The sequence below is a fragment of the Paraburkholderia domus genome, assembly GCF_905220705.1.
In the GTDB taxonomy this organism is placed as follows: domain Bacteria; phylum Pseudomonadota; class Gammaproteobacteria; order Burkholderiales; family Burkholderiaceae; genus Paraburkholderia; species Paraburkholderia domus.
Map to the genome: position 1 here is coordinate 57,672 of NZ_CAJNAT010000005.1, position 57,671 is coordinate 115,342.

At 60.8% G+C, this 57,671-nt stretch carries 42 protein-coding genes and 2 pseudogenes (2 of these 44 cut by a window edge); 32 read left to right on the top strand and 12 right to left on the bottom strand.

What is annotated here, in order from left to right:
- A protein-coding gene (locus KHO31_RS12190; protein ID WP_201086613.1) for a TOPRIM nucleotidyl transferase/hydrolase domain-containing protein crosses the window boundary here: on the bottom strand, positions 1–212 show its 5' portion. 172 nt of this gene lie to the left of the window's left edge; only the first 212 of its 384 coding nucleotides appear in the window; the start codon lies at positions 210–212; its stop codon lies off the left edge, out of view.
- Between KHO31_RS12190 and KHO31_RS12195 the strand changes: the two genes are divergently transcribed.
- From KHO31_RS12195 to KHO31_RS40005, 10 genes and pseudogenes are all read left to right on the top strand, one after another.
- Positions 178–864 (top strand): hypothetical protein, encoded by a 687-nt coding sequence (locus tag KHO31_RS12195; protein WP_201086614.1) that lies wholly within the window; start codon positions 178–180, stop codon positions 862–864. The two genes, KHO31_RS12190 and KHO31_RS12195, sit on opposite strands and share 35 nt — an antisense overlap.
- A 773-nt stretch (positions 865–1,637) precedes the next feature.
- Entirely contained in the window at positions 1,638–1,886 is a 249-nt protein-coding gene (locus KHO31_RS12200; RefSeq protein WP_201086615.1) for a hypothetical protein, read from the top strand.
- A 670-nt stretch (positions 1,887–2,556) separates the two neighbouring features.
- Positions 2,557–3,252: a DNA alkylation repair protein gene (locus KHO31_RS12205; RefSeq protein ID WP_201086616.1), complete on the top strand. Its 696-nt coding sequence runs from the start codon at positions 2,557–2,559 to the stop codon at positions 3,250–3,252.
- 299 nt (positions 3,253–3,551) lie between these two features.
- Complete coding sequence (locus KHO31_RS12210; protein ID WP_201077010.1) at positions 3,552–5,942, top strand: HAMP domain-containing protein; 2,391 nt, start codon at positions 3,552–3,554, stop codon at positions 5,940–5,942.
- 55 nt (positions 5,943–5,997) lie between these two features.
- Entirely contained in the window at positions 5,998–6,732 is a 735-nt protein-coding gene (locus tag KHO31_RS12215) for a methyl-accepting chemotaxis protein (protein ID WP_201077011.1), read from the top strand.
- Entirely contained in the window at positions 6,729–7,268 is a 540-nt protein-coding gene (locus tag KHO31_RS12220) for a hypothetical protein (RefSeq protein WP_201107738.1), read from the top strand. The genes KHO31_RS12215 and KHO31_RS12220 overlap by 4 nt, the downstream gene beginning before the upstream one ends.
- Positions 7,269–7,312: 44 nt before the next feature.
- A complete protein-coding gene (locus KHO31_RS12225; protein ID WP_201077019.1) occupies positions 7,313–8,284 on the top strand; it encodes a chemotaxis protein CheX in 972 nt (323 codons plus the stop codon).
- Positions 8,285–8,304: 20 nt separating this feature from the next.
- Complete coding sequence (locus tag KHO31_RS12230) at positions 8,305–8,670, top strand: response regulator (RefSeq protein ID WP_028196001.1); 366 nt, start codon at positions 8,305–8,307, stop codon at positions 8,668–8,670.
- Positions 8,671–8,911: 241 nt separating this feature from the next.
- Complete coding sequence (locus KHO31_RS12235) at positions 8,912–9,739, top strand: class II glutamine amidotransferase (RefSeq protein ID WP_201086617.1); 828 nt, start codon at positions 8,912–8,914, stop codon at positions 9,737–9,739.
- Between the two features lie 335 nt (positions 9,740–10,074).
- Positions 10,075–10,518 (top strand): annotated as a pseudogene (locus KHO31_RS40005) (winged helix-turn-helix domain-containing protein); the annotation flags it as partial.
- A 54-nt stretch (positions 10,519–10,572) separates the two neighbouring features.
- Here the strand turns inward: KHO31_RS40005 and KHO31_RS12245 are convergent.
- Positions 10,573–11,331, bottom strand: coding sequence for an SDR family oxidoreductase (locus KHO31_RS12245; protein ID WP_201107739.1), 759 nt, complete (start codon positions 11,329–11,331; stop codon positions 10,573–10,575).
- Positions 11,332–11,487: 156 nt separating this feature from the next.
- The gene (locus KHO31_RS12250) at positions 11,488–12,450 is read right to left on the bottom strand and encodes a GlxA family transcriptional regulator (protein WP_201086619.1); all 963 of its coding nucleotides are present in this window, start codon (positions 12,448–12,450) and stop codon (positions 11,488–11,490) included.
- A 242-nt stretch (positions 12,451–12,692) separates the two neighbouring features.
- Here KHO31_RS12250 and KHO31_RS12255 point away from each other — a divergent pair, with 242 nt between their 5' ends.
- Together KHO31_RS12255 and KHO31_RS12260 are read left to right on the top strand one after the other, a co-directional pair.
- The gene (locus tag KHO31_RS12255; protein ID WP_201077027.1) at positions 12,693–13,331 is read left to right on the top strand and encodes an HD domain-containing protein; all 639 of its coding nucleotides are present in this window, start codon (positions 12,693–12,695) and stop codon (positions 13,329–13,331) included.
- 262 nt (positions 13,332–13,593) lie between these two features.
- Positions 13,594–13,887 (top strand): hypothetical protein, encoded by a 294-nt coding sequence (locus tag KHO31_RS12260; protein WP_201077029.1) that lies wholly within the window; start codon positions 13,594–13,596, stop codon positions 13,885–13,887.
- 57 nt (positions 13,888–13,944) lie between these two features.
- On the opposite strand, the gene KHO31_RS12265 is transcribed toward KHO31_RS12260, so the two are convergent.
- Complete coding sequence (locus KHO31_RS12265; RefSeq protein ID WP_201077031.1) at positions 13,945–15,531, bottom strand: Na+/H+ antiporter; 1,587 nt, start codon at positions 15,529–15,531, stop codon at positions 13,945–13,947.
- Between the two features lie 482 nt (positions 15,532–16,013).
- Here KHO31_RS12265 and KHO31_RS12270 point away from each other — a divergent pair, with 482 nt between their 5' ends.
- The 3 genes from KHO31_RS12270 (at position 16,014) to KHO31_RS12280 (ending at position 26,766) form a co-directional block, all read left to right on the top strand.
- Entirely contained in the window at positions 16,014–17,129 is a 1,116-nt protein-coding gene (locus KHO31_RS12270) for an ISAs1 family transposase (RefSeq protein WP_201086620.1), read from the top strand.
- A 339-nt stretch (positions 17,130–17,468) separates the two neighbouring features.
- Positions 17,469–26,489, top strand: coding sequence for a hemagglutinin repeat-containing protein (locus KHO31_RS12275; RefSeq protein ID WP_211623407.1), 9,021 nt, complete (start codon positions 17,469–17,471; stop codon positions 26,487–26,489).
- A gap of 1 nt (position 26,490) precedes the next feature.
- Positions 26,491–26,766 (top strand): hypothetical protein, encoded by a 276-nt coding sequence (locus KHO31_RS12280; protein ID WP_201087250.1) that lies wholly within the window; start codon positions 26,491–26,493, stop codon positions 26,764–26,766.
- Positions 26,767–26,812: 46 nt separating this feature from the next.
- On the opposite strand, the gene KHO31_RS12285 is transcribed toward KHO31_RS12280, so the two are convergent.
- Together KHO31_RS12285 and KHO31_RS12290 are read right to left on the bottom strand one after the other, a co-directional pair.
- Entirely contained in the window at positions 26,813–27,043 is a 231-nt protein-coding gene (locus KHO31_RS12285) for a SymE family type I addiction module toxin (RefSeq protein ID WP_201077037.1), read from the bottom strand.
- Positions 27,044–27,148: 105 nt separating this feature from the next.
- Complete coding sequence (locus KHO31_RS12290) at positions 27,149–27,541, bottom strand: helix-turn-helix domain-containing protein (RefSeq protein ID WP_201077039.1); 393 nt, start codon at positions 27,539–27,541, stop codon at positions 27,149–27,151.
- A gap of 103 nt (positions 27,542–27,644) precedes the next feature.
- Between KHO31_RS12290 and KHO31_RS12295 the strand changes: the two genes are divergently transcribed.
- From KHO31_RS12295 to KHO31_RS12310, 4 genes are all read left to right on the top strand, one after another.
- Positions 27,645–30,674 carry a CHC2 zinc finger domain-containing protein gene (locus KHO31_RS12295; RefSeq protein ID WP_211623409.1) on the top strand — a complete coding sequence of 1,010 codons (3,030 nt, stop codon included), beginning with the start codon at positions 27,645–27,647 and terminating at the stop codon, positions 30,672–30,674.
- The gene (gene xerC, locus KHO31_RS12300; RefSeq protein WP_211623411.1) at positions 30,671–31,789 is read left to right on the top strand and encodes a site-specific tyrosine recombinase XerC; all 1,119 of its coding nucleotides are present in this window, start codon (positions 30,671–30,673) and stop codon (positions 31,787–31,789) included. Before KHO31_RS12295 ends, xerC (KHO31_RS12300) begins: the two co-directional genes overlap by 4 nt.
- A 19-nt stretch (positions 31,790–31,808) precedes the next feature.
- Positions 31,809–32,090 (top strand): hypothetical protein, encoded by a 282-nt coding sequence (locus KHO31_RS12305; protein ID WP_201077063.1) that lies wholly within the window; start codon positions 31,809–31,811, stop codon positions 32,088–32,090.
- Between the two features lie 1,428 nt (positions 32,091–33,518).
- Entirely contained in the window at positions 33,519–33,794 is a 276-nt protein-coding gene (locus KHO31_RS12310; protein ID WP_201087250.1) for a hypothetical protein, read from the top strand.
- A 46-nt stretch (positions 33,795–33,840) separates the two neighbouring features.
- On the opposite strand, the gene KHO31_RS12315 is transcribed toward KHO31_RS12310, so the two are convergent.
- Complete coding sequence (locus tag KHO31_RS12315) at positions 33,841–34,071, bottom strand: SymE family type I addiction module toxin (protein WP_201077037.1); 231 nt, start codon at positions 34,069–34,071, stop codon at positions 33,841–33,843.
- Positions 34,072–34,176: 105 nt separating this feature from the next.
- The gene (locus KHO31_RS12320; protein WP_201077039.1) at positions 34,177–34,569 is read right to left on the bottom strand and encodes a helix-turn-helix domain-containing protein; all 393 of its coding nucleotides are present in this window, start codon (positions 34,567–34,569) and stop codon (positions 34,177–34,179) included.
- 103 nt (positions 34,570–34,672) lie between these two features.
- Between KHO31_RS12320 and KHO31_RS12325 the strand changes: the two genes are divergently transcribed.
- The 6 genes from KHO31_RS12325 to KHO31_RS12350 all read left to right on the top strand — a co-directional run bounded on the left by KHO31_RS12325 (position 34,673) and on the right by KHO31_RS12350 (position 42,925).
- Positions 34,673–37,702, top strand: coding sequence for a CHC2 zinc finger domain-containing protein (locus tag KHO31_RS12325; protein ID WP_211623409.1), 3,030 nt, complete (start codon positions 34,673–34,675; stop codon positions 37,700–37,702).
- Positions 37,699–38,817: a site-specific tyrosine recombinase XerC gene (gene xerC, locus KHO31_RS12330; protein WP_211623411.1), complete on the top strand. Its 1,119-nt coding sequence runs from the start codon at positions 37,699–37,701 to the stop codon at positions 38,815–38,817. The genes KHO31_RS12325 and xerC (KHO31_RS12330) overlap by 4 nt, the downstream gene beginning before the upstream one ends.
- Positions 38,818–38,836: 19 nt before the next feature.
- Positions 38,837–39,118, top strand: a complete 282-nt coding sequence (locus tag KHO31_RS12335) for a hypothetical protein (protein WP_201077063.1) — start codon at positions 38,837–38,839, stop codon at positions 39,116–39,118.
- 875 nt (positions 39,119–39,993) lie between these two features.
- Complete coding sequence (locus KHO31_RS12340; RefSeq protein WP_211623412.1) at positions 39,994–40,836, top strand: hypothetical protein; 843 nt, start codon at positions 39,994–39,996, stop codon at positions 40,834–40,836.
- Entirely contained in the window at positions 40,833–41,099 is a 267-nt protein-coding gene (locus KHO31_RS12345) for a hypothetical protein (protein ID WP_201077377.1), read from the top strand. Before KHO31_RS12340 ends, KHO31_RS12345 begins: the two co-directional genes overlap by 4 nt.
- A 71-nt stretch (positions 41,100–41,170) precedes the next feature.
- Positions 41,171–42,925, top strand: coding sequence for a ShlB/FhaC/HecB family hemolysin secretion/activation protein (locus KHO31_RS12350; protein WP_201077075.1), 1,755 nt, complete (start codon positions 41,171–41,173; stop codon positions 42,923–42,925).
- 645 nt (positions 42,926–43,570) lie between these two features.
- Here KHO31_RS12350 and KHO31_RS12355 read toward each other — a convergent pair.
- Positions 43,571–44,296 (bottom strand): GntR family transcriptional regulator, encoded by a 726-nt coding sequence (locus tag KHO31_RS12355; protein WP_201107750.1) that lies wholly within the window; start codon positions 44,294–44,296, stop codon positions 43,571–43,573.
- A gap of 161 nt (positions 44,297–44,457) precedes the next feature.
- Here KHO31_RS12355 and KHO31_RS12360 point away from each other — a divergent pair, with 161 nt between their 5' ends.
- The 4 genes from KHO31_RS12360 (at position 44,458) to KHO31_RS12375 (ending at position 51,036) form a co-directional block, all read left to right on the top strand.
- Complete coding sequence (locus KHO31_RS12360; protein WP_201077079.1) at positions 44,458–45,678, top strand: pyridoxal-phosphate-dependent aminotransferase family protein; 1,221 nt, start codon at positions 44,458–44,460, stop codon at positions 45,676–45,678.
- 241 nt (positions 45,679–45,919) lie between these two features.
- Positions 45,920–47,206 (top strand): MFS transporter, encoded by a 1,287-nt coding sequence (locus KHO31_RS12365; protein WP_201077081.1) that lies wholly within the window; start codon positions 45,920–45,922, stop codon positions 47,204–47,206.
- A 37-nt stretch (positions 47,207–47,243) separates the two neighbouring features.
- Positions 47,244–47,993 (top strand): 2-keto-4-pentenoate hydratase, encoded by a 750-nt coding sequence (locus KHO31_RS12370; protein WP_201085150.1) that lies wholly within the window; start codon positions 47,244–47,246, stop codon positions 47,991–47,993.
- A 22-nt stretch (positions 47,994–48,015) separates the two neighbouring features.
- Positions 48,016–51,036, top strand: a complete 3,021-nt coding sequence (locus tag KHO31_RS12375; RefSeq protein WP_211623414.1) for an FAD-binding and (Fe-S)-binding domain-containing protein — start codon at positions 48,016–48,018, stop codon at positions 51,034–51,036.
- A 92-nt stretch (positions 51,037–51,128) separates the two neighbouring features.
- Here the strand turns inward: KHO31_RS12375 and KHO31_RS12380 are convergent.
- Both KHO31_RS12380 and KHO31_RS12385 read right to left on the bottom strand, forming a co-directional pair.
- Positions 51,129–51,329, bottom strand: a pseudogene (locus KHO31_RS12380) (helix-turn-helix domain-containing protein); the annotation flags it as partial.
- 117 nt (positions 51,330–51,446) lie between these two features.
- Positions 51,447–52,364 (bottom strand): LysR substrate-binding domain-containing protein, encoded by a 918-nt coding sequence (locus KHO31_RS12385; protein WP_201077098.1) that lies wholly within the window; start codon positions 52,362–52,364, stop codon positions 51,447–51,449.
- Between the two features lie 175 nt (positions 52,365–52,539).
- Here KHO31_RS12385 and KHO31_RS12390 point away from each other — a divergent pair, with 175 nt between their 5' ends.
- The 3 genes from KHO31_RS12390 to scpB all read left to right on the top strand — a co-directional run bounded on the left by KHO31_RS12390 (position 52,540) and on the right by scpB (position 56,120).
- Positions 52,540–53,868: an MFS transporter gene (locus tag KHO31_RS12390; RefSeq protein WP_201077100.1), complete on the top strand. Its 1,329-nt coding sequence runs from the start codon at positions 52,540–52,542 to the stop codon at positions 53,866–53,868.
- Between the two features lie 62 nt (positions 53,869–53,930).
- On the top strand, positions 53,931–55,190 hold the full coding sequence (locus tag KHO31_RS12395) for a CaiB/BaiF CoA transferase family protein (protein WP_211623416.1): 1,260 nt from the start codon (positions 53,931–53,933) through the stop codon (positions 55,188–55,190).
- 129 nt (positions 55,191–55,319) lie between these two features.
- The gene (gene scpB, locus KHO31_RS12400; RefSeq protein ID WP_201107752.1) at positions 55,320–56,120 is read left to right on the top strand and encodes a methylmalonyl-CoA decarboxylase; all 801 of its coding nucleotides are present in this window, start codon (positions 55,320–55,322) and stop codon (positions 56,118–56,120) included.
- Positions 56,121–56,578: 458 nt separating this feature from the next.
- Here scpB and KHO31_RS12405 read toward each other — a convergent pair whose 3' ends face one another.
- Positions 56,579–57,671, bottom strand: the 3' portion of a protein-coding gene (locus KHO31_RS12405) for a tetratricopeptide repeat protein (RefSeq protein WP_236071229.1). It continues 743 nt past the right edge of the window; 1,093 of the gene's 1,836 nt are visible here — the last part of the coding sequence; the start codon falls outside the window, past its right edge; its stop codon occupies positions 56,579–56,581.

The following is a 57,671-nucleotide window of genomic DNA, read 5'->3' on the forward strand; positions in this document are numbered from 1 at the left end:
TCCTCGCACATGCAAATTTCGAAGATGGATCGCTGATCGTCCGGATCGGCAAATATTTTGATCGTGGGATCAATGTAGTCGGCGTAGTTGTCAACGCACGTCTTCTGATACGCCCCGTCGTTGTCACGGATCGCCGCCACCCTGATCTTGAGAATCTTGGCGAGATCGAAATAGCGTTTGAAGCTGGTGCCATCAACAGAGATGACGTGCACGCCACCGGAACACGAAACAGCGTTTCAGCGGCTATACGACGCCGCCAACAAGATACTGGAAGCGACCTATAACGACGAGGAGACGGCTCGGCAGGCAATCCAAGCGTTGTCAGTAACTCGAACGCGGTTGGAACAGCGGATCGGGGAACTGGCACGCGAAGTGACTGAGAAGGTCGATGCGTCTGCATTGAGGATGGCACATGAGGCGGCTCGCCTTCTGGCTGAAAAATTCACGGAAGCTGACGATGCCGCCGAGCGTGCACGCGATCGTTACAACAAAGTTGGCCGGCGATTGACCTGGAAACTGCTAGGGGGCGCGGCGGTCCTGCAATGCTTGCTACTGGCGGGAGCGTGGCTTATCGTTGAGCGCACACTGCCATCGCAGGCAGAAATTGAAGCTCGTCGGCAGACGATCGAGCAGCTTTCGCAACAGGCATCAGAGTCGCGTACGGAGATTGGGAATTTACAGCGGGACGCTAACACTATGACTCGAAAGGTCACGAGTCTGGAACGCCGAGGCGGCCGATTGGAACTCACGAATTGCGCTGAAGAAGGGCAACCAGCGCGTATTTGCATTCGAACGAACGAAGGAGACTCGGATGCGCCTATAACGATTGGCGACAAGACTTTTCGGATTCCATGGGGGTATTAGTCAATTTGGTGGCCTCGTGCGGCCTCAGAGGTTTTCAGGTCACGATAGGGCGCTCGATCAGAACGAAACCCTTCTGTTGAGGGCCGTCGCCGTTAGGACATGGCGACGATACGATGCGTTGCTCAGAGAAAGGTAGTAACCGTGAGCGTATAGACAGGGCTGCGTCGGGCAGAAGCGTCTCCCGACGGGCCCCGCGTTATTGATGTGACCCTCGTGGAGAAGTTCCCGGAGAGCCTTGTCACACAAGGAAAGTCGAAACTCCTTGTGCGTTTTTCTCGCCCGACCACCGAAGAAGGCCCGAAAAGTCGAAACTTAATTTCCGGCCGTGAAGAAGCATGATTCGCTGTTACCCCCGGCCACATAAGGAAACAAAAGTCGGCACTTTTTTGTCCGGTGATATCTGGCGTAACAAGCTCTGAATGTGGCGTAAAAAGCCGCTTGTGAATGCTCGGCCGGAGCACGACGATAATATTCGCTTTCGCTTCGACATCCCGCGCCCTATAACTTATTTGCAGGGCGATTATTACGTGCCATAGGGTCCACAAAATCCGTTGGCACTGCCAGTTCGCACGCCATCTTGCGCCCCGGGACCTCGCCCCGGCGCACTGCTCCCCTTATTTTTCACAACCACCTAAGACTTTGGCCGCAGGCAATTCGCCTGCGAACCCAAAGAGCTTTTCGTGCGTCTGAGAATCCTATATTTGTGTCGACTTCCGGGCGCGCGGATAAGGAATCACATCCGTAAAAAATGCACTTTAAATTAAGGAGATAACGTGAAATCACATCTGATGGTGGCTTCTGCTGCCGGATTGCTTGTCATGACCGGGTTGGCGTATTCGCAAGGCATGCCAGAGACTCAGTCACCCGCACCGCAGGAAAGCACAGCGACTCAGGCTGCCCCTTCCAGCACGGCGACGCAGTCATACGGCGGTATGCCCGACACGAAAATACAGAGTGGCGCGAAACAAATGAAGCCCTGCGGTAACGACCCGCAATGCAATATCTTCTTTGGCGGGAGCTAAACATAATCGGGCGACGTGCGGGAAATCAACGGAAAATAAAATGGACTCGCGTTGGACGGCGTGACCAACGTCAGCCGTCCCCACCTGTACACACACGCCGCGGCCATCGCACTCGGCAATCAATTGCAGCGGCATGCGGCAGCGCTGGGGTGACGCTACCCTGAGTCCTGAGGTGAGCGGTTCCAGGACGGTGAGGAATTCCAGGAGACGACATTATCTCTGCCAGAGGTGAGTCGTTCCAGGAGTCGAACAGCACCTTGGATGCGTACAAAGACACGTCAAGGTGAGGAGTTCCAGGAGATGGTCAGCCAGGGTGAGCGATTCCAGGAGGTGAGCAATCGCCGTCTCGAACACGCACCTTAAATAAGGTGAGGATTTCCAGGGAGTCCTCGCCATAGCAATTGGCGGTGATACATCGAATGTTCAAAAACTCACCCTGAATGCTCCTCCACAAGCCCGATACAACCAATCTTGTGACCTTGTACAAGGTGCCAGACGACGGTTGGAAGACAAGCTAAAAACCGAGAGATGGGAACATTCGGGAGCGCGTGCGGTGATAATCTTGCTACCTGTCGACGCACTTTCGATTCGACGGTGAGAAGATTCGGGAGGCCTGCCCGAATGCAATCACCTGCAAGTTGCTTTCTATTCACATGGACCGTTTTCCCAAATGACTCCCGGCGCTTTTGGCGAAGAAATCAGGTCGGCACTCCAACCGCACGCCGACGCTCAACGTGCGCTCGCGATGCGCGCCTACATGCGTCACCACTTCGAGTTCATCGGTGTGCCGACACCGTTGCGGCGGCAAGCGGTATCGCCGGTGTTCAAACGGCTGCCGGTCGAGAATGCCGATCATCTGGTGGCGTGCGCGGATGTCTTATGGTCGATGCCGGAACGCGAATTTCAATACGTCGCGACCGACCTGTTGGCGCGTAAATGGAAGATGCTTGCGGCGACAGACATCACACACTTATTGACGATCGCCCAGCGGAGCGCCTGGTGGGATTCGATCGATCCGTTGGCGGGTGTTGTCGGCGATATTCTGAAAGCGGCACGAGTACATACGCCGGCGGTGCAGGCCGCGATGGACGCGGCACTCCAGCACGAATCGCTGTGGGTGCGGCGCATTGCCATGATTCACCAACTCGGCTGGCGTGAGCATACCGACGAAGAGCGCCTTTTCGGGTACGCGCGTTCGCTGGCTGCGGAAAGCGACTTCTTCATCCGCAAGGCTATCGGTTGGGCGTTGAGGGATTACGCGTGGCATGCTCCTCACGCGGTTAGCGCCTTTCTTTCCGCTTCACTGGACATCCTGTCGCCGCTTACTCTGCGCGAGGCATCGAAGCATCTGCCGTCGATCCGCTGACGCTTCTAGGGCGGAATATTTGCCGTTCAATTAGCGGTTTGTGCTCACGCAACGCGCTTTTTTTAAATAGCGCTGCGCACTGCGGCACGCAAATCAATGGGCCTAAATTAACGGCGTCAAAATCAAAAACTTTAGAAAAATATTTAACTCCTTTGGCGCGGTCAAAAACCTTGTCGTCATCGCTTAGTAACATGCGTCAGCAATACTCGGCAGCGCTGCAAGCTTGACTCAAAATCCGCAAAAAAACGCGCTGCTCCGATCGAGGGTTGACGCGAAGGCCATACCCTCGGGGGTTTCACATGACTATCCGTCATCGCATTACGCTATTGGTTGTCTCGATGTTCGTCGCCTTGTCGGCGATCGGTGGTTACGCTGTCTATCAAACGCGCGGCAGCGCAGCCGAAGTGCGCAAAGTGACCGAGGGCGTCGTCCCTAGCGCGCTCGCTTCGGCCGACCTCGTCTCGCAGGTCAAGGACGTGCAACTCGCCACCATGACCCTTGTCTATGCGCCGGACGCCAACATGGTCGTCCAGGCACAAGACGAACTGAAGAAGAAAAAGGCCTCGTTGCAACAGGCCCTCGCGCTGCAAGCCAAAGATGCCGCGAGCCATGCGCAGAAGGGACTCGTCTCGCAAGCCAACGACAGCCTCGAGAACTACTTCTCCGCGATCGCCGAGACGGCGAAAATGAAGGCCGACGGCAAGAACGAACTTGCGCAAGCGTATCTGTTCGCCAACGTCGCGCAGTATCGCGACGAACTCGAAGGCATCGTCGAAACGCTCCGCGTCGAGAAGAACCGCCAGAAAGACGAGGCAATCACCGCGCTGAACGCCACGCTTTCCACCACCACGACGGCCATTGCCATCGTCACCGGTATCGCGATCATTCTGCTGACCTCGATCGGCTCGCTGCTCTACCGTCAGATCACTCGCCCGCTCAGCCGCATGCAGGCCATGATGAGTGAGATCGCATCGAGCCAGGACTTCACGCGCCGCGTGCCGGTGGGCCGCCTGGACGAAATCGGTCATTCGATCGTCGCCTTCAACGGCATGATCGAAAAGATCCAGGAGAGCTCGGCGCAACTCAAGCAGAAGACCGCCGACATTCAGGCGATGTTGCAGAACATGCAGCAAGGTATTTTGACGGTAGTCGACGGCGCCGTGATCCACTCGGAGTACTCGGCGTATCTGGAAGACATCTTCGAAACGAAAGACATCGCCGGTCGCGATCTGATGGATCTGGTGTTCTCGGATACCGATCTCGGCTCGGACGTACTCTCGCAAGTCGATGCAGCCGCGCATGCGTGCCTCGGCGAAGACTGCATCAACTTCGCGTTCAATCAGCATCTGCTGGTCGGCGAGATTTCGAAGCGCATGCCCGATGGCCGCGTGAAAATTCTCGACCTCAGCTGGTCGGCGATTACCGACGAAAACGACGTCATTCTGCGTTTGATGCTGTGTGTGCGCGACGTCACCGAACTCCGGAAGCTCGCGGCGGAAGCCAGCGAACAGCGCCGCCGTCTCGACATGATCGGCGAGATTCTCGCGGTCAGCGAAGAGAAGTTCCATCACTTCATCGAAAGCTCCGCGGGTTTTGTCAGCGAGAACGAACGGATCATCCGCAAGCATTCGGAAGCGGACCATGCAGCAATCGCCGAGCTGTTCCGCAACATGCACACCATCAAGGGCAATGCGCGGACCTATAACCTCGCGCATCTGACCAACGTCGTCCACGAAACCGAGCAGAGCTATCACGAACTGCGCCAACCGGACGCTGACCGCTCGTGGGATCAGGACCACCTGATGCAGGAGCTGACACGCGTGCGCGAGGCGATCGAGAGCTACGCCAGGATCAACGAACAGAGCCTCGGCCGCAAGGCCAAAGCCGGAGCGAACAACGCCGGTAACGCTAGCCGCTACGTGATGGTTGAGAAGGACCAGATTCAGCAGACCCTGAGCATGCTGGATAAGACCAACGCCGGCGAACTCCACGAATTGCAGTCGATGCGCGATGCGATGCGCCAAACCTTGCGCGCCTTGGGCAGCGAAAGCGTGCACGATGCGCTGTCCGGCGTGCTGGACTCGCTGCCTTCGCTCGCGCAGGAATTGGGCAAGCCGGCGCCGACCGTGCGCATCGACGACAACGGCTACCGTCTGCGTGGCCAGGCGGGCGGCACGCTGAACAACGTGTTCATGCATCTGTTGCGCAATTCGATGGACCACGGTATCGAGACCGCCGAGGCCCGTAGCGCGCACGGCAAGGCACCGGCCGGCACGATCGATATTGAGGTTGGCGTTGACAACCACGCGCTGCAGATCACGCTCAGCGACGACGGGCGTGGCCTCGCGCTCGAACGGATCCGCGGCATTGCCGTTGAGCGCGGCTGGATCGGCAGCGACGAACAACTGAGCGATGAAGCCATTGCCGAATTCATTTTCCGGCCGGGCTTCTCCACCGCAGCAACGGTCACAGAAGTGTCGGGCCGTGGTGTCGGCATGGACGCCGTGCGCGACTTCCTCAAACGCGAGAACGGCCGCATCGAACTGCGCTTCACCGACGATCACAAGGGCGCATCGTTCCGTCGGTTCCAGACGATCGTCTGCCTGCCGGATAACGTCGCCGTCGATACGCTCGGTGTGGAAGCGCGTGGTGACGCTGGCGAACTTCAACTCGACGCGATGGCGGATTGAACGTTGATCGAACGCTGATTGACGCGTTTCGCGACGGACTTCGGAAGGATAGGTTGTGATTCAACAGTACGTATTGGCGGCGATGGCTGGCAGCGCGGTGACCGCGCTGCTGGCATTTGTCGCGCACAAATTGCAGAGCACGAGGCTGACGGCACGTCTTTCCGCCGAAGCGGATGCCCGGATCAAGGCGTTGTCGGCGGAGCAGGCGGACCACGGCGAAGCGATCCGCGAACGCGAACAGGCCGCGCAGGAGATGGAAGCGTTGGCCGCACAGTTGCGCGAGGAGCTGATGCAGCAATCGGCCAGCGTCGAAGAGCTGCGCGCAACGTTGAAAGCAGCGACTGACGACAAAGACCAATGGGCCCATCAGGCGCAACAGATCGCCGGCGAAGCCGCGCGTCTGAAGAGCCTCGGCGCAACATTCGAGCGTTGGCACGAGCAGATGATCTCGCTGATGACGCAGAACCACGACATGCACTCGAAGAACCAAGAGCTGTCGTCGATCGTGCGGCATGTGGTGATCGTCTCCCTGAACGCGTCGATCGAAGCCGCTCGTGCGGGGCCGGCGGGACGCGGCTTCGCGGTGGTGGCGAGCGAGGTCCGGGCACTCGCCGCGCGGTCAGAGGAATTGTCGAAAAGCTATCGCGACAGCCTGCACCGCAACGATCTGACCACCACCTCCACGTTCCAGGACATCCAGGCGGGCGGCAAGATGATCGCGGCGTCGCTCTCCAGCGTCGAATCGCTTGCCAACCAGTTTCACTCGAAGCTGCGCCAGGTGCCGATGTGATCACGGGCAACGCGAAGGACAGCTTCGAACGCATTTTCCGCAAGGCGGCGCAGGCACGTTTGCCGCTGGATTCCGGCGATACGTGCGAAATCACACCGCTTGCCGACGCTGGCACGGGCGCAACGAAGGACACCCAGGTGGTCGTGCTGACCATCTCGTCGATCGTGTTCAGACTGCTGCTAATCCTTCACTTCGACGAGAACGACAGCACCCGGAACTACTACCTGAAAGAGGCCGACGAGCGGCAGTTTCAGGAAGTTTTTCTGGAAGTCTGCAATCTGTGCTGCGGCGCGATGAATCAGGAATTGCTGCATTATTTCCCTGACCTCGGCATGTCGACGCCTTATGTATTGAGCGCGCGTTGCCTGGGGCATCTGCCGGAATTGAAGCCAGGTTTTCTGTCGTCGTATTCAATCGTGCTTAACGGTTCCGTGCAGCTTGCCGCGACGGTATGCGTGTGCGCGCATGCGCCGATCGACTTCGTGGCGGACACGAGCGCAATCGAAGAAAGCAGCGGTGAGCTTGAGTTGTTTTGAGTGTTGACAATGATGTCGATATCCGTAGTGAGCAGGAACGCGAAATGAACATGAACAAACCGGTCAGCAAGGTGCTGGTGCTGGACGACTGCCCGGTGCATAAGGAAGCGCTGAAGCGCTTCTGCGACGAGAACAATCTGGTCGGCGTGAAAGTCGGCAAGAACCGCTTGCAGTCGGTGCTGCGCTCGAACATCGATCTGGGCGCGGTTCTGTTCGCTGAAAGCTACGGCGGCTCGGCCGAAGCGAGCGCCGAGATCGCGATCAGGATCAATGCAGTGCGCCCTGAGTTGCCGATCATCATGCGGCGAGAGGCCGATCCGGGCTTGGACGGTTTGCCGGAGAGCTTGCGCCGGGTGGTCTGCGCGGCCTACGTCGCGCGCGATATGGCGCCTTTGCGCCAGGTGATCGACGAATATATCTTCAGTCTGGATTACCCGAACGCGTTGGTGCGTGGTATTGCCGACATGACGCAGGCGATTCTCGGCGACGTGTTCAAGGATTTGACCATCACGTCCGACACGCCTTATATCGTGCGCGACCGGATCATCTTCGGCGAGGTGTTCAGCCTGATTCCGCTGGAGAGCGCGTGGTGCCGTGGCTACATGATGATGCAGGCGGAAGAGACGCCGATTCTCGAACTGCTCGATCGCTACCGGATGATCGACAACGCAGAAGATGGCGAAGCGAACTTCCGCGATCTGAATAGCGTGCTCGGCGAAGTGACGAATCTGATCTGGGGTTCGTTCAAGAACCGCTATGTCGGCGATGCGGACGCCTGGCTGCGCAGCCAGGTGCAAGTGCCGCTGCTGGTGAATCACAAGCACAAGTACATCTCGTTCGGCAGCGGCAATCCGCAACTGTGTTTCATGTATTCGCTGACGGACCCGCAGTCGGGCCGTTCGGTCAAGCTGCATCAACGTTTTGTGTTCAGCCTGAGTTGGTCGCCCGAGGACTTCAAGGAAGTCACGGACGATGTCGGCGCGATGGTCGAAGCGGGCGAACTGGATCTGTTCTGAGTGTTGTCATAGGAAAAAACATGTCGAAAATTCTGGTGGTGGATGACTCGAGCACGGTGCGCGACGAAGTGGCCGGTTTTCTGAAGAAGAACGGTCTGGACGTCGACACGGCGGTGGACGGCAAGGATGGCCTCGCCAAACTGAAGGCCAGCCCCGGCATCAAGCTGGTGATCAGCGACGTCAACATGCCGAATATGGACGGCCTGACGATGGTCGAAAAGATTCGCGGCGAACTCGCGAACACGACCGTCAACGTCATCATGCTGACGACCGAGAGCAGCCCGGCGATGAAAGAGCGCGGCAAAGCGGCCGGCGTGAAAGGCTGGATCGTCAAGCCGTTCAAGGGCGACGCGGTGCTCGAAACGTTCCGTAAGCTGGCGAGCTAGACGCTGCACGCGCGGCGAGCCGGCCAAAGGTGAGGGTTTTCGGGAGCCCGCGCGCCGGTGATTTGCAAAGCATGATTCGCTATAACGGCGACGGTTGAAACACGCTAGTCTCCCAGTGAAAGTGAACGACTGGGATGACACGTGATGGCCGCGAAAACTTCAAAAAGCGCTGGCGCGGCAACCGCGGATGCCGCCATGGTCACGCACGTCCCGGCTCAACAGGCATAGGGCGGCGTCGGACATGTGCCAATTGCTCGCCCTCAACTGCGCCGAACCCACTGACGTCAGTTTCTCGCTGACGGGCTTTGCCGCACGCGGTGGCCTCACCGACCATCACGTCGACGGCTGGGGCGTGGCGTTCTACGAAGACCGTGCGTGCCGCGTGTTCGTCGACGAAAAACCCGCGTATCAGTCGCCGGTGGCGGAGTTTCTGAAGAGCTACCCGATCAAGTCGCGCAATGTCGTCGCACATATTCGCAAGGCGACTCAAGGCGGCGCGCGCGTGGAGAACTGCCACCCGTTCATGCGCGAGTTGCGCGGCCAGCAATGGGTGTTCGCGCATAACGGCGACCTGCAACCGCTTGGTGAATCGGAGCAAGGTCCGTATGCGGCGGTCGGCACGACCGATAGCGAGGCGGCGTTCTGCTTCATCATGAATCGCCTCTACGCGCATTTCGCCGCTCACACGAACAGCAACGCGGACGACATCGACGCCGCGTTCGACGTCATCGAGCAGGCGACGCGCACGTTGACTCCGTATGGCATTTTCAATTTCGTGCTCTCGAATGGCAAAGCGCAATTCGCGTATTGCTCAACGCGTCTGTCGTACGTGATACGTCACTGGCCGTTTTCGCGCGCACGTCTTGTGGATGGCGATCTGACGGTGGATTTCGCTGAGCGTGGCACGCCGGCCGATCGCACGGCGGTGATCGCCACCACGCCGCTCACCGATGAAGTGTGGACCGCCTGCAAGCCTGGCGATCTGCTGATGTTCCGCAGCGGCGCGCTGTTGCGGCGCGCGCATGTACCCGTTCCCGCCGAAGTTCTCGCGACGGCGATTACGGCGTGAATTCAGGGACTAACAGCCAGGAAGTGGCGGTCGTGGGGATTCGTCATAAGTTTTGATTGGCTGCACGAACGAGCCGGCTGCCTTGACGGCGGCCGGTCTGCCGAATGCATTCAAAAAGCTCAAAGGTGAGAACATTCGGGAGCCGACGGCAATCGGCGACACGTGAGCTCATACACATCACTCCGCCTCACCATCCAGCAATTCCGACGACAACTCCCGCAAGCATTCGCCGAACAGATCCGCAGCCGGCGCGGAGCGTAAGCGCCTGACACACACCGCCTCTTACCTGGGTATGCAGATTACTCGATCCTCTCCAAAGGTGAGGGTTTGCGGGAGTCGTCCGTTCGAGACCATCGGTGCGCCGCCCAGCATGCCTTTGCGGCCTGCCCCCAAACTCGAAAGGTGAGCGTTTTCGGGAGCAATCCGATGGGCACTTCACGCCGAACCCCATCCGCTCTGTACCAAAGGTGAGACTTTTCGGGAGCAGGTGCGCGCGTCGTACGGAGACGCTGCGAGCGATCCCTTATCACGTAATCTTCGTCAATCACGCGATGACCGTGCTCACACGCGTGCAACTCAACGAGAAATTACGTGGCAATAGCGTGCTGCATCAGGGGCGCAGCCTCGACGTATCGATCTGGCGGCTGCGGCGGCTGATCGAGATCGATCCTTCCGAGCCGCGCTATGTGCAGACGGTGTGGGGACGAGGCTATGTGTTCGTGCCGCACGGCGAGATTGGAGCGGCCGAGCGCGGCGCAATGGTCGCGCCCGGCGTGTGAGTATCGGCGCATCTGCCGAAAGGTGAGGTTTTACGGGAGCGTGACGCTCGCGAGTCAGGCCTGCTTCGCGACCTCGCGAATATCGGCCACCGGCGTTTGCCCGAATGCATCGCTGAAGGCATAGTCGAGCAACTGGGTGGCGCATTGCTCGGGTGTCGAAAGCTGGCCGTTGCGCTTGAGGTCTTCGAATTTTTCGCGCATCGGAAACTGCTCGGTGCCGCTGCTGCGAATTTCCGCCTGCATATTCGTATCGATAACACCCGGCGCCAGACTGCAAATTCGCAGCGCACGATTCGCGTCGAGTGCAACGGCGCGTGCGTGATGATCGAGCGCGGCTTTGGTCGCGCAGTAGATGCTCCAGCCGGGATACGCATTGCGCGCCGCGCCGCTGGAGATATGCACGATGCGCCGATCGGTCGCTTCGACGCTGGCTGCGGCGAGCGCGCTCGCCAGCATCAGCGGCGTGGCCACGTTCAGACTCACGGCGGTCGCGATGTCCGTGGCGTCCTGGCCTTCGATCGGACCGATCGGCTGAACCATGCCCGCGTTGTTGATCAGCAGTACGCTCTGCGCGCCGCTGACGAAGCCGCGCAGTGCATCGGTTGCAACCCACTGCGCGACGCGTGTCGGATCGGCAAGTTCGAGTTCGATTTCTTCGAGCAGCGCCGGGAAACGCTCTTTAAGCGTGGCGTGACGCGAGCGGGACAATCCCAGTACCGCGATGCCACGCGTCAGCAGTTGTTCAGCAAGGGATGCGCCGAGCCCACGAGTGTGGCCGGTCACGATCGCGCGAATCGGAGAAGAGGTGGACATGTCGTTCCTTGTGATCGTTGGCTTGAGAAGACGGTCATTTTCTCACGCTATGTTTGCTGCTTGCAGCGGCGCCGTTTTTCAAGCCGCGTTCTAATCGCTCTCATGCAATAGCTTATACCGCTGCTACGCGCACTTCATATCCTCTGCATGTCGCCTTCACGCGGAACGAAAGCGCTCGCGATATTGCATCGGCGTTACGCCGATTCGCTTCGCGAAGACAATGCGCATCCGGTCCGCGGTGCCGAAGCCGCAGTCGTAGGCAATCGCCTTGAGCGCTGCATCGCTGCTTTCGAGCAACTTGCGCGCGGCATCTACACGTGCGCGCTCGACGAATTCGTGCGGCGTCACCTTGGTCTCCTGCACGAACACGCGCGCAAAATTCCGTGCGCTCATTCCCGCGACGTCCGCCAGTTGTTTGACCGTGAAGCTCTCGTGAATCCGCTCCATGACGTGCGCCTGAACCTTGGCGACCGGTGAGGTCTCATCAGCTGGAGCGGTGAGATAAGGACTGAACTGCGACTGCCCGCCTTGCCGCTGCGCAAACACCACCAACCGCTTGGCAACGGCGAGCGCCGTGTGCGGCCCATGGTCCTCAGCGACTAAAGCCAGCGACAGATCGATACCTGCCGTCACGCCCGCCGACGTGACCAGGTTGCCGTCGCGCAGATAGATTCGGTCGAAATCGACACGTGCTTGCGGAAATTGCTCGGCGAGTTGGGCCGCGTGCTGCCAATGCGTCGTGACATTGTGCGCGTCGAGCAGCCCGGCATGGCCGAGCGCGAACGCGCCGGTGCAGATCGAGCCATAACGCTCGCATTGCGTAGCGACTCGCGACAACCATTCCAGCAAACGTGTATCGGGCGCGGCGCCCTCGGGTAGCGCGGGGCCGCCTGCAACCAACGCTAGGTCAAACGTGCGGTGCGAGTGGTCGAAAGTGGCATCGGCCATGAGCGTCATGCCGTTGGACGCACGCAGCGGACCTGGCTGCGCGCTGAGCAGCGTGACCTCATAGCGATCCTGCGGCGCGAGGAACCGATTGGCCTCGGAGAACACATCGACCGGACCGGCGACGTCGAGCGCCTGCACGCCAGGAAAGATTGCGATCGCGACGGTAGGCATCGAGTGACTTCCTTTGACGATGGACGGAATCCGCAACTTGCGGCAGTCAACGCGGTGCGTTTGGCAGTGTTCAACGGCCCGCGGCGATTGCCCGTGACGGCGCGCTGACCAATACTGAACTTCATCGGACGCGCTGCCTGAACGGTCAGAATAAAAGCATCGCGGACCAGCATACCAAACGCGCGATCGACTCACAAAGACCGCGTGTCCGGTTCATTCAAGTCTTTCATGGAGCACTTCACATGACCACGATTGCAGGCATCCAGATCCCCGACAGCATGATGGCGCGCGAAGCCACACAGCTCGTCCGCGATACCGAAACAGAGTTGCTCTACCACCATTCGCGGCGCGTGTTCCTGTTCGGCTCGCTGGCCGGCGCGCGCAAGCAGCTCAAGTACGATGCCGAGCTGTTATACATCGGCGCCATGTTTCATGACATGGGGCTCGTCGCGCCGTATAGCAGCGAGCATGATCGCTTCGAGGTGGACGGCGCGAACGCTGCGCGTGATTTTTTGCAGCGCCACGGCATCGGCGAAGCTGACATCGAGCAGGTATGGAATTCGATTGCGCTGCACACCACGCCTGGGATTCCACAATATATGAAGCCCGTGGTCGCGCTGGTCACCGCGGGCGTGGAGATGGACGTGCTCGGCCTCGCCTACGACGAGTTCACCGAGCAACAACGTCACGAGGTGATTCACGCGCATCCGCGCGGCGCGCATTTCAAGGAAGGCATCATCGATGCATTCGCACACGGCACGATTCACAAACCGGAGACGACCTTCGGCAACGTGAAGGCGGACGTACTGGCGCTGAAAGACCCGCATTACCATCGCGAGAATTTCTGCACGATGATTCTGGGGTCGGCGTGGAGGGATTAGTCGGCACGCCGCGGCAAAAGTGACAGCCGAGTAGAAGAAAGATTATCGGCGCAAATTTTATTCAACCTGTCATTTCCAGTAAGCGTTCGCGACTAAAGCCATGAAACACCCGGTCAGCCGTGCATGGCAGCCGTTCCCGGGTGTTGCATTCCCAGACCCGTCATGTGCAGCGGATCGACCGCCGCCTGTGTGTCTGAGCGTTTGAACGTCGCCTACGTAGCCGTTTTTTTAGACCGGCTACTCACTTGAGACTGGAGATGACATGAAATCGATCCGAACCGTACTGATGTGCGGACTGTTGCCACTCGCGCTTATGGCGGGTTCCGTACAGGCACAGGGAATAGGGCGTGCCGGCACGTATCTGATGCCGCCGAACTACGGCATGATGATGGACAAGTTGACACCTGAACAGCGTACTCAGGCCATCGGCATCCAGCAAAAAATGATGCAGATGGAAATGGAGTATCAGGACACGATGGCGCAGATGGAGATGAAGCATTCGCATGAAATGATGCAGATGCAAAATCAACTGCTCGATATTTTCAAAGGCCATTGAAACCGGCCAAATATTCGACCGGGCTCGCAGGTGGACTAACGCCAGGCGTTGTCCCGGTCATCCTCTGCCATGCAACGCGGCGATCTCCTGCAAATCCAGATCCCGCTCAAGCACGGTCAGCAGTTCATCATGAATCAACCCTGATCGATGCATCCGCAACAACTCTCGGCGACCGGCCGCCACGGCGGCAAGCACCACGTCGTAATGCGCGGTTCGAACATCGGCAGGATATTCCGTCACGTCCTGGTAGGTTTCGGTCATCTGCGCCCGATAGCTATATTGCTCCAGCAGGCGCGGATGAATCACTTGTCCCTGTGCGTCGTGCACAAGTGGTTGGATCGCGGCAAGCTGCGTTGCTTCGAGCCTCGCCCACGCCTGAGGTTCGGTCAAATGCCGTTCGTTGCGCTCGTTGACGCTATCCAGATTGACCCTGCGAATCAACGCACCGATCGTGGTCCCTTGCCCGAGCACGGTCACGAGAATCACCGCGAATGACGCGACCAGAATCAGATCACGCCCTGGCATCGCCTCGGGCAACGAGAGCGCGATTGCCAGCGTCACCACGCCACGCATGCCGGCCCAACTCGTCACAGTCGCCGAGCGCCAGTCGAGCGCAATGTTTGCGCGCCGCATCAGCTTGCACGCCAGTCTCTTCAACCATTCGACGGCGAACACCCACACGAAGCGCGACAGCACGACCGCCGCGATGACCGCGCCGACAGCCGGCGCCAACGCGGTCAATGTGTCGCCGACGCCACCCAGTCGCACGATCACGCCGCGCAGCGACAGCCCGATCAGAATGAACACTAGCGCTTCCATCAGGAAGATGAGGATCTGCCAGAAGGCAGTGCCGCGCGTACGCACCGAGGCAGAAAAGATGTCGTGCTGATGCCAGCCAAGCACCATGCCGCAACTGACGGTTGCGATGACGCCCGAGACGTCCAGCATGTCGCCGGCGATGTAGCTGATCCACGCGGAGAGTACGGATGCGGTGATGATGAGGTAGGCGTCGTCGAGATAACGCAGCAGCCTGACGACCACGAAGCCGATCGCGATGCCCACTGCGATGCCGCCCAGCCCGAGCACGGCAAAGCGGCCGGCCGCATGTTGCGCGCTGAACGTGCCGGTCAGCGCGGCTGCCACGGCGAAGCGGAACAGGACGATGCCGGCAGCGTCGTTGAGCAGGCTTTCGCCTTCGAGCAGGACCATGAGTTGGCGCGGCAGTGCGACGCGCTCCAGCACGGCCTTTGCTGCGATGGCGTCAGGCGGCGAGACGATCGCGCCTAGCGCGAAACACGCGCTCCACGGCAACGCCGGCACGACCCAATGCACGACCAGGCCGACCGCGAGGGTCGTAAAGGCGACGGCGCCAATCGCGAGCAACAGGATGCCGCCAAGGTTGCGCTTGAATTCGTCCCACACGGAGAAGTAGGCGCCGTCCATGAGGAGCGGCGGCAGGAATACGATCAGGACCAGTTCGGGGTCGAGATTGACGGGCGGCAGGCCTGGCACGAAGGCCATTGCGGCGCCGCCGACCAGAAGCGCTGCGGCCGGTGGGAGTCGCAGCCGCTTGGCGACCAGTTGGAGACCGATCATCGCGACGAGCGACAGCAGGACGAGTTTGAAGGCCATGACGGAGGACATGCGGGGGCCTCGGCGAGTGGTAAAGCGTGGGGAGTTTCTTTTTATCACAGGGCGGGGATTATGCCTGCGGCTGAGCCGATGGGAGATACGCTTGTGGCATCAAGCACTTGGCTTGCCTGTGCGCTGGTTGTCCACAGCCTTGCGAACAAAAACTGGGGATAAGTTTCGGGGTGACCTCCTCGGACGGCTAGCCCTAATTGCGTCGCCCGTTTTTTCCCTGGTGAGGGAGAGTCTGCTAGAGGTCGTCTGAGTGCGTTTCGACGCGATTCCCCATGCGCGTTCGCTATTCCTGTTATCGCCGGTGACACGTGTTGATGACTGACAGGCGCCCGCGTGGTGTCCTACGAATTGTTCTGAACTCCTGTGAAAGCATGTTGTGAAGATGCCAGGGCAATTGCATGAAACGTTACAGATAGTGGCGAGGTCGTTGTAAACGCGGTTGAAAGCGCGTTTACTCTGGGTTTTATGCCCCGGAACAAGCGATGCAGGAAGACGTACTCAGTATCGAAGAAGCGTTTGGCGATCCGCGCAGCCGCACGCCATCTCATGATCTGACGGAGATGCTGGTGGTGGCGCTGTGTGCAATTCTGTCGGGTGCCGATAGCTGGGTGGCGATCCAGACATGGGCTGAAGCGAAGCTGGACTGGCTGCGCGGCTACCTGCCACTGGTCAACGGCATTGCGTCGCATGACACATTCGGGCGCGTGTTTGCCGCGCTCGATGCACAACAGTTTGAAGCCTGCTTCATGCGCTGGACTACGCATCTGTGCCCGGCGCTGGCCGATCAGGTGGTAGCCATTGACGGCAAAACAGTGCGCGGCTCGCACCGCGGCGATCAGCGGGCACTTCATCTGGTGTCGGCCTATGGCAGTGGTCTGGGCGTGGTGCTGGGGCAGGTGCGCACGACAAACAAAAGCAACGAGATCACGGCGATTCCAGAGTTATTCGACGCACTGCTGCTCAAGGGCGCGATCGTGACGATCGACGCGATGGGTTGCCAGCAGCGCATCGCCGACAGGATCATCCAGGCACAGGCTGACTATGTGCTGGCAGTCAAGGACAACCAGCCTCCGCTCGCCCGACTGATGCGTGGTGTCTTTGACGCACTGGAACGTTGGCCAGAACTGCACGCTGGCACGTTTGACGAATACCGCGAGATCGAAAAGGATCATGGGCGTATCGAGACGCGACACTGCGTGGCCCAGGATGTCTCCTCACGCTGGCCCGGCAAGGTGGACGGGCGCTGGCCGGGACTGCGCTCGGTTGTCATGATCGAGGCGACGCGCGAAATCGCCGGAGTCGCCTCGACGCAGCGGCGTTACTACATCAGCAGCCTGCCCGCCAACGCGTGCCGGATCGCTCATGCAGTACGTTCGCACTGGCGCATCGAAAACAACATGCACTGGGTACTCGACATGGCCTTTGGCGAAGACCAGTGTCGTGTGAGAGTCGAGAATGCCGCGCAGAACTTCGCGATCCTGCGTCGTATCGCCATGAATCTGCTCAAGCGCGATACACGCACAAAGGCAGGACTGAATATACGTCGCCTTAAGGCCTGCGCCAACGACCAATATCGTGCCAGCCTGCTGGGCTTGTGAGCTTCATGCAATTGCCATGGCGACTTCGGTTGCCCCTTTTCGTTTTGGGAGTAATCCTATGGTGACCCCCGTTCGCTGGCCATACTGTGGCCGGTTTCTCTCGCCACTTCTATCCCCAGCCGGTGATAACTCCCCGTTGACCTAGCTGTTCCGCCCGCCTTAGCGCGGGTTTTTTTTCGCTTGCACAGGCTACGCGATGTCGGGTCGATGCTCTATAGGAAAAGTACGATTTTGTAAAAACGTTGTAGCACTGCGAAATTTTGCAAGTTGGTGACAAATCGTTAGTCTGATTTCCGCTAGTTTACGGCCGGTTAATAATCCGTAATACGAAGCATAAGAATGAACCGGAAGACATACAGGCTGGTGTACAGCCGACTGAGAGGAATGCTTGTCGCCGTTGAAGAAACCGCCACGGCAATCGGCAAGCAGGCAGGACAGACCACGGTCCGCAGCAGAAAATCACAGGGTATGATTTTTTCGCTGCGGCAGATCACGTTCGCCGCACTCGCGCTCCTTGGCGCGTTGCCGTCGCTGTCGTGCGCACAGATCGTTCCGGGAGGCGCGCACGCCCCGTCCGTGGTCCAGACACAGAACGGCCTGGACCAGGTGAACATCAACCGGCCTTCCGGCGCTGGCGTCTCGATGAACACCTACGGCCAGTTCGACGTGCAGCAGAAAGGCGCGATCCTGAACAACTCGCCCATCATCGTGCAGACGCAGCAGGCGGGCATGATTAACGGCAATCCGAACTTCGGTCCTGGGCAGTCTGCGCGTGTGATCGTCAACCAGGTCAACAGCAGCGCGGCGAGCCAGATCAACGGGCGTCTTGAAGTCGCGGGCCAGCGCGCGGAAGTTGTGATCGCGAACGGAAGCGGGATTTCCGTGAACGGTGGCGGCTTTATCAATACATCGAGAGCCATCCTGACCACGGGGACCCCGAACTTTGCGCCCGACGGTTCACTCTCGGGCTTTAACGTGACCGGCGGCAACATCAGCATCCAGGGCGCGGGGCTGAATGCGGGCGATACCGATCAGGTTGACCTGCTGGCCCGCGCCGTCCAGGCAAACGCTGCAATCCATGCAAAGAATCTGAATGTCGTGACCGGTGCGAACAGCGTCAACCATGACACTCTCAGTGCAACGCCTATCGCGGGCGATGGTCCGGCGCCGGGCGTCTCCATCGACGTGAGCCAGCTCGGGGGCATGTACGCGAACCGTATCGTGCTGGTCGGCACGGAGAATGGTGTCGGTGTCTCGAACAGAGGCGTGCTCGCGGCGCAGGCGGGCGATCTGGTACTGAGCATGAACGGCCAGCTGACGCTTGCCGGACAGACCAGAGCGAGTGGCAACATGGCGCTCTCTGCCGCAGGCGGCATCGACAACAGCGGGACCACCTATGCGCAGCAGAACGTGAGCGCAGGCACGTCTGGCACGCTCACGAATAGCGGCGTGCTCGCGGCGCAGCAGAATACGACCGTCAACGCAGGCAGCGTGGCGTCAACGGGCACGCTCGGCGCGGGCGTGAACGGCGACGGCAGCCTCGCGCAGTCCGGCGATCTTTCCGTGACGGCTGGCGGCTCGCTTGCCGCGACCGGTCGCAACGCGGTGGGTGGCAATGCCGCGCTGAAGGGTGCGATGGTCAAACTCGCCGGGAGCACTACCTCGGCGAACGGTGCGCTCCAGCTCGCGGCCAGCGGCGGCGACCTGAACCTGTCCGGCGCAACGGTGACGGCGGGCGGCGCGCTGGACACGCGCGCCTCCGGGACGCTCACGAACGACGGTGGTGTACTGTCCTCGGGCGGCGCGCAGACCGTCACGGCGGGCGCACTGTCCAACCGCAACGGGCAGATTGTCTCGGACAGTACTCTCAACGTCGCGGCGACAAGTGACTTGCTGAACCAGGGCGGCACGCTGCAGTCGTCAGGTGCACTCTCCGTCAGTGCGGGTTCGCTCGATAACACAGGAGGCCATGTTGTGGCGGTTGGCGCGGACGGCCTGACGCTGGCGATGGGTGGCCTGCTGAACAACGGCGCAGGTGGGGCCATTGGCGGCAACGGCAATGTGACCGTGCAGGCCGGGCAGATTGCGAACGCGGGTTCGATCACGGCGGTGCAGTCGCTGATCTCCAGCGCCGTGCAGTCGCTGTTCAACAGCGGCACGCTGGCGGCGAACGGCAATGTCACGCTGGCCGCAAGTTCGACGCTGACGAATGCGAACACCATCGCGGCAGGTCACCTTGTGACACTGACGGCGGCGACCGTCGACAACAGCCACGGCAACCTCGGAGCAGACCAGCTCGCGTTGCATGCGACGAACCTCGTCAACCACGGTGGCAGCATTACACAGACGGGCACCGGCGCGACGACCGTTGACGTGAGCGGTACGCTCGACAACTCGGGCGGCACGCTGCAGACCAACAGTGACAGCCTGGCGCTCGGCTCCGCTGCGCTCATCAACGACGGCGGCACGATTGCCAGTTCCGGCACCGGCACACTGTCGATCAACGGCGGCACGCTTTCGAACAACGGCGGCACGATTGCGACGAATGGTGCGCTCGGTGTCCGCTCGGGTGCGGTGGCGAATCGCGGTGGCACGCTGGCCGCACAGACTGGTGCGACGCTCCACGTCGCCTCACTGGACAACAGCGCGGGCGGCTACGTCGGCGCTCAGACTGTTTCGGTGACGGACACGGGCGCGCTGGATAACGCGGGTGGCACGATCCAGGCGGACGACACGCTGTCTGTCACGGCGCAGTCGGTTGCTAACGACGGGGGTTCCATCGCGAACGGAGGGACCGGTAAAACGACGGTTGCCGCCAGCGGCGCAGTCACGAACACGGCCAATGGCCTGATTGGTGGCAACGGCGACGTGTCGGTGTCGGGTGGCAGCATCGGCAATGCGGGCGGCACGGTTACCGCGGGTGGTGCGGCGACAGTCCAGTCCGCCAGCACGCTCGACAACCGGGCTGCCCTGATCCAGGGCAGCGGGAACGTCTCAGCGTCGGCGCAGGATGCAATCGACAATACGGGCGGACAGATCGAGGCGGATGCGACGGTAGACAACCCGGCTGCAACGCTGGCCGTCACAGGCGCATCGCTCGACAACACGAACGGGCGTATCGCAAGCACTGGATCGGGTGCGACAACGGTCAGCGCTGCCACCATCACGAACAGCAATACGGGCGGCGTCGCTGGCGCAGGCACCATTGGCGGCAATGGCGACGTGACCGTGAACGCGGGCACGTTGTCTAACACGAACGGCGCGCAACTCGTGTCGGGCCATGACCTGACGCTGGACATCGCCCAGCTTGCAGACAACACCAGCGGCTCGCTGTCAGGCGCGAACAACGTCACGCTGAACGGCCCTAACGCTGCGCTCGTCAATGCGGGCGGTTCCGTTCATGGCAACGGTGCGGTCGCGCTGAATGTCGCGTCGCTGGACAACACGTCGGGCCGGATCGGCAATGACACGGGCAGCGGCGGTTCGGTGTCCGTCAATGCCGGCACGCTGGCGAACCAGAACGGCGCGATTGGCAGCGACCAGGATCTGAGCGTCACGACCAACCAGCTTATGGGCGACGGCAGGATCATTGCCGGGAATGACGGCGCAGTGACGGTCAACAGCGATTACACGTTGACCGGCACCAACCAGATTCAGGCTAATCACGACCTGACATTCACGACAGCGGGCAGCTTCACGAACCAGGGCACGCTCGGCGCAGTGAACGCACTGACGGTCAACGCCGCGAACGTCGATAACCAGGCGGGCGCGGATCTGAACTCGGCAAGCACGACGGTCAACGCGGCGAACGCCATTACCAACGAAGGACGCATCGAAGGCGATACCGTTGCGACAAATAGCGGTTCGCTCGTTAACACGGCAGCGATCATCGGTAACACGGTCACGCTGAATGCCGGTTTGATTGCCAACACAGGTGCCGCCGCTGTGATGGCCGCTGCTTCGCAGCTGAATCTGTATTCACCTGGCAATATCTCCAACACGGGCGGCGCAAATATCTTCAGTCTCGGTGACATCAACATCGCGGCGAACGGCACGCGCGACATGAACGGCCTGCTCGCCAACCGCAGCAATTCCGTCACCAACGACCAGTCGACCGTCGAGGCGCAGGGCAACATCGAGGTTGCCACGCAGACGCTGACTAACACGCGTACCGCGCCCACTGTCGAGACCGTGATAACTGATGTTGAAACCGAACATCAGACCAAGCGCAGCAAGTACATGGCCTGCGCGACCGGGAATGCCGACAAGGGCTATTGCACGCAGGCCATGTGGGACGATGGCTATATTGCTCCAGTCAATACGACCTTCTCCAGTTCAGACGTCGTGTCGCAGGCCGCCGGCCCGAATGCGACTGACAAGGTGCTGGTGGTGAACGTCAACGGCCAGCCGCAAACGATCTACTACAACACGTTGACCTCCAACGCTGACGGCACGATCACCGTGAGCTATTGGGATGGCTACGATCCGAACGTCAACTACGATCCGGGCACCGAATACGCATCGCGCAACGATGCGCACAAGGGCTACCAGCGCGTCGAGATCGCCCGCGACACGACGACCACTACCCAGCAGGACCAGGTAACCGGTCCGCAGGCGCAGCAGGCGCAGATCATGGCGGGCGGCAACATGGTGCTCGCCAACGTTGGCACGCTGAACAACGCGTACAGCGCCATCGGCGCGGGTGGCTCGATCCAGATTGGCAGCGACGACGCGAGTGGCGATGTGGCAAGTGGTAACTACGGTGGCACACTGGTGAACAACATCGGCCAGACGCTCTACCAGTACCAGAAGCAGGAGATCGTTTCGACCTACGCGTGGAACGAGAATATCTCCCGTGACGTGGGTACGGTAGTCGAGCCGTCAATTGTGCTTTCACCTGTCGCAATTGGCGGCACGGGCGGCACTATCATCGCGAACAACTCGGTGCAGATCAGCGCGACCGACATCAACAACACCAACGTTGCGGCGGCAAACTCTGCGACCGGCGCTACGGGCGGCACACTTGGCGCGAACGGCACCGTGGGCGGCATCATCGGCACAGGCGCGCAGACCGTCAATCTCGCCACAGGCCAGACGCAGACGATCAACGCGCCGCAGTCCATCGCTGGACCGGACGGCGTGCTCAGTATCACGTTGCCGTCGAGCGGCCTGTACACGTTTAACACGGCCCCAGGCGCGTCGTATCTTGTCGTTACCGATCCACGACTGACCAGCTACACGAGTTTCGTTTCGAGTGACTACATGCTTGGCGCGCTCGGCCTCGACCCGTCGAAGACCATCAAGCGGCTGGGCGATGGTGTGTATGAAGAACAGATGGTGCGCAACCAGATCACGCAACTCACGGGGCGCGTCTATCTGCAGGGCTACACCAGCAACGAGGACGAATATCGCGCGCTGATGAACAACGGCGTGAACGTCGCGAAGGAATTCAATCTCGAACCCGGACTGGCGCTGACTGCCGCGCAGATGGATGCGCTCACGAGCGACATCGTGTGGCTGGTCAGCCAGACCGTCACGCTGCCGGACGGTAGCACGCAGCAGGTGCTGGCCCCGGTTGTCTATCTGGCACTGACCCACGCGAACGACCTGCAGCCCACCGGTGCGCTGATTACTGCCGATGATGTGGAGATTCACGCTACGGGCAGCGCGACGAACTCGGGTGTCATCAAGGGTGGTACGCAGACCGTTATCGCCGCGACGAACATCCTGAACCGGGGCGGCTCCATCGGTAGCGGTCCGGGCAGCGGCACGGTCGACGGTACGACTGTGGTTTCCGCGACGAATGACGTGGTGAACGCGTCGGGACGGATCACTGGCAACCGCGTGGCCGTACTCGCCGGTCATGACATTGTGAACACGACGCTGGTGGACACCGTTGGTGTCAGCTCGACTGTCGGCAACAGCAAGGTCAGCCAGAGTCTGCTCGGCGCACAGGGCACGATTGCATCGACGGGAGACCTGCTGGTGGTGGCGGGCAATGACGTGTCGGTTCATGGCGCGAGCATCGCGGCGGGCGGCAATGCGCAGATCGCGGCCGGGCGCGACATTACGGTGGATACCGTGCAGTCGGACACGTCGCAGTCAGCGACAAAGAATGCCGACCATCGTTGGGAAGCATCCAGCACGATCAACCAGACTGGCGCAGTCACGGCAGGCGGAAGTCTCGCGATGCAGAGCGGCAACGACATGACGTTCAGGGGCGCGACGATCAGCGCGGGGGGCGACATGGTTGTTGTCGCGGGCGGTAACCTGACGGCAACGACTGTCACGAATACCGCGACCTATAACAACGTTGCAGCCGACGACAAAACCCGCAAGCAGGCCGATCGCAGCTACGACGAACAGGCGGTCGGGACGAACATCAGCGCAGGCGGCAATGCAACGCTCGCGGCCCTGAGCGCCGATCCCGGCAAGGGTAACGTCACGCTCACAGGGTCGTCGCTGGCAGCGGGCAGCGGCGCGGCAACCATTGCGGCCACCGGCAACGTGACCATCAACGAAGGCCGCGAGGAACACGATTCGTACTCGGCGACCGAATCGAAGCGCGGGAGCTTTGTGCATGGCTCGACCACCGACTCGATGCAGAACACGCAGGCGAACATCGGCGTGGGAAGCACCGTGTCCGGCGATACGGTCACGGTCAGCGCAGGCAAGGACCTGAACGTGAAGGGTTCGACCATCGCAGGCACGAACGACGTGAATCTGGCGGCGGCAGGCAATGTGAATATCACGACCTCGCAGGACACGCAGAGCACATCAAGCTACTACCAGAAGCACGAGTCCGGCCTTGGCACGGGCGGCGGGATCGGCATTTCGGTGGGCAGCAAGACGCAGACTGACATGGCCAGTACGACACAGGTAACGAACACGGGCAGCACGGTCGGCTCGCTGAATGGCAGTCTGAACATCACCGCAGGCAAGGACCTGCACGTCACGGGCAGTGATCTGGTCGCGGCGCAGAATGTCACGGGCACCGGCGCGAACGTCACGATTGACTCTGCCGTCGATACGATGCACCACGACGAGACACACGAGGTCAAACAGAGCGGTTTTACGCTTGCGATCAAGGCCCCGGTGATTGACGCGGTGTCCAACACGGTTGACCAGGCACGTGGTGCGAGCCGCAGTCAGGATGATCGCGCGGCAGCATTGCACGGCATGGCAGCGGCAAGCGGTGCGATTGATTTCGCTCTCACGGGCAAGGCGGCAATGGATGCGATCGCGAACGGAGAGAAGCCGGAAGCGAAAGTTGAACTCAGCTACGGCAGCAGCCACAGTAAGAGCACGTATGCAGAGGACAGCACGACCAATCGGGGGGCAAGTATTACGGCGGGTGGCACGGCTGCGTTCGTGGCGACCGGAGACGGCACGCCGGGAAGCGGTAACCTGACAATTGCCGGTTCGAGCGTGAACGCGAACGACGTGATCCTGGCGGCAAGGAATCAGGTCAACCTCGTGAACACGACCGATACCGACTCGACGCGCAGCAGCAACGAGTCCAGCAGCGCGAGCGTGGGTATCTCCTATGGCACGCAGGGCTTCGGTGTCGATGCGTCGATGTCGAAGGCGCACGGCAATGGCAACAGCGATGCCGCCATGCAGAACAACACGCACATCAACGCGAGCAACACTGCGACGATCATCAGTGGTGGAGATGCCAATATTATTGGTTCGAACGTCAATGGCCGTCAGGTGAATGCGGATGTGGGTGGCAACCTGAATATTGAGAGTCGTCAGGACACGATGACGAGCGCCGCGCATCAGGAAAGTAAGGGCGGCGGCTTTGCGATCAGTCAGGGCGGTGGTAGCGCGAGCTTCAGTCATACCAGTGCGAACGCGAACGGAAGCTATGCGGGTGTGAACGAACAGGCGGGGATTCACGCGGGCGACGGTGGATTGAACGTCAACGTTCACGGCAATATCGACCTCAAGGGCGCGGTGATTGCGAGTGATGCCGATGCGTCGAAGAACAACCTGTCCACGGGCACACTGACCTTCAGCGATATCCAGAACCAGTCCAGCTACGACGCGCACTCGGGCGGCTTCAGCGCGGGTGTGACGACTGGTGACGGAGGTGCGAACTACAGCACCCACGGCAATACCTCAGGCAAGAATACAGGCGGCGGTGCGCCGATGTTGAGCCAGGACGACAGCGGCAGTGACAGTGCGACCACGCGTAGCGGCATCAGTGCGGGCACGATCAGCGTCGCCGATGCGGCCAGCCAGACACAGGACATCGCGGGCCTGAACCGCGACACGTCGAGCACGAACGGCAGGGTTGCAAAACTGCCGGACGTGAACAACCTGCTCGACCGTCAGGCGGACATGATGGCGGCGGCAAGTGCTGCCGGCGAAGCGGTTTCGCGGCGCATCGGTGACTACGCTGACGCACAGGCTAAAGCAACGGGCGATCCGGCGTGGGATGAGGGTGGGACTTACCGGATCGGGATGCACATTGCGGGAGGCGCGCTCACAGCGGGTCTGGGTGGTGGAGGCATCGGAAGTGCGGCGCAAGGCGCGGCGGGTGCGGGTATCGCAGCGTGGGCGGCGGGCGATCTGAACCGGCTGGCCAACGGCACGCGAGACGCGCTGGGTGGTGGCGATGCGGCGCAGATGGCGGGTAATGTGCTGTCCAACGTTGTGGCGGGTGCGGGCGGGTTCCTGATTGGCGGGACCACGGGCGCGTTCACGGCGAGCAATGCGGATCTCTACAATCGAAGCACAGGTAACGGTGACGGCCAGGGCAGCACGGCGAATTCGGCGCTTGGCTGGATTGGCGATCAGTTCGCGAGCGCGGGACGTGGCGCGGAGAACCTGGCGAACCAGTTCGCGGCGTTGGTGAACGCGAACGGCCCGCAGGGGCCGTATGTTGATCCAAGCGATCTGAATGGGCCGGGTGGCAACTCGAAGCCGCCGGCGGCCGGTGGTTCGGCAGCGCTGGTTCCGATGTGTGCCGTTCCGCCGTTGTGTGCTGCCGTGCCGGTTGTAACGCCGGGAACGCCGGGGTATTTGCCGGGCAATGCGACGCTGAATAGTGGCGACAATTCTGGGTCGCAGGATGCAAGTACGCCGGTGGGGGTCAGCGGTAGTCCAATGGATGTGCCACGTGGTACTAATGCCCCGGCGACCATTGGAGGAGTTGATTACTCAGCTCATGCTATAGACCAAATGCAGGGTCGGGGTGTGCCGCCCTCAGTGGTGAAAAACACCATTGATAATGGCGTTAACTACCCTACGCGTCCTGGAACAACGGGATACTATGATCCGGTGAACAACGTTCGGGTCGTCACGAATTCCAAAACCGGGCTTGTCGTCACGGTTATCCCTGGAGCACCTTAAAATGAAGAGAACGTTTATTGGTCTGGATCTGGATGTAAAAAAAATCTTGCTCAAGGAATGGGATCCAATCGGTGTTGGCGCTTCACCTGAGGCGGACGATGAATACGACTCATATGTCCAGGATATTAGCCGTATGCTTCGAGAGGAAAAGACAGTCGACGAACTGTACTCTTACCTCAGGTGGATTGAGGTCGAGCATATTGGTCTTGATGGAGATGAATTACATACCAGAACTGTTGCCCATCGACTCATGAGTTTGGATAAAGCTACTCGCTGATGACGACAAACCCGGCCGCGGCCGGGTTTGTCGTTTGTAGAGTCGTTCAATCCGGCGTGATGACGAGCCTGCCGTGCTCGACCTGGATTCTCACACGCTGGCCAGGTGGAAAGCCGGCCTGTTCAAGCCAGATGCCGGCGATGCGCAGCCACGGAAAAAACCGTGGTGTTCGCCAGGGTCTTCCCTCTTTGGGGCTGGGTCGCCAGCGCATAAGTTCCTGGACGGTAGCGTGACGCTCGGGATGAGCGTGCAATGCATTAAGATTGGCGTCAGCCATGATCAACTCCTTCGGTGAGTTGGTGGTGGTTAGCGGTCGGTGAGTGCTCGTAACACTCACTGGCCGCGCTTCGTTTACATCACGGTGTCTTCCTTCATTAGCCGCCTATCGTCGACGGTTCATAACCTTCTGGACCTGCGTCTTCCTGACGAAGCTGTCGATCACCAGGATCAACGCCTGTTGCTCGGCATCGGGCAGGCTGTCCACCTGTTGATAGAGACTCAGTAACTCTTGATTGTGAATCTTGGGTTCGGCCGGTGCGGGTGTTCGTCCGGCCAGTTCATCCAGTGTGACCTGCAAAATATCGGCGATCCGTACCACGGTATCGAACTGTGGTGTAGCAAGGCCGCGTTCCCAGCGGTTATACACACGCGGGTTGATTTCCAGCAGTTCAGCGAGCCGCGCCTGGGTGATCTGTCTCGCAGAGCGCAGCAGTCTGAGTCGTTCGGCAAAGACGGACATATCAAAGCATCCCAACGAAAAAGGAGATGCATTCATTCTAAGTACCCCCTTCTGCCAGGCTTGCCATTTATACACTATACAGTGTATTGTTAACTACATCAATTGGAGTATTGACAGGTTTTTAGCCGAAGGACGATTCATGCCGCGCATTCCCGAAACCGAGCTGGAGAGACTGAAGCGCGAAGTGTCGCTGGTGCGGCTGATCGAGTCGCAGGGGCATGAGCTGAAGAAGCGCGGCCGCGACTGGGTGATGCGCTGTGTGTTCCACGAAGAGGACACGCCGAGCCTGTCGGTGTCGGAGGCGAAGAATGTGTATCACTGCTTCGGCTGCAACGCGTCGGGCACGGTGCTGGACTGGGTCATGAAAACCCAGGGGGTGAGCCTGCCGCATGCGGTGCAGTTACTGCGTAACGACGCGCCGCTCGCGGGTGCGGAGAAAGTGGGCGTGAACCGCTCGCAGGCGCGACACCTGCCTTCTTTAGCTGCGGGTTCTGATGAAGCGGTGTTGCTGCGCGAGGTGGCCGACACGTATCACGCGACCCTGAAGCAGAGCCCGGAGGCGCAGGCGTATCTGGTGCAGCGCGGGCTGGTGCATGGTGAGCTGATCGATACGTTCAGGCTGGGCTATGCGAACAAGAGCCTGACGTACCGGCTGCCGCCGGGGTACTCGAAGGAAGGCCGTGACGTGCGCGCGAAGCTGCAACGCGTGGGCGTGTATCGCGAGAGCGGACACGAGCACCTGAACGGGTGTCTGGTGGTGCCGGTGTTCGATCTGGAATCGGGTGACGGGGTGGTCAACGTCAGACAGATGTACGGGCGGCGGATTGCTGCGGGTCACAAGATTCCGGCGGGCCAGCCGAAGCACCTGTATCTGTCGTTGCCGCTTGCCGGTGTGTGGAACGAAGTGGCGCTTGTTGCCAGCCGTGAAGTGATCGTGTGCGAGGCGCTGATCGATGCACTGACGTTCTGGTGTGCGGGGTATCGCAACGTGATCGCGGCGTATGGGGTGAACGGGTTCACGCAGGACCATTGGGACGCACTGAAACGGCACGGTACCGAGCGGGTGTGGATCGCATACGACCGGGACGACGCGGGCAATAGCGCGGCGGAAAAGCTCGGCACGGAGTTGCGCGAGGTAGGCATCGAGACGTGGCGTGTGCTGTTCCCGAAGGGCATGGACGCGAACGATTACGCGAGGAAGGTTGCGCCGGCGGACAGGAGCCTTGGGGTGTTGTTGCAGCAGGCGGAATGGATTGGCAAGGGCCGGCGTGCTGCGGTTGCGGCGCAGGTTGAACCGGTGCCGGTCGACGAAGTGACGGACGCTAAACCGGCCTCTTCTTTAGCCGCTGTTGCTGCGGCTGAGGCTGCGGTTACGCCAGCCACGGCGATGGCCGCTAAAGAGGAGGTGCAGCCCGCGCCGGTGGACGAGCTCGACGTGAAGCAGACGGAAGGCGGTGAACTGCTGTTCACGTTTGGCGAGCGCGTATGGCGTATCCGTGGCTGGCAGAAGAACCTCGGGCCGGAGCAGATGCGCGTGAACGCGCAGGTTCGGCGCGGCGACAGTTACCACGTCGACACGCTGGACGTGTACAGCGCGAAGGCTCGTGCGGTGTATCTGAAAACGGCGGCGATTGAGCTCGGCAACCAGGAAGACACGCTCAAGCGCGATCTCGGGCGCGTGCTGCTGAAGCTGGAGACGTTGCAGGATGAAGCGATCCGCGCGACGCTTGCGCCGAAAGAAAAAGGCGTGACGCTGGACGCTGTTGAACACGCGGCAGCGCTGGACTGGCTGAAGGCGCCGGACCTGATTGCGCGGCTGGAAGCGGATATGGCGCGCTGCGGTGTTGTAGGCGAAGCGACGAATCTGCTGGCCGGGTATCTGTCGGCGGTGTCACGCAAGCTCGATGCGCCGCTCGCGGTGCTGATTCAATCGAGCAGCGCGGCTGGCAAGAGTTCACTGATGGATGCAGTGCTTGACCTGATGCCGGACGAGGAACGCATCCAGTACAGCGCCATGACCGGACAGAGCCTGTTCTACCTGGGCGAGACGGACCTGCAACACAAGATTCTGGCGATTGCCGAAGAGGAAGGCGTACGTCAGGCGGCGTATGCACTGAAGCTGCTGCAAAGCGATGGTGAACTGACGATCGCATCGACGGGCAAGGACGAGGCGACGGGCAACCTGGTGACGAAGCAATATCGTGTGAAAGGCCCGGTCATGCTGATGCTGACGACGACCGCGATCGACGTCGACGAGGAATTGCTGAACCGGTGTCTGGTGCTGACGATCAACGAGAGCCGGGAGCAGACGCGCGAGATTCACGCACGGCAGCGGGCGAAACAGACGCTCGAAGGGTTGCTGGCCGAGACGGACAAGCAGCACATCATTGAACTGCATCGCAACGCGCAGCGGCTGCTCAAGCCGGTTCACGTGGTGAATCCGTTTGCCGAACAACTGACGTTCATGGACGACAAGACACGCATGCGGCGCGATCACATGAAGTACCTGACGCTGATCCGCTCGATCGCGCTGCTGCACCAGTACCAGCGGCCACACAGGACGGTCACGCATCGCGGCGAGGCGCTGACGTACATCGAAGTCACGAAGGCCGATATTGCGCTGGCGAACCGGATCGCACACGAGGTGCTGGGACGCACGCTCGATGAATTGCCGCCGCAGACGCGGCGGCTGCTGACGATGGTTCAGGCGTGGGTCAACGAGCGATGCACGGCGACGGCGCAGAAGCAGAACGAATTCCGTTTTACGCGGCGCGACGTGCGCGAGGCGACACGCTGGGGCGATACGCAACTGAAGGTGCACCTGGCGCGGCTGGTGGAGCTTGAGTATGTGCTGACGCATCGCGGACTGCGTGGGCTCACGCATGAATACGAGTTGCGCTATGACGGGGTGGACGATGGCCGGCCGCACCTGATGGGCCTGCTTGAGCTGCAAACACTCGACAACGATGCAAACCGGTCGGGGCAAAACGATGAGCGGTCGGGGTCTGGTCGGGTGGTGGCCGGGGGCCGGTCGGAGGTGATCGATCAGGGTCAGAGCCACGCGGTGCAAGGCATGGAGGCGGAACCGGTCGGGGTGAACGCAAACGCGTATATCGGAGAAAAGACGTGTGCCTCTTCTTTAGCCCGCGTTGTTGAGGATTCCAGATGACAAAGAAAACGACGCCGCGCGTGCTGCTGCCCGTGATTGGCCCGGTGGACGATCCACAAAGCCTGTATCACCAGATGCGGCAGTACCTTGAGTGGCAGCGGGTGCGCAACTACAGCGAGCGCACGGTGGAGAACCGCGAAAGCAATCTGCGCCTGTTCATCACGTGGTGCGACGAGCGCGGCGTGACGCAGCCGCAGGAAGTGACGCGGCCGATCCTCGAGCGGTATCAGCGGTATCTGTTCCTGTATCGCAAGCCCAACGGCGAAGCGCTCTCGGGCGGCAGTCAGGTGAAGCGGCTTGAGCCGATACGGGGCTGGTTCCGGTGGCTGATCCGCCATAACCGGATACTGGGCAATCCGGCGGCTGATCTGGAGATGCCGCGCGTGGAGAAGCGTCTGCCCAAACATATCCTGTCGGCGGAAGAAGCCGAGCGGATTCTGAACGTGCCCGATGTGACGAGCGCGATGGGCTTGCGTGATCGGGCGATGCTGGAAACGCTCTACAGCACGGGCGTGCGGCGCTCGGAGTTGGTGGCGCTGAAGGTTCACGACATTGATTACGACCGTGGCACGCTGATGGTTCGCCAGGGCAAGGGCAAGCGCGACCGGCTGATACCGATCGGCGCGCGTGCGCTGGCGTGGATCAGGAAGTATCTGGACGAAGCGCGCCCGCAGCTCATGATGGGAGACGATGACCGGACGCTGTATCTGACGATTCAGGGCGAAGCGGTTCATATCAACACGTTGGGGCGGCTGGTGAACGGCTACATCAAGGAGTCGGGGCTTGAGAAAAGCGGCTCGTGTCACCTGTTCCGGCACACGATGGCGACGCTGATGCTGGAGAACGGCGCGGACGTGCGATTCGTGCAGGCGATGCTCGGCCATGCGGACCTGAAGACGACGCAGATCTATACGCATGTGGCGATACGGGCGCTGAAAGAGATCCACACGGCGACGCACCCGGCGCGACTGGAGCGAGTGAGTGATGCGCAGGACGGGAAGGTCACGCGGCTGAGGCGGCATGAATACAGCGAGTTCAGCCGGAACATGTTCGGGATGGCGGAGGCACGAAAACCATTGGCCGACGATGTGCCGGATAGAAGTGAAGAGCGATAGAGAGACGGAGGTAAAAGCGATGGCGAAGACGGTGGCAGAAAGACAGGCGGCATACAGGGCGAAGCGGCTACAGGCATGTGCTGACGGCAATGGCGAGCGGCGGCTGAATGTGTGGGTGAGTACGGGCGTTGCGCTAGGACTGGAGCGGCTCGCGCGCCGTTACGGCGTAACGAAACGGGACATGCTGGAGCGCCTGGTGAAGACGGAAGATGATCGTGTGCTCGCGGGCATGGAACTCGACACGCCGGAGTGGGACGCGTACTTCGGCGCGCAGACCGGCATGTGCGTGACGGGCGGATAACGGTCAGGCAATGGATGGGCGTTACGCGGTAACGTCCATCGACACGAACGCGACCGGGACGCGCCGACAGGAAGTGAAGAACGTAAAAGGCAAGCGCGGCCTTGCGGCCGGAAACCTGGAGGGCCGGGGGTAAATGGGCCTGCGGCCCATTTAACATAACCGCTTGGAAATTAGCACCGTTTGGCGGGCCGTCATCGCGCCAGCCGTTGCCTCTGCCGGCCCGCCAAACGGTGCTAATTTGCGTTATGTCTGGCGCCCCCGGCCCGCCGGGTGCGCGAGGCGCACACCAGTAAGTCAGGGCCATAAACCGGCCAGAAACCTGGCGTACCAACAAAGCCAGGCATGGCGCTACGCGCAGATAAAAGTCAGGGGCCGCGCAGCGGCCACTCAATGGGGTGAACCCCGCCCACCCGGCTGTCTGCTGCGCTCGGGCTGCGGCCGCGGTGCGGCCTCCGCTCCGTGCTCGCAGCCTGCCTCCCCGTCCGCCCCCAGGGGGCTCCCCCAATGTGCCGTTACTGCGTAACGGAAAACAAACCCCCACACAAAAGCAAAAGCGTGCTTCGCATGCGGTGCAAGCCGCCGAGTCGTCTTGCACCGCATGTCCGAGCGTGTCAAACCGGTGGCCGTCAAGGCCAAGCCCTACGGGCGCTGCGCGGCCTTGACGGGGTTAGCGCCTCAAAAACATCCGCGAAATACGGTAGCGGCATCCGCGATATCCGGTAAGCCAAATGCGCGGCGTTGCTACTCGGGTCCCACAGGCGAACGCAGCAAGATCGACGAAGTTGGACGACGTTACGCTACTGCGCTGAGTTGAGCATGAGGCTCTGGCATTGGAAAACATCCGCGATATCCGGTAAAAACATCCGCGAAATACGGTGCCTCGCGTTCAGCGTGGACGCAGCACGACGGCCCAGTTCCGCCGGGTTTGCCGTCGCACTGCGTGCGCCGTCAAACCCGGCGGGATGAAGTTAGTTCGTGATGCGATGTAATTGAGATGGGAGGAATGTGTCCTCTGGCAGACTCGCGTCTTTAGACCAAAACCCGCTTCGGGGCAAAAAATTGCAGTTCGAAGGACGCATCAGCGCAAAACCATCGGCAGGCCCTTGGTGCATCAGGGGAAAACGCGATTCGACAACGGCGGGCGTGTCGGGTGCAAGCGTCTGGGGGTCAGCGGTAGTCCAATGGATGTGCCACGTGGTACTAATGCCCCGGCGACCATTGGAGGAGTTGATTACTCAGCTCATGCTATAGACCAAATGCAGGGTCGGGGTGTGCCGCCCTCAGTGGTGAAAAACACCATTGATAATGGCGTTAACTACCCTACGCGTCCTGGAACAACGGGATACTATGATCCGGTGAACAACGTTCGGGTCGTCACGAATTCCAAAACCGGGCTTGTCGTCACGGTTATCCCTGGAGCACCTTAAAATGAAGAGAACGTTTATTGGTCTGGATCTGGATGTAAAAAAAATCTTGCTCAAGGAATGGGATCCAATCGGTGTTGGCGCTTCACCTGAGGCGGACGATGAATACGACTCATATGTCCAGGATATTAGCCGTATGCTTCGAGAGGAAAAGACAGTCGACGAACTGTACTCTTACCTCAGGTGGATTGAGGTCGAGCATATTGGTCTTGATGGAGATGAATTACATACCAGAACTGTTGCCCATCGACTCATGAGTTTGGATAAAGCTACTCGCTGATGACGACAAACCCGGCCGCGGCCGGGTTTGTCGTTTGTAGAGTCGTTCAATCCGGCGTGATGACGAGCCTGCCGTGCTCGACCTGGATTCTCACACGCTGGCCAGGTGGAAAGCCGGCCTGTTCAAGCCAGATGCCGGCGATGCGCAGCCACGGAAAAAACCGTGGTGTTCGCCAGGGTCTTCCCTCTTTGGGGCTGGGTCGCCAGCGCATAAGTTCCTGGACGGTAGCGTGACGCTCGGGATGAGCGTGCAATGCATTAAGATTGGCGTCAGCCATGATCAACTCCTTCGGTGAGTTGGTGGTGGTTAGCGGTCGGTGAGTGCTCGTAACACTCACTGGCCGCGCTTCGTTTACATCACGGTGTCTTCCTTCATTAGCCGCCTATCGTCGACGGTTCATAACCTTCTGGACCTGCGTCTTCCTGACGAAGCTGTCGATCACCAGGATCAACGCCTGTTGCTCGGCATCGGGCAGGCTGTCCACCTGTTGATAGAGACTCAGTAACTCTTGATTGTGAATCTTGGGTTCGGCCGGTGCGGGTGTTCGTCCGGCCAGTTCATCCAGTGTGACCTGCAAAATATCGGCGATCCGTACCACGGTATCGAACTGTGGTGTAGCAAGGCCGCGTTCCCAGCGGTTATACACACGCGGGTTGATTTCCAGCAGTTCAGCGAGCCGCGCCTGGGTGATCTGTCTCGCAGAGCGCAGCAGTCTGAGTCGTTCGGCAAAGACGGACATATCAAAGCATCCCAACGAAAAAGGAGATGCATTCATTCTAAGTACCCCCTTCTGCCAGGCTTGCCATTTATACACTATACAGTGTATTGTTAACTACATCAATTGGAGTATTGACAGGTTTTTAGCCGAAGGACGATTCATGCCGCGCATTCCCGAAACCGAGCTGGAGAGACTGAAGCGCGAAGTGTCGCTGGTGCGGCTGATCGAGTCGCAGGGGCATGAGCTGAAGAAGCGCGGCCGCGACTGGGTGATGCGCTGTGTGTTCCACGAAGAGGACACGCCGAGCCTGTCGGTGTCGGAGGCGAAGAATGTGTATCACTGCTTCGGCTGCAACGCGTCGGGCACGGTGCTGGACTGGGTCATGAAAACCCAGGGGGTGAGCCTGCCGCATGCGGTGCAGTTACTGCGTAACGACGCGCCGCTCGCGGGTGCGGAGAAAGTGGGCGTGAACCGCTCGCAGGCGCGACACCTGCCTTCTTTAGCTGCGGGTTCTGATGAAGCGGTGTTGCTGCGCGAGGTGGCCGACACGTATCACGCGACCCTGAAGCAGAGCCCGGAGGCGCAGGCGTATCTGGTGCAGCGCGGGCTGGTGCATGGTGAGCTGATCGATACGTTCAGGCTGGGCTATGCGAACAAGAGCCTGACGTACCGGCTGCCGCCGGGGTACTCGAAGGAAGGCCGTGACGTGCGCGCGAAGCTGCAACGCGTGGGCGTGTATCGCGAGAGCGGACACGAGCACCTGAACGGGTGTCTGGTGGTGCCGGTGTTCGATCTGGAATCGGGTGACGGGGTGGTCAACGTCAGACAGATGTACGGGCGGCGGATTGCTGCGGGTCACAAGATTCCGGCGGGCCAGCCGAAGCACCTGTATCTGTCGTTGCCGCTTGCCGGTGTGTGGAACGAAGTGGCGCTTGTTGCCAGCCGTGAAGTGATCGTGTGCGAGGCGCTGATCGATGCACTGACGTTCTGGTGTGCGGGGTATCGCAACGTGATCGCGGCGTATGGGGTGAACGGGTTCACGCAGGACCATTGGGACGCACTGAAACGGCACGGTACCGAGCGGGTGTGGATCGCATACGACCGGGACGACGCGGGCAATAGCGCGGCGGAAAAGCTCGGCACGGAGTTGCGCGAGGTAGGCATCGAGACGTGGCGTGTGCTGTTCCCGAAGGGCATGGACGCGAACGATTACGCGAGGAAGGTTGCGCCGGCGGACAGGAGCCTTGGGGTGTTGTTGCAGCAGGCGGAATGGATTGGCAAGGGCCGGCGTGCTGCGGTTGCGGCGCAGGTTGAACCGGTGCCGGTCGACGAAGTGACGGACGCTAAACCGGCCTCTTCTTTAGCCGCTGTTGCTGCGGCTGAGGCTGCGGTTACGCCAGCCACGGCGATGGCCGCTAAAGAGGAGGTGCAGCCCGCGCCGGTGGACGAGCTCGACGTGAAGCAGACGGAAGGCGGTGAACTGCTGTTCACGTTTGGCGAGCGCGTATGGCGTATCCGTGGCTGGCAGAAGAACCTCGGGCCGGAGCAGATGCGCGTGAACGCGCAGGTTCGGCGCGGCGACAGTTACCACGTCGACACGCTGGACGTGTACAGCGCGAAGGCTCGTGCGGTGTATCTGAAAACGGCGGCGATTGAGCTCGGCAACCAGGAAGACACGCTCAAGCGCGATCTCGGGCGCGTGCTGCTGAAGCTGGAGACGTTGCAGGATGAAGCGATCCGCGCGACGCTTGCGCCGAAAGAAAAAGGCGTGACGCTGGACGCTGTTGAACACGCGGCAGCGCTGGACTGGCTGAAGGCGCCGGACCTGATTGCGCGGCTGGAAGCGGATATGGCGCGCTGCGGTGTTGTAGGCGAAGCGACGAATCTGCTGGCCGGGTATCTGTCGGCGGTGTCACGCAAGCTCGATGCGCCGCTCGCGGTGCTGATTCAATCGAGCAGCGCGGCTGGCAAGAGTTCACTGATGGATGCAGTGCTTGACCTGATGCCGGACGAGGAACGCATCCAGTACAGCGCCATGACCGGACAGAGCCTGTTCTACCTGGGCGAGACGGACCTGCAACACAAGATTCTGGCGATTGCCGAAGAGGAAGGCGTACGTCAGGCGGCGTATGCACTGAAGCTGCTGCAAAGCGATGGTGAACTGACGATCGCATCGACGGGCAAGGACGAGGCGACGGGCAACCTGGTGACGAAGCAATATCGTGTGAAAGGCCCGGTCATGCTGATGCTGACGACGACCGCGATCGACGTCGACGAGGAATTGCTGAACCGGTGTCTGGTGCTGACGATCAACGAGAGCCGGGAGCAGACGCGCGAGATTCACGCACGGCAGCGGGCGAAACAGACGCTCGAAGGGTTGCTGGCCGAGACGGACAAGCAGCACATCATTGAACTGCATCGCAACGCGCAGCGGCTGCTCAAGCCGGTTCACGTGGTGAATCCGTTTGCCGAACAACTGACGTTCATGGACGACAAGACACGCATGCGGCGCGATCACATGAAGTACCTGACGCTGATCCGCTCGATCGCGCTGCTGCACCAGTACCAGCGGCCACACAGGACGGTCACGCATCGCGGCGAGGCGCTGACGTACATCGAAGTCACGAAGGCCGATATTGCGCTGGCGAACCGGATCGCACACGAGGTGCTGGGACGCACGCTCGATGAATTGCCGCCGCAGACGCGGCGGCTGCTGACGATGGTTCAGGCGTGGGTCAACGAGCGATGCACGGCGACGGCGCAGAAGCAGAACGAATTCCGTTTTACGCGGCGCGACGTGCGCGAGGCGACACGCTGGGGCGATACGCAACTGAAGGTGCACCTGGCGCGGCTGGTGGAGCTTGAGTATGTGCTGACGCATCGCGGACTGCGTGGGCTCACGCATGAATACGAGTTGCGCTATGACGGGGTGGACGATGGCCGGCCGCACCTGATGGGCCTGCTTGAGCTGCAAACACTCGACAACGATGCAAACCGGTCGGGGCAAAACGATGAGCGGTCGGGGTCTGGTCGGGTGGTGGCCGGGGGCCGGTCGGAGGTGATCGATCAGGGTCAGAGCCACGCGGTGCAAGGCATGGAGGCGGAACCGGTCGGGGTGAACGCAAACGCGTATATCGGAGAAAAGACGTGTGCCTCTTCTTTAGCCCGCGTTGTTGAGGATTCCAGATGACAAAGAAAACGACGCCGCGCGTGCTGCTGCCCGTGATTGGCCCGGTGGACGATCCACAAAGCCTGTATCACCAGATGCGGCAGTACCTTGAGTGGCAGCGGGTGCGCAACTACAGCGAGCGCACGGTGGAGAACCGCGAAAGCAATCTGCGCCTGTTCATCACGTGGTGCGACGAGCGCGGCGTGACGCAGCCGCAGGAAGTGACGCGGCCGATCCTCGAGCGGTATCAGCGGTATCTGTTCCTGTATCGCAAGCCCAACGGCGAAGCGCTCTCGGGCGGCAGTCAGGTGAAGCGGCTTGAGCCGATACGGGGCTGGTTCCGGTGGCTGATCCGCCATAACCGGATACTGGGCAATCCGGCGGCTGATCTGGAGATGCCGCGCGTGGAGAAGCGTCTGCCCAAACATATCCTGTCGGCGGAAGAAGCCGAGCGGATTCTGAACGTGCCCGATGTGACGAGCGCGATGGGCTTGCGTGATCGGGCGATGCTGGAAACGCTCTACAGCACGGGCGTGCGGCGCTCGGAGTTGGTGGCGCTGAAGGTTCACGACATTGATTACGACCGTGGCACGCTGATGGTTCGCCAGGGCAAGGGCAAGCGCGACCGGCTGATACCGATCGGCGCGCGTGCGCTGGCGTGGATCAGGAAGTATCTGGACGAAGCGCGCCCGCAGCTCATGATGGGAGACGATGACCGGACGCTGTATCTGACGATTCAGGGCGAAGCGGTTCATATCAACACGTTGGGGCGGCTGGTGAACGGCTACATCAAGGAGTCGGGGCTTGAGAAAAGCGGCTCGTGTCACCTGTTCCGGCACACGATGGCGACGCTGATGCTGGAGAACGGCGCGGACGTGCGATTCGTGCAGGCGATGCTCGGCCATGCGGACCTGAAGACGACGCAGATCTATACGCATGTGGCGATACGGGCGCTGAAAGAGATCCACACGGCGACGCACCCGGCGCGACTGGAGCGAGTGAGTGATGCGCAGGACGGGAAGGTCACGCGGCTGAGGCGGCATGAATACAGCGAGTTCAGCCGGAACATGTTCGGGATGGCGGAGGCACGAAAACCATTGGCCGACGATGTGCCGGATAGAAGTGAAGAGCGATAGAGAGACGGAGGTAAAAGCGATGGCGAAGACGGTGGCAGAAAGACAGGCGGCATACAGGGCGAAGCGGCTACAGGCATGTGCTGACGGCAATGGCGAGCGGCGGCTGAATGTGTGGGTGAGTACGGGCGTTGCGCTAGGACTGGAGCGGCTCGCGCGCCGTTACGGCGTAACGAAACGGGACATGCTGGAGCGCCTGGTGAAGACGGAAGATGATCGTGTGCTCGCGGGCATGGAACTCGACACGCCGGAGTGGGACGCGTACTTCGGCGCGCAGACCGGCATGTGCGTGACGGGCGGATAACGGTCAGGCAATGGATGGGCGTTACGCGGTAACGTCCATCGACACGAACGCGACCGGGACGCGCCGACAGGAAGTGAAGAACGTAAAAGGCAAGCGCGGCCTTGCGGCCGGAAACCTGGAGGGCCGGGGGTAAATGGGCCTGCGGCCCATTTAACATAACCGCTTGGAAATTAGCACCGTTTGGCGGGCCGTCATCGCGCCAGCCGTTGCCTCTGCCGGCCCGCCAAACGGTGCTAATTTGCGTTATGTCTGGCGCCCCCGGCCCGCCGGGTGCGCGAGGCGCACACCAGTAAGTCAGGGCCATAAACCGGCCAGAAACCTGGCGTACCAACAAAGCCAGGCATGGCGCTACGCGCAAGAAAAAGTCAGGGGCCGCGCCGCGGCCAGTCATGGTGTGAACCCCGCCCACCCGGTGCGTCTGCTGCGCCCGGGCTACGGCCGCAAGCGGCCTCCGCTCCGTGCTCGCAGCCTGCCTCCCGTCCGCCCCCAAGGGGCTCCCAATCCAGAGTTACGAAAAATCAAAAGCAAAAGCGTGCTTCGCATGCGGTGCAAGCCGCCGTGTCGTCTTGCACCGCATGATCGAACGTAGAACCCTGGCGGCCGTCAAGGCTGCCCTTCGGCGCGCTTGCGCGCGGCCTTGACGGGTTCGGCGTCAGGTTGGTACGCGAAGGTCTGCGCGATTCTGGAGCAGTGGAACACGACGGTCCTGTTCCGCCGGGTTTGCCGTCGCACTGCGTGCGCCGTCAAACCCGGCGGGACGAAGTTGCTTCGTGATGCGGTGTAATTGAGATGGGCGCAATGCGTCCTCTGGCAAACTCGCGCCGTCTGGCCAAAACCCGTGTCGGGGCAAAAAATTACGGATGGAAACGCGCATCATGGAAAACCGGTTTGCAAGTTCCTGTCGCGTCAGGAGAAAACCTGTATCGACAACGGCGGGCGTGTCGGGGTGTGGTGTTCGTTACAACCGCCAGTTGCATCCAGAAGAAAAAACAGTCGCCAAGCAGCTCGCGGATAAGAGCGGCGGCAAATACACAGAGGCGCAGATCGAAGACCAGATGCGCATCATGGGTGCAACCTCGAACGGGACCAACGAATCGGGCGCACCGACGACCTTGATTGGTCAGGCACCTACGGACTCGGGTGCACAGTGGATGTCGGCAGGAACAACTGCCGACGGCAAGCCGATCCTGACGCAGATAACGGCACTGGCGAATCCGGAGTTGCAGTCATATATTCTGTCGAACTATGCGACCGACGTGCCGGGCACAGTTTCATACGACCCGTTGTCCGGCTCGAAGTCATCAACTATAACGGGACCGTTTACCAAGTTCGACAAGAGCGACGCGGACTTTATGCGTAACACAACGGCAGATGCGGCGGGGATGGTTTCGACCAACGCTGGACGTGTATCGGCCCTTGCAGCAGCGGGTGCGGCAATAACGCCTTGCTCAGTGGTCTGTAAAGGTGTTGCATACACTGGAACAGTCATAGGGATCGCCGCAGATGCGGTTGGGCAATTAGCTAGGCCGAATACCGGGCAGTACCTTTTTAACGGTTCAACGTCTATCGCATCGAACTACATATCAGCGGCATCGCCCGTGCTAACCCCCGCCGTGAATGAGTTGGTGAATCAAATAAACGGCAGTGGTGCGACTACGAACGTGCAAGACAAGATAAATGCAATTTTCGGACCTCAAACTTCCAAGGGGAAAAAATGAAGGTCAGATTCATCGACAACGGCAACCTAGCTTCATGGCTTCGCTTGACGCTAATCGTTATCGGAATAGGGCTTGCCGCGGTCGCGCTTGCATGTGAACTCCCGGTTTTTTTGGCGAGAGCTTTTTTGTTAGTCGGCTTTTTCTCAGTGCTTGTCGGCGGAATGACCAGTCGAGCCAAATTGCTAAATATCAAGCCCTTCGATAACAGCTACAAGAGAGCGCGCGATAGCTACAAGTCGAAAGACGACGGGAGCGGCAAATGAGCTGCTGAGACAGCAGCGGGCTAACGATGCCTGCTGTTGCGCGTCGTATCGAATCACGGAATGAAACACCCATGAAACTCAGAGAGAGGCTGGCGGCGCTGCCGCTCACAGCCCTGGTATCGCTCGCGTCCAACGCGCAGCATGCGCCCACGCCAGCGGACGAAGCCGCTGCCGCTCGGGTCAACGCTGAGCAGAACCAGCAGATCCAGCAGCAGCGTGACGCACAGCAGCGCGACGCGACCGTGCAGGCACCCGCCGTGCGCTCGACCCTCCCCACATTCGAGGGCTATCCGCTGCTGCCGGTCGAGGCACCATGCTTCCGCATCGGCAGGTTCGCGCTCGATGTCCCGACGACACTGCCCGATGCCGTGCGCAGCAAGGGAGCGTCGGCCCTATCACTGGACCAGTTCGCCTTTGCGCGTGAATGGCTTGACCATTATCGGGGCCAGTGCGTCGGCAAGTCCGGCATTGACACGCTGACCAGGGCGCTGCAGCAGGCGATCCTGAGTCGTGGCTATGTCACGACGCGTGTGCTCGTCCCGCAGCAGGACCTGTCCAGCGGCACGCTGGCTTTTGCGCTCGTTCCAGGCGTCGTACACCAGCTCCGCTTTGCGGACCCTGACACACGTGGCACCCTGAAGTCTGCATTCCCGGCAAGCGACGGCGACCTGCTGGACCTGCGCGATCTTGAGCAGGGACTGGAGCAGATGAAGCGTGTCGCGTCGCAGGACGTGGACATGAAGATCGAGCCGACCGAGACACCGGGCGAAAGCGATGTCGTGGTGAGCGTGAAGCGTTCGAAGCCGTGGAGCTTTGTTGCATCCGTCGATAATTCAGGCACGGACGCGACCGGCAAGTGGCAGGGCAACGTGAGCCTCGGCATCGACAATCCACTGGGACTCAATGACATAGTTACGGTCGGCGCGAACCAGGACCTGTCGTTCGACAACAAGTCGCTCGGCTCGCACGGATTCAACGGGTCATATTCTGTGCCATGGGGCTACTGGACGGCCACGCTGTCCGGCAACACGAACACCTACTACCAGAACATCGCGGGCGTCAACCAGACGTTCGTGTCCAGCGGCAATTCGCAGACGGCCGCACTCAGGCTCGCGCGTGTACTGAGGCGCAGCCAGAGTGATGTATTCGGCGTGGAGTTCCAGCTATCGAAGCGTTTCGGCGAGAGCTTCATTGACGACACCGACATCCCGCAGCAGCGGCGCAACGACACGTTCATCGAAGCGGGTCTGACCGACCGGCATTACTTCGGCGCGTCGCAGTTCGACGGCACGCTCGCGTACCGCCAGGGGATCGGCGGGCTTGGCGCGACATCCGACCCTTATCCAGACGGCCCCACGTACCGTTACCACATGGCTGTGCTTGATGCGAACCTGTCGGTGCCGTTCGCGGTCGCCAGCCAGAGTTTCCGCTACGTGACGACCGTGCACGCGCAGTTCACCAACGACACGCTGTTCTATCTGGATGACCTGACCATTGGCAGCCGTTACACCGTGCGCGGCGTCAACGGCGAAACCATGCTGGCGGCAGAGAAGGGCTTTTACTGGCGTAACGAGCTGCAATTACCGCTCGGACAGACCGGACAAACGCTGTACGCGGGGATCGACTATGGCCGCGTGTTTGGTCCGAACACGGCGTTTCTCGCCGGGACGCAACTGGCGGGCGCGGTGATCGGCATCCGCGGTGGTCTGCCGTCGCGCTTTGTTGGAGTCTCCTATGACCTGTTCGTCGGCACGCCAGTCTACAAACCCAGCGGCTTTCCGACCTCACGCGTGACCGTCGGAGTCCAGGCGACGGCGCAGTTCTAGCGCGCCGTGGGGGAACGCGAGGGACGTTGCCCACCCCGCGTGCACCGCAGCATCGACAACTCACCTGTTTAGATTTTAGACAAGTCACTTGTCTTGTTAATCCGCGTTAAGGGGCGCCGTTAGCTTGAATCTCAAACGAGACACATGTCTAATATGTAGGACCGTCCCTCTGTAGGGGACGAAGGTTTCGCCGCACCGCAGCGTGTGGGGAAACGTGGGGGAATGGATGTTTGAGGGCGCGAGGGGAAAGAAATTTCCCCCACACGCTGCCCGGAAAGGCTTGTGTGGCGGGGCTGTTTATCACAGGGTGTGATTTGTCCACAGCTTTGTGCACAAATTGTGTGGACAACTAGAGGTTGGAGCGCCGCACCTACGGCAGCGGGCTTGCCATTCTGGCTTTTCCACGTGACCGGCCGTGAAGCGATGAGTGATGCTTACTCATCAACCGCGACGGGATATTCCCGCTGCTTCAACTACTTGGCTGGGATGTGCGAAGGTTGTCCACAGGCTTGCCAACATTTTATGGGGACAAGTTTTTTGCCCTCGGTGCCCCCGTTCCTTGTGCCTACGACGCTGGAAAACAAAAGGAAGCCAACGCCGCAAGCGCGGAACCCATCCATGCTTCCGCCCAAGGCAAAACCCCGCTTAAGCCTTCAGCGGCGAAGCCGCGACCTCTTCCCTCGATTGCACCTGCAACACCGCATCCCGCTTATCCAGCAGATGCTGCCGCAAAATAGCGCTCAACTTCTTCCCATCCCGCGCTTCGAGCGCCTTCAACATCTCGTCATGGTCATGAATCGCACTATCCCACTTAGGGATCTGAAAGTTCGACCGAAACCGTAACGCCTGCAGGCGTCGATTAACAGCGACATAAGTCTGCCGCAGTGCTGAATTCCTCGCCGCCTCATTGATCTTGTCGTGGATCGCCTGGTTGCGACCGTAGTACCCGGCCAGATCATTCTGCGTCCGGCAAGCCAGCATCGCGTAATGCAGCGCTTTGATCTCAGCAAGCTCCGCAGCCGTCATCCGCTCCGCCGCCAACTCGCCGGAAAAAGCCTCAAGACCACTCATCAATTCAAAGGTCTCACGCAACTCCGCTTCCGACATCTTCGACACCGATGCGCCCCGGTTCGGCGAAATCTCGATCAGCCCTTCCGCGGCCAACACCTTCAGCGCCTCCCGCAGCGGCGTGCGCGAAATCCCAAGCGTCTCGCATAACTCGCGCTCGTTCAGTTTCTTGCCCGGCTCAAGCACCCCTTCGACGATAAAGCGGCGAATGTGCTCCACCACCGTGTCGTGCAAGCGCTGACGCTCGACCTTCGGCATCAGCGGGGAAGCCGCGACACCCGCATCGAAATCCGAATTTTGCATACAAAAGCCCTCAACATCGTATTAGTGCGATTTTATCGGAAGCTCAAAGAATAGGTAAGAGCACGGGTAAACACCGGTGTAAGCAAGCAAATTTTGCCTTGGGTCGGCCGTCGATCGTCTGATATAGTTTTTTGCATGCAAAATTCAATAGGAGGAGCCCAATGCTCAAGCTAGACTTTCACCCCGCTGGCCGTCACTTCCTGCAGATCCCGGGTCCGAGCCCGGTGCCCGATCGCATTCTCCGGGCGATGAGCTACCCGACCATTGATCACCGCGGCCCAGAGTTCGGCGAACTCGGTCTGAAGGTGCTCGAAGGCATCAAGAAAATCTTCAAGACGCAGCAACCGGTGGTGATCTATCCGGCCTCCGGTACCGGCGCGTGGGAAGCGGCGCTGTCGAATACGCTGAGCCCCGGCGACAACGTGCTGATGTTCGAAACGGGTCACTTCGCGACGCTGTGGAAAAAGATGGCGGAAAGCCTCGGGCTGAAGCCGGAGTTTCTTGGCCTGCCGGGCATCGAAGGCTGGCGGCGCGGGGTTCAGCCGCAAATGATCGAAGAGCGCCTGCGCGCCGACACGCAGCACGCGATCAAGGCGGTGTGTGTCGTCCACAACGAAACCTCGACGGGCGTCACCTCGGACATCGCCGCCGTGCGCCGCGCGATCGATGCCGCCGGCCACCCGGCACTGCTGCTGGTCGACACGATTTCGGGGCTCGCCTGCGCCGACTATCGCCATGACGAATGGGGCGTCGACGTCACCGTGTCCGGCTCGCAAAAAGGCTTGATGCTGCCGCCGGGTATCAGCTTCAACGCGATCTCGCCGAAGGCATTCGCCGCCAGCAAGCAGGCCAAACTGCCGCGCAGCTTCTGGGACTGGACCGACATCGTCGAGATGAACAAGACCGGCTACTGGCCGTACACGCCGAACACGAACCTGCTGTACGGGCTCAATGAGGCGCTGGAAATGATTCTCGGCGAAGGACTCGACAACGTGTTTGCCCGTCATGAGCGTCTCGCCGAAGCCACTCGTCGTGCGGTCCGCGCGTGGGGTCTGGAAATCCAATGCGCGGATCCCGCTGTATATAGCCCCGTGCTGACCGGCGTGATGATGCCCGAAGGTATCGATGCCGACGCGGTGCGCAAGGTCATCTACGAACGCTTCGACATGTCGCTCGGCACCGGCCTCGGCAAGATGAAAGGCCGTATGTTCCGCATCGGCCACCTCGGCGACTGCAACGACCTGATGCTGCTGGCTACGCTGGCCGGTTGCGAAATGGGTCTGAGGCTCGCGGGTGTGCCGCTTAAGGAGAGCGGCCTGCCTGCCGCTATGGCGTGGTTGAGCCAGCCGACGCAAGCGTCAGGGCTGAAAGCGGCGGCTTGAGCATCTGAACGCGTGGGCGCCGGGCGCACCAGCGGGACAGCGCTCGGCGCGTCAGCGTATGAGTGCATCAGCGCATCTCGCAGCAAGGGAGGACGGGGAGCACTTCCCTCACGAAGCCGCGCATAGAACGCGGCCCATCAACAACATGCGATGTTCCCGCGGCCGGCGTGTGTCGCCGACGGGCGACGACGCAGCGCGCCATTCCAGGCGTGCCGTCGATAGACTGCAATGGAGAGAGACGATGAAGCGGTTTCGTGTGAGCAGTGCGACCAGTATCGTTCTAGTGATGCTATGCATCATGTACTTCATCACTTACCTGGACCGCGTCAACGTCAGCACCGCGGCGGCGGGTTTCGGCAAGGAATTTGGCCTTTCCCATACGGAAGTGGGCTTCGTGTTCTCCGCCTTCGCTTATCCGTATCTGATTTTTCAGATCATCGGTGGCTGGGTCAGTGACCGCTTCGGCGCGAAACGCACGCTGATTTTCTGCGGCGCTATCTGGGGCGTCGCGACTCTGCTGACCGGCCTCGCCGGCGGCCTGGTCTCGCTGCTGGCCGCGCGCGTGTTGCTCGGTTTCGGCGAAGGCGCCACGTTTCCTGCTGCGACCTCCGCGATGGCGCGCTGGGTCGCGAAAGAGAAACGCGGCTTCGCGCAGGGCATCACCCACGCAGCATCGCGCATCGGCAATGCCATTGCACCCGGCCTGATCGTGCTTGTCATGGCGACCTGGGGTTGGCGCGAATCGTTCTATATCTGCGGCGTGTTCAGCTTGCTGTGGGTTGCCGTGTGGGCGTTCACGTTCACCGAACATCCGAAAGATCATCCGCGTATCACGAGCGAGGAACTCGACGTCTTGCCCGCGCCGAAGCCGAAAGCGGCCGCTGTGCCGTGGGGAAAACTGTTTCGCCGCATGTGGCCCGTCACGATCGTGTACTTCTGCTACGGCTGGACTTTGTGGCTGTTCCTCAGCTGGATTCCGCAGTACTTCCTGCACAGCTATCACCTGCAACTGCAAAAGTCGGCGATCTTCGCATCGGTCGTGTTCTTTGCCGGCGTACTCGGCGACACGCTCGGCGGTATCGTCACCGACTGGATCTTCACCCGCACCCGCAGCCTGAAGCGCGCGCGAAGCTGGATGGTGTCGGTGTGCATGCTGTTCTGTCTGCTCTCGCTCATCCCGCTGATGTTCACGCACGACCTGTATCTGTCAATGGCGTGTCTCGCGTCAGGCTTCTTCTTCGCTGAAATGACGATCGGCCCGATGTGGGCGATTCCGATGGACATCGCACCGGAATACTCGGGCACCGCGAGCGGCATGATGAACACCGGCTCCGCATTGGCCGCGATCATCTCGCCGGTGGTCGGCGGATTTCTGATCGACTACTTCGGCAGCTGGGAGTTGCCGTTCGTCGGCAGCATGCTGTTGATGGCGATCGGCGTGGTGCTCGCGTTCCGCATGCAGCCGGAAAGCAAGTTCGAACTCAACGCGGCCGACAAAGCGCACGCCACCACGGGCGTGGGCGCATAAGCAGACTGCACCGTTTCTTCTCTTCGCCTTCAACTAAATGACCACACTACTCAGTCAGCGTCTCGTCGACGCGCGCCGCAATCATCTGACGCTCGATGCGTTGCCAGTGGAGCAGGTGCCCGCAGATGGCGCTGCCGCTTACGCGATTCAGCACGACATCCTGCGCGTGCTGGGTGCGCCGATCGGCGGCTGGAAGATCGGCGCGAAGTCCGACAGCGGCCCGATTCAGGGCGCACCGTTGCCCGCGAACGATCTGTACCCCGACGGCGCACGAGTGCCGCGTGAAGCCTTCGCCCCGCTGGGACTTGAACTGGAGATCGCATTCCGCTTCGGCCGTCGCTTCGAGGCTTCGACCACGCCCTATGGCGAAGCCGACGTGCACGCAGGCATCGGATCGATCGGTGCGACCATCGAGATCGTGGCGAGCCGCTACGCCGGCTGGCCCAATGTCGACAAGCTCGCCCAACTCGCGGACTTGCAGAATCACGGTGCGCTGATCGTCGGCGAATTTACGCCGTATCGCGAGGACTTTCCGTTTGTGGCGCCGTCGGCACGCTTCAGTTTCGAAGGGCGTGACGTGGTCGAGACGACGCCCGCCAATCCGGCCGGCGATCCACGGCGCCTGCTGACTTGGCTCGTTAATCACGCCACATCGCGCGGCATTGCGGTCACGCCGGACATGGTCATCACCACCGGTTCGTATACCGGAATGTTTTTTCCGCAGAGTGCGGGCACCGCAAGCGGATGCATTGAAGGGCTCGCGCCGATCAGCCTGACGCTGTACTAGCCCGTTTCTTATAGCCGACGATATGACGAACCCCACCTCCGCTTTACTCGTCAAGCCGATCCATCTGGTGCCTTCCGCCGCGCGCCTGACGACGCCACTCGCCCAGCATCTGCGCAAGTCACTGCGCGGCGACGTGTTGTTCGATGCGGCGAGCCGCGGCCGTTACGCGACCGACGCGTCGATCTATCAGATCACGCCGATCGGCGTGGTGGTGCCGCGCGATCAGGACGATCTGCGCATTGCACTGGAGATTGCACGAAGCGAGAAAGTACCGTTGCTCGCGCGCGGTGCGGGCACGAGCCAATGCGGTCAGACCGTCGGCGAGGCGCTGGTGATCGACATCAGCAAGTGGCTAAACAACATCGTCGCGTTCGATGCAGGCGCGCGCACGGTGACGGTCGAACCGGGCGTTGTGCTGGATCATCTGAACGCGTGGTTAAAGCCGCACGGCCTGTGGTTTCCGGTCGACGTCTCGACAGCGGCGCAATGCACGATCGGCGGAATGGCCGGCAACAACTCGTGCGGCTCGCGCTCGATCGAGTACGGCAATATGGTGCACAACGTCGATGCGATCGACGCCATTCTCGCCGACGGCAGCGAAGCACGTTTCGCCTCATTGCGGGAGGTGCCGCAAGGCGCGCGCTTGCAGCAGATCGTCGAAGGCGTGAAGCGGATTGCCGAGCGGGAGCATGCTGAAATCGTGGAGCGTGTGCCGAAGGTCTTACGGCGTGTCGCGGGCTACAACATCGACGTGTTCGATTGCCAGAACCCGCGCGCTTACACCGACGACGGCATCGCGAACCTCGCGCATCTGCTGGTCGGTTCGGAGGGCACGCTTGCATTCAGCCGGCAACTGACGCTGAAGCTCGTACCGCTGCCCACGCATAAGACGCTTGGCGTGGTCAACTTCCCGACCTTCTGGCAATCGATGGATCTCACGCAGCACATCGTGAAGCTGAAGCCGGTGGCCGTGGAACTGGTCGACCGCACCATGATCGATCTGGCGATGAGTAATCCCGCCTTCCGTCCGGTGATCGAGAAGGCGCTGGTCGGCGAGCCGCAAGCGATCCTGCTGGTGGAATTCGCGGGCGAGGATCGTGACCAGCAACTTGCGTCGCTCAAACAACTGACTGAACTGATGGCCGACCTGGGCTTGCCCGATTCGGTCGTCGAGATGCCTGCCGCGAACGAACAGAAAGCGCTGTGGGAAGTCCGTAAAGCGGGCTTGAACATCATGATGAGCATGAAGGGCGACGGCAAACCGGTCTCCTTCATCGAGGATTGCGCGGTTCCGCTCGAACATCTGGCGGAATACACGAGCCGTCTGACCGAAGTGTTCCATCGTCACGGTACCGAAGGCACCTGGTATGCGCATGCAAGTGTCGGCACGCTGCACGTGCGGCCGATTCTCGATATGCGGCGTGGCGGCGCCGCGAAGATGCGCGCCATCGCCGAGGAAGCGGCGGCGTTGGTGCGCGAATACAAGGGCGCGTATTCCGGCGAACATGGCGACGGCTTGTGCCGAGGCGAATGGGTCGCATGGCAATACGGACCGCGTCTGAATCAGGCGTTCACCGAAATCAAGGCGCTGTTCGATCCGGATAACCGTTTCAATCCCGACAAGATCGTGCGTCCGCCGAAGATGGACGACGCGCGCAATTTCCGCTTTGCGCCGGGCTACGAAGCGCAACGGATCGAGACCGCGCTCGACTGGTCCGCATGGAACGTCGAACGCGATCCGCTAACGGGGCAGGAGACGCTGCCGGGCAGCGGCAACGATTTGTCGGGCGGTCTCGCGAAGGCCGTCGAGATGTGCAACAACAACGGTCATTGCCGCAAGTTCGACGCGGGCACCATGTGCCCGAGTTATCGCGTGACGAAGGATGAGCAACATGTGACGCGAGGGCGCGCGAACACTTTGCGTCTGGCCATTTCAGGGCAGCTCGGCGAAGCAGGACTCGCCAGCGACGACGTCAAGGACACGCTCGACCTGTGCGTCTCGTGCAAGGGCTGCAAGCGCGATTGCCCGACGGGTGTCGACATGGCGAAGTTCAAGATCGAGGCGCGGGCGGCGCGCCTCAAACGGCATGGTCTGCGTCTGCGCGACAGGCTGGTGGCTTTCATGCCGCGCTATGCGGCCGCAGCGAGCCGCGTGCCGGGTTTGATGGCGTTGGCTGACAACGTGCCGGTGTTGTCGGCGTGGTTCAAACGCTCGGTCGGTTTCGCGCCTGAACGGACGCTGCCGCGTTTCAAGAAATCGTTCTTGGCGAGCGCGTCGGCGACCAAACCGCCTCAGGGCGGTGCGCTGAAAGAAGTGCTGTTGTTCGTCGACACATTCAACAACAACATGGAGCCTGAAAACGCGCGCGCCGCGCAGCAGGTGCTGGAGGCTGCTGGTTATACGGTGCACTTCAATACGCGCCAGGGCGAGCGGCCGGTGTGTTGCGGCCGCACCTTCCTCGCGGCCGGTTTGGTCGATGAAGCTAAACACGAAGCGCGACGCATGCTCGATCTGTTCAAACCGTTTGTCGAGCGCGGTGTACCGATCGTTGGGTTGGAGCCGTCGTGTTTGCTGTCGTTGCGCGACGAGTTTCTCAACTACGGTTTCGGCGAAGAGGCACAACGGCTTTCGAAACAGGCGTTTCTCTTCGAAGAGTTTCTGGTGCGTGAGGAAAACGCCGGTCGTCTGAAGCTTGCGTTGAAGCCGTTGGCGAAGGAGAAGGCGCTCGTACATGGCCACTGCCATCAAAAAGCCTTTGACGCGTTCACGCCGGTACAAACCGTGCTGAACTGGATTCCTGAACTGAAGGTGTCGACGGTCGAGTCATCGTGCTGCGGCATGGCGGGCAGTTTCGGCTACGAAGCCGAGCACTACGCGACATCGCAAGCGATGGCGGAATTGTCGTTACTGCCCGCGGTGCGCAAGATCGACGGCAACACGGTGATGGTCGCGGACGGCACGAGTTGCCGGCATCAGATTCATGATGGCGCGGGCGTCGACGCGTTCCATGTGGCGCGTGTGCTGGCGATGGCTTTGCGGTGAGGGTGGGTCAGTCGACGGTAGCGGTGCCCTGCTCAGGCTGGCGCCGGGCAGCCAGTTCAGGCCGGAGCAGCGCTGAGTCAGCGCGCCAGCCACTATTGGGCGCTTACTACCTGCCGATACGCGGCCGGCGCCACGCCGACGCTTTCACGAAAACGATGGCCGAAATGACTGGCGTTCGCATAACCGCACTGCTCGGCGACTTGCGCGAGCGACAGTCTCGTGGTGCGTGCGCGTTCGAGCCGTTGCTGCGCGATCCAGGCAGCAGGCGGTAGTCCGAACGACGTGCGGAACATGCTGCGTGCGCAAGGTGTGCGCCGCTCAAGGGCGGCTTATCCGTTGTTGGTGGTGGCGGGGAATCTGGTGGCGTTCGATCTCACGCGTCGACTCTTTGTGCGGCGCGTGAGGACGTCCTAATCCGCCGCGGTCCACTCCGGCCGCTTTCCCAAGCTGTCGAACAGTTCGAGTATCGTCGCCTTGACCTTCTGCACGGCATTGCTCAGCAACGCTGTGTCGTGCCAGCAGAGCGACAGGTCACGCGAGAACAACCGGTGATCGACCTTCGCAAGCTTGAGCTTGTGCTCGTCGAGTTCAACGTGCGCAGCCGTCCACGGCAGGATCGTCACACCTAGCTTTGCCATCACCGCCGCGAATAACAACGCGGTGGAACTGGCCTCGAACAGAATCTCGCACGGCAGCCCGGCTTCGCGCAGCGCCCACTCGACGCGGCTGCGAATCGTATTCGGTGCACTGGGCAGGATCAGCGGCATGCGCGCGAGTTCGCTGATCGACACCGGCTCGCGCGGCATCTGAAATTCCGGCCACGCAATCAGATAGAGCGCCTCGGTGAGCAACCTCTGCGCGGCGACCCCGCGCGTTTCGACCGCGTCCACCACGACGGCCAGTTCCACCCGGCCGCTACCGATCAAACTGCCGAGTTCTGCGCTCGGTGCTTCGAGCAACTCCAGCGCGATGCCGGGGTAACGGTCGCGAATCGTGCGGGCGAGCGGGATCGCCACCATCCGTGCCGTGCTCGACGGCATGGCGACCGACACTCTGCCTTGCGGAAGCTCGGCGTCCTGCCGCAGCAGTTCGCGCGTGCTGTCGGCCTGCCGCAGCAACTCGATTGCGTGCCGGTAAAGCGTTTGCCCGGCTGCGGTGGGCGCCACGCCCTGCACGCTGCGCTCAAGCAACTGCATTCCCAGATCGCGCTCCAGATTGCGCATCTGCTGGCTGATCGCGGGCTGCGCGATATGGAGCGCTTCGCTCGCGCGCGTGACGTTGCCACACTCCACCACTTTGACGAAATACCGCAGTTGCCGCAGGTCCATGTGGGTCGCTCGCTCCTTCATCCCATAACAAAATCCGATCGAACCAGAGAAATATCATATTTTTCGATTATCGAGCGCGTTCTTATACTCAAGCCACAAAAAACCGAAGCGTGCCCAGCGTGAGCTGTCCGGCGCCGCTTCAAAACGGCCGGCTTCTGTCGGCTTGGAGACAAGGATGTCCAAAGCGATCGCTGCATCGACGTCGGCGCTAAAGCCCCGGCGCACACCCCTCACCCGCGAACAGATCGGCGGCTTCTGGGCGGTTTACTCGGGATGGGTGCTGGACGGCGTCGATTCCGTGATCTACGCGCTGGTGCTGATTCCGGCGCTCACCGAGTTGCTGCCCAACTCGGGTATTGCCGCCACGCCCGGCAACCTTGGGATGTACGGCTCGATCCTGTTTGCGCTGTTTTTGATCGGCTGGGGGCTGTCGTTCATCTGGGGGCCGCTCGCCGACCGCTTTGGCCGGGTCAAGACGTTGGCCGCGAGCATCCTCATTTACTCCGTGTTCACCGGCGCCGCTGCGTTCGCGCACAACGTCTGGGAGTTGGCCGCGTTCCGGCTGATTGCAGGCATCGGCGTGGGTGGCGAATGGGCGCTCGCTGGTACCTATGTCGCCGAGAGCTGGCCGGAAGATCGTCGCAAGATGGGGGCGGGCTATCTGCAGACCGGTTATTACGTCGGATTCTTCCTTGCCGCCTTGCTGAACTATACGGTCGGCGCGACGTATGGCTGGCGCGCGATGTTCCTGTGCGGTCTCGCGCCCGCGTTGGTCGCCATTTTCACGGTGCTCAAGGTGAAGGAACCGGGTCAATGGCGCAAGGCCACGCATGGTGTCGGCCAGACCAATGCCGCCGCTGTGTCGAAGCGCCGCCCGCTGATGGAGATATTCGCGCCCGCTTATCGGCGTCGCACGTTGACGAGTGCGAGTCTGGTAGGCGTCGCGATCATCGGCTTGTGGGCCGGGTCGGTCTACGAGGCGAGCGCTGTCGTGACGCTCGCGACGCGTGCCGGGATCGACCGCGTCGGCGCCGTGCATCTCGCGTCGATCGGGGCGGCCGTGTTGTCGGTGGGGACGATCCTCGGGTGTCTCGTCGCGCCGTGGCTGGCGGAACGCTTAGGGCGCCGCGTCGCGCTTGGGACGTACTTTGCCGGTATGGCCATGTCGATCGTGTTTGCCTTCGGCTGGGTCTTCTATCTGCCGAATGGACTCAACCTGTTCATGGTGTCGTTGTTGTTTCTTGGCTTCTTCGGTGGCAATTTCGCGATCTTTTCGCTGTGGCTGCCTGAGCAATATCCGACCCGGATACGCGCTACCGCGTTTGCCTTCAATGCGTCGGTGGGGCGGCTGCTCGGCGCGGGCGTCAACTTCCTGCTGGCGGCAGCGATTCACTGGCAAGGTTCGCTCGGGCTGCCGATTGCGTGGACCGCGGTGGCCTTTGTGATCGGGCTGCTGATCTTGCCGTTCGCTGTCGAGACACGTCATCAGACGCTGCCGGAATAGGCGCGTCGTTGATCACATCGCTCAGGCTATCCACAGCCGTCATCAATTCGCTGGAGAACTCAATGCAAGCGTTACAAGGAATCAAGGTCGTCGAACTGAGCCGGGCGCTGTCGGGGCCGTTCTGCTCGATGGTGCTGGCCGACCTCGGCGCGGACGTCATCAAGATCGAACCGGGCCCGGGCGGCGACATGAGCCGAACCTGGGGGCCGTTCGACCGGGGCGTGAGTACCTACTATCTATCCTGCAACCGCAACAAGCGCGGCGCGTGCATCGACTTTCGCAATCCGGAAGGACTGGCCGCGATCCACCGGCTGATCGACGATGCCGACGTGGTGATCGAGAACTTCAAGCCTGGCACGATCGACAGCATGGGGCTCGGCTACGACGTGCTCAGCGCGCGCAATCCGCGGCTGGTGATGGGCAGCATCAACGCGTTCGGCGCCGATGGTCCGATGAGTGGCTGGCCGGGTTTTGACCAGATTGCCCAAGGTTATTCCGGCCTGATGAGCCTGACCGGTTTCGCCGATGGCGACCCTACGCGCACCGGCACCGCGATCGGCGATCTGAGTTCCGGCATGTGGCTTGCGATGGCGATACTGTCCGCGTTATTGGAGCGTGAGCGAACCGGGCGTGGCCAGCATGTGAGCACGTCGTTGCTCGCGAGTCTGGTGGGGCTGCTCAGCGTGCATGGCCAACGGTACCTGAGCCTCGGCGATATTCCGCGCCGCACCGGCAACGCGCATTCGGTGATCGCACCTTACGGCGTGTTCGAAACCGCCGATGGCCCGCTCAACATCGCGCCGATCACGTCGGACATGTGGCTGCGCCTGTGCCAATTACTCGAATTGCCGGCGTTGCCGGACGATCCGCGCTTCGCGACAAACGAAGCCCGAGTTGCGCATCGCGATGAGTTAAAGGCTGCGTTGGAAGCGCGTTTGAAGACGCGTGGTAAGCGGGAGTGGACAGAACTGTTTATCGGCGTGGGATTGCCCGCCGGACCGATCAATACGTTGGACGAAGTGTTCGCCGATCCGCAAGTGCAGCATTGCCGGCTGGTGGAGACGGTCGAGCATCCGACACTCGGCGCGCTGCGCCAGGTCGTGACGCCGGTGTCGAGTTCGGCGGTGACGGGTGATTCGCCTGGCCACGTCAGCCGGCATGCGCCGCCGGGCCTTGGCGAACATACTGTCGATGTACTGCGCGAGACGGGTTTCGATGAGATATCGATCGAGGCGTTGATTGCCGCGAAGGCGGTGCATCAACAGGGTGGCTATTCGCTACCGGAGAAGGCTTTGGAACACACTGCGGGCGTTACGCAATGAGCTGGCCGCAAACCTTGAAACATGCGACGCGAGTTGCGCTATGAACCCGACGCGAAACTCGAAACACGGCTGCGGGAATTGCACAATGAGCGGGCCACCAACCTTGGAATATGCTACAGAGGTCACACAATGAACACGCCGAATGCATCGCCGTTTGCGGTAACGGTCGATATCGTGGATGAACGGATTGCGCGCTTGACGTTCAGTCATCCTACTCGCAGGAATGCGCTCAGCGCTGAGCTGTTGCAAGCGCTCGATGCGCAGCTCGCCGACCTTGCGGCACGGCGGATACCGGTCGTGATACTTGGCAGCGGTGTTGGGCAGGACGTTTGGAGCGCGGGCCACGATCTTGGTGAGTTGGCGCACGACCGCGACCCGATTGCGTACGGCAAGCCGTTGGAGCAGGCATTGCGCCGCGTGCGTGCTTATCCGGGCGTAGTGATTGCGATGGTGTCCGGCTCCGCGTGGGGCGGTGCCGTCGATCTGGCGATGAGTTGCGACCTGGTTGTTGCTGACGGCAGTGCGCGCTTCGCGATGACGCCGGCGAACATTGGCTTACCTTATACGACGAGTGGCCTGCTGCGTTTCTTCAACAACTTGCCGATTCACGTGCTGAAGGAAATGTTCTTCAGCGCGCAGCCACTCGATGCCGCGCGTGCTGAGCGTTTTGGCGTGATCAACCGTCTGGTCGACAGCGACGAGCTGGAAGCAACGGCGCTTGAACTGGCGCGCGGAATCGCAAGCAAAGCACCGTTGGCGATCCAGGCCGTGAAGGAACAACTGCGAATACTTGAAGACTTGCAGCCGATGCCTGTCCAGGCGATGGAACAGATTGCCGAGCTTCGCCGCCAGGCATGTGAAAGCGCGGATTTCAGCGAGGGACTGACTGCGTTTTCAGAGAGACGGGCACCGGTGTTTAAAGGCGAGTGAACGAGGCGTTTGCCCGAGTCCGTGAAGATATCGAGGGTAGCGAGCGGTTCGGGGACCGGTGATGTACTGAGCGACCGCGCCTGCACCGACAGCGTTAAAGGTGAGTATTTTCGGGGGCAAAAAAAGCGGACTGTGGACCCCGCCGGTGAGCTTTTTCGGGAGTGAAAAAAGTGCGAAACGCGCAACCGCAAGCGTTTCGCTGGGCAACCCGCATGCGTCAAAAAACGGGCTACCGGTCGGTTTTATGAAGTGTCCTTCGGCGCGCGCATCGGCTTTAGCCACGCGATCCTGACGGACATCACGCCATCGTCATACGGCGACCGATGGTGTTGCCACACCTATGCACTTGCGTGGCACGCGCTGCACCACACCGGTACGGGTGCGGGAATGCGGCTCTACAGGATCGAGAGACTGAAGCAATAACCTTCATCTACGGGACCGCACCGGATACCCGAGAGTTATACCGGTGCGGCGCACCATGCGCTCAACGCGTCTCGCACTTCGCCAATGACCGGTCCCCATTCGCCTAATTCTTGCTGGCGGAACAGACGCATGGACGGATACCAGGGGCTATCGGCTCTATCTACCAACCACCGCCACTCGGAATAGGCGGGCTGTAGTACCCATACGGGTAGGCCAGCAGCGCCTGCAAGGTGTGCAGCGGATGAGTCGACTGTGATAAGAAGATCGAGCGTTTCAAGTATCGCGAGCGTGTCACTAAAGTCTTCAATCAGTGGCCCCAAGGTATGCACGTCAAAATCGTCAGCCAGCATTTCGCTCCCTTCCTCGCAGTCACCTTTCTGAACTGAGAACCAGGTTATTGGGTGCAAGTGAAACAGCGGCCGCAGCGTATGCAAACTGATAGACCGGAAACGATCATTAGTCGTATTCGGGCTTCCCTTCCAGACGAATCCGACGCGCCGCCTTTTCGCACATGCTGTGCGCGGAGCAGTGGCTTCAATGTAGGAGCGCCAATGGTCGCGCCGCTTCTGTGTCGTCGTGAGATATGGCATGGCAACCGGGAGCGTTGATATTTTCAAATTCATATACGCCGGTATCCGCATCATATAAGACCAGTACTCGTATGGTCCGCTTGGCACGGTGGGGTATGTGTAGACCTCTCGCACGCCGGTCATGCAGGCAGCAATTTCGGCGAGCGGTGGATCGACAAGTACATCGACCGTCGCGCCTTGTCGGTGCAACCACTCGGCGAACCTCAGGAACTGTATCTGGTCGCCGAATCCCTGGTGAAGTACGTACAAAAACCGGCATCCCGCTACCGGTTCCCCTTTCCACTCAGGGAATTCCGGGTGAATCAATTGACTACTTATCGACGGGTATGTATAGAAAATTTCATGTTGCTTCCATCCTTCATCGAAATTGCCCAGGACAAGCTGCACACATGAGACAAAGTACTTCACGCTCATGTCCTCGTTTTCAGGCCAAAAACGTGCCGCTTGCATTGCATATGGAAAACATTCTCTAGCCTTCCCGCACATCCACAATGCCCTTGCTGCGTTGTAGTATAGAAAATGGCTCTCGGGATTGACC

Coding starts and splice junctions, on each gene's coding strand:
- KHO31_RS12385 (WP_201077098.1), bottom strand. CDS start 52,364: ATGGACCTGCGGCAACTGCGGTATTTCGTCAAAGTGGTGGAGTGTGGC.
- KHO31_RS12265 (WP_201077031.1), bottom strand. CDS start 15,531: ATGTCCTCCGTCATGGCCTTCAAACTCGTCCTGCTGTCGCTCGTCGCG.
- KHO31_RS12395 (WP_211623416.1), top strand. CDS start 53,931: ATGCAAGCGTTACAAGGAATCAAGGTCGTCGAACTGAGCCGGGCGCTG.
- KHO31_RS12210 (WP_201077010.1), top strand. CDS start 3,552: ATGACTATCCGTCATCGCATTACGCTATTGGTTGTCTCGATGTTCGTC.
- KHO31_RS12320 (WP_201077039.1), bottom strand. CDS start 34,569: ATGAATGCATCTCCTTTTTCGTTGGGATGCTTTGATATGTCCGTCTTT.
- KHO31_RS12280 (WP_201087250.1), top strand. CDS start 26,491: ATGAAGAGAACGTTTATTGGTCTGGATCTGGATGTAAAAAAAATCTTG.
- KHO31_RS12365 (WP_201077081.1), top strand. CDS start 45,920: ATGAAGCGGTTTCGTGTGAGCAGTGCGACCAGTATCGTTCTAGTGATG.
- KHO31_RS12230 (WP_028196001.1), top strand. CDS start 8,305: ATGTCGAAAATTCTGGTGGTGGATGACTCGAGCACGGTGCGCGACGAA.
- KHO31_RS12315 (WP_201077037.1), bottom strand. CDS start 34,071: ATGGCTGACGCCAATCTTAATGCATTGCACGCTCATCCCGAGCGTCAC.
- KHO31_RS12255 (WP_201077027.1), top strand. CDS start 12,693: ATGACCACGATTGCAGGCATCCAGATCCCCGACAGCATGATGGCGCGC.
- KHO31_RS12375 (WP_211623414.1), top strand. CDS start 48,016: ATGACGAACCCCACCTCCGCTTTACTCGTCAAGCCGATCCATCTGGTG.
- KHO31_RS12345 (WP_201077377.1), top strand. CDS start 40,833: ATGAAGGTCAGATTCATCGACAACGGCAACCTAGCTTCATGGCTTCGC.
- KHO31_RS12390 (WP_201077100.1), top strand. CDS start 52,540: ATGTCCAAAGCGATCGCTGCATCGACGTCGGCGCTAAAGCCCCGGCGC.
- KHO31_RS12305 (WP_201077063.1), top strand. CDS start 31,809: ATGGCGAAGACGGTGGCAGAAAGACAGGCGGCATACAGGGCGAAGCGG.
- KHO31_RS12250 (WP_201086619.1), bottom strand. CDS start 12,450: ATGCCTACCGTCGCGATCGCAATCTTTCCTGGCGTGCAGGCGCTCGAC.
- KHO31_RS12370 (WP_201085150.1), top strand. CDS start 47,244: ATGACCACACTACTCAGTCAGCGTCTCGTCGACGCGCGCCGCAATCAT.
- KHO31_RS12350 (WP_201077075.1), top strand. CDS start 41,171: ATGAAACTCAGAGAGAGGCTGGCGGCGCTGCCGCTCACAGCCCTGGTA.
- KHO31_RS12225 (WP_201077019.1), top strand. CDS start 7,313: ATGAACATGAACAAACCGGTCAGCAAGGTGCTGGTGCTGGACGACTGC.
- KHO31_RS12295 (WP_211623409.1), top strand. CDS start 27,645: ATGCCGCGCATTCCCGAAACCGAGCTGGAGAGACTGAAGCGCGAAGTG.
- KHO31_RS12260 (WP_201077029.1), top strand. CDS start 13,594: ATGAAATCGATCCGAACCGTACTGATGTGCGGACTGTTGCCACTCGCG.
- KHO31_RS12360 (WP_201077079.1), top strand. CDS start 44,458: ATGCTCAAGCTAGACTTTCACCCCGCTGGCCGTCACTTCCTGCAGATC.
- KHO31_RS12310 (WP_201087250.1), top strand. CDS start 33,519: ATGAAGAGAACGTTTATTGGTCTGGATCTGGATGTAAAAAAAATCTTG.
- KHO31_RS12270 (WP_201086620.1), top strand. CDS start 16,014: ATGCAGGAAGACGTACTCAGTATCGAAGAAGCGTTTGGCGATCCGCGC.
- KHO31_RS12335 (WP_201077063.1), top strand. CDS start 38,837: ATGGCGAAGACGGTGGCAGAAAGACAGGCGGCATACAGGGCGAAGCGG.
- KHO31_RS12285 (WP_201077037.1), bottom strand. CDS start 27,043: ATGGCTGACGCCAATCTTAATGCATTGCACGCTCATCCCGAGCGTCAC.
- KHO31_RS12235 (WP_201086617.1), top strand. CDS start 8,912: ATGTGCCAATTGCTCGCCCTCAACTGCGCCGAACCCACTGACGTCAGT.
- scpB (WP_201107752.1), top strand. CDS start 55,320: ATGAACACGCCGAATGCATCGCCGTTTGCGGTAACGGTCGATATCGTG.
- KHO31_RS12205 (WP_201086616.1), top strand. CDS start 2,557: ATGACTCCCGGCGCTTTTGGCGAAGAAATCAGGTCGGCACTCCAACCG.
- KHO31_RS12325 (WP_211623409.1), top strand. CDS start 34,673: ATGCCGCGCATTCCCGAAACCGAGCTGGAGAGACTGAAGCGCGAAGTG.
- KHO31_RS12275 (WP_211623407.1), top strand. CDS start 17,469: ATGAACCGGAAGACATACAGGCTGGTGTACAGCCGACTGAGAGGAATG.
- xerC (WP_211623411.1), top strand. CDS start 30,671: ATGACAAAGAAAACGACGCCGCGCGTGCTGCTGCCCGTGATTGGCCCG.
- KHO31_RS12355 (WP_201107750.1), bottom strand. CDS start 44,296: ATGCAAAATTCGGATTTCGATGCGGGTGTCGCGGCTTCCCCGCTGATG.
- KHO31_RS12340 (WP_211623412.1), top strand. CDS start 39,994: ATGGAAAACCGGTTTGCAAGTTCCTGTCGCGTCAGGAGAAAACCTGTA.
- KHO31_RS12245 (WP_201107739.1), bottom strand. CDS start 11,331: ATGTCCACCTCTTCTCCGATTCGCGCGATCGTGACCGGCCACACTCGT.
- xerC (WP_211623411.1), top strand. CDS start 37,699: ATGACAAAGAAAACGACGCCGCGCGTGCTGCTGCCCGTGATTGGCCCG.
- KHO31_RS12290 (WP_201077039.1), bottom strand. CDS start 27,541: ATGAATGCATCTCCTTTTTCGTTGGGATGCTTTGATATGTCCGTCTTT.